At 71.0% G+C, this 56010-nt stretch carries 60 protein-coding genes (2 of these 60 only partly in view); 35 read left to right on the forward strand and 25 right to left on the reverse strand.

Translation table 11 applies throughout. The features are described 5' to 3' along the window. The 7 genes from ACWEN0_RS06885 to ACWEN0_RS06915 form a co-directional block, all read left to right on the forward strand. On the forward strand, positions 1–98 hold the end of the coding sequence (locus ACWEN0_RS06885; RefSeq protein ID WP_451969586.1) for a cysteine hydrolase family protein. The gene continues 436 nt to the left of window position 1, outside the view; 98 of the gene's 534 nt are visible here — the last part of the coding sequence; its start codon lies off the left edge, out of view; its stop codon occupies positions 96–98. Positions 99–140: 42 nt separating this feature from the next. Then, a complete protein-coding gene (locus ACWEN0_RS06890) occupies positions 141–974 on the forward strand; it encodes an alpha/beta fold hydrolase (RefSeq protein ID WP_451969588.1) in 834 nt (277 codons plus the stop codon). 86 nt (positions 975–1060) lie between these two features. After that, entirely contained in the window at positions 1061–1624 is a 564-nt protein-coding gene (gene idi / locus ACWEN0_RS06895) for an isopentenyl-diphosphate Delta-isomerase (RefSeq protein ID WP_451969589.1), read from the forward strand. A 120-nt stretch (positions 1625–1744) separates the two neighbouring features. Then, the gene (locus ACWEN0_RS06900; protein ID WP_451969590.1) at positions 1745–2434 is read left to right on the forward strand and encodes a GGDEF domain-containing protein; all 690 of its coding nucleotides are present in this window, start codon (positions 1745–1747) and stop codon (positions 2432–2434) included. A 1310-nt stretch (positions 2435–3744) separates the two neighbouring features. Then, complete coding sequence (locus ACWEN0_RS06905) at positions 3745–5187, forward strand: LCP family protein (RefSeq protein ID WP_451969899.1); 1443 nt, start codon at positions 3745–3747, stop codon at positions 5185–5187. Positions 5188–5270: 83 nt separating this feature from the next. Next, positions 5271–5936 carry a phosphate signaling complex protein PhoU gene (gene phoU, locus ACWEN0_RS06910; RefSeq protein WP_451969592.1) on the forward strand — a complete coding sequence of 222 codons (666 nt, stop codon included), beginning with the start codon at positions 5271–5273 and terminating at the stop codon, positions 5934–5936. A 116-nt stretch (positions 5937–6052) separates the two neighbouring features. Beyond that, complete coding sequence (locus ACWEN0_RS06915; protein ID WP_451969594.1) at positions 6053–6613, forward strand: dihydrofolate reductase family protein; 561 nt, start codon at positions 6053–6055, stop codon at positions 6611–6613. A 9-nt stretch (positions 6614–6622) separates the two neighbouring features. Here ACWEN0_RS06915 and ACWEN0_RS06920 read toward each other — a convergent pair whose 3' ends face one another. From ACWEN0_RS06920 to ACWEN0_RS06950, 7 genes are all read right to left on the reverse strand, one after another. Further along, positions 6623–7027: an Imm10 family immunity protein gene (locus tag ACWEN0_RS06920; protein WP_451969595.1), complete on the reverse strand. Its 405-nt coding sequence runs from the start codon at positions 7025–7027 to the stop codon at positions 6623–6625. Between the two features lie 80 nt (positions 7028–7107). Then, positions 7108–7884, reverse strand: coding sequence for a phosphate ABC transporter ATP-binding protein PstB (gene pstB / locus ACWEN0_RS06925; protein WP_125308653.1), 777 nt, complete (start codon positions 7882–7884; stop codon positions 7108–7110). Between the two features lie 10 nt (positions 7885–7894). Next, complete coding sequence (pstA, locus tag ACWEN0_RS06930; protein ID WP_451969597.1) at positions 7895–8815, reverse strand: phosphate ABC transporter permease PstA; 921 nt, start codon at positions 8813–8815, stop codon at positions 7895–7897. 2 nt (positions 8816–8817) lie between these two features. Then, on the reverse strand, positions 8818–9738 hold the full coding sequence (gene pstC, locus ACWEN0_RS06935; protein WP_451969901.1) for a phosphate ABC transporter permease subunit PstC: 921 nt from the start codon (positions 9736–9738) through the stop codon (positions 8818–8820). Positions 9739–9936: 198 nt separating this feature from the next. After that, a complete protein-coding gene (pstS, locus tag ACWEN0_RS06940) occupies positions 9937–11067 on the reverse strand; it encodes a phosphate ABC transporter substrate-binding protein PstS (protein WP_451969599.1) in 1131 nt (376 codons plus the stop codon). A gap of 225 nt (positions 11068–11292) precedes the next feature. Then, positions 11293–12198 carry a mycothiol synthase gene (gene mshD / locus ACWEN0_RS06945; protein WP_451969601.1) on the reverse strand — a complete coding sequence of 302 codons (906 nt, stop codon included), beginning with the start codon at positions 12196–12198 and terminating at the stop codon, positions 11293–11295. Between the two features lie 66 nt (positions 12199–12264). Continuing rightward, positions 12265–13017 (reverse strand): winged helix-turn-helix transcriptional regulator, encoded by a 753-nt coding sequence (locus ACWEN0_RS06950; protein ID WP_451969603.1) that lies wholly within the window; start codon positions 13015–13017, stop codon positions 12265–12267. A 154-nt stretch (positions 13018–13171) separates the two neighbouring features. On the opposite strand from ACWEN0_RS06950, the gene ACWEN0_RS06955 reads away from it, so the two are divergent. The 10 genes from ACWEN0_RS06955 to ACWEN0_RS07000 all read left to right on the forward strand — a co-directional run bounded on the left by ACWEN0_RS06955 (position 13172) and on the right by ACWEN0_RS07000 (position 20561). Beyond that, positions 13172–14068, forward strand: a complete 897-nt coding sequence (locus tag ACWEN0_RS06955; RefSeq protein ID WP_451969605.1) for an LmeA family phospholipid-binding protein — start codon at positions 13172–13174, stop codon at positions 14066–14068. An 11-nt stretch (positions 14069–14079) separates the two neighbouring features. Beyond that, positions 14080–14505: a TlpA family protein disulfide reductase gene (locus ACWEN0_RS06960; RefSeq protein ID WP_451969607.1), complete on the forward strand. Its 426-nt coding sequence runs from the start codon at positions 14080–14082 to the stop codon at positions 14503–14505. A gap of 263 nt (positions 14506–14768) precedes the next feature. Next, positions 14769–15200 (forward strand): DUF4395 domain-containing protein, encoded by a 432-nt coding sequence (locus tag ACWEN0_RS06965; protein WP_451969609.1) that lies wholly within the window; start codon positions 14769–14771, stop codon positions 15198–15200. Positions 15201–15228: 28 nt separating this feature from the next. Further along, entirely contained in the window at positions 15229–16065 is an 837-nt protein-coding gene (locus ACWEN0_RS06970) for a sulfurtransferase (protein ID WP_451969611.1), read from the forward strand. Further along, complete coding sequence (locus ACWEN0_RS06975) at positions 16065–16376, forward strand: DUF1416 domain-containing protein (protein WP_451969613.1); 312 nt, start codon at positions 16065–16067, stop codon at positions 16374–16376. The genes ACWEN0_RS06970 and ACWEN0_RS06975 overlap by 1 nt, the downstream gene beginning before the upstream one ends. Before the next feature lie 117 nt (positions 16377–16493). Further along, positions 16494–17867 carry a DHA2 family efflux MFS transporter permease subunit gene (locus tag ACWEN0_RS06980; protein WP_451969615.1) on the forward strand — a complete coding sequence of 458 codons (1374 nt, stop codon included), beginning with the start codon at positions 16494–16496 and terminating at the stop codon, positions 17865–17867. Positions 17868–17979: 112 nt separating this feature from the next. Continuing rightward, positions 17980–18594 (forward strand): FABP family protein, encoded by a 615-nt coding sequence (locus ACWEN0_RS06985; protein WP_451969617.1) that lies wholly within the window; start codon positions 17980–17982, stop codon positions 18592–18594. A gap of 4 nt (positions 18595–18598) precedes the next feature. After that, positions 18599–19195 (forward strand): 5-oxoprolinase subunit B family protein, encoded by a 597-nt coding sequence (locus ACWEN0_RS06990; RefSeq protein ID WP_451969619.1) that lies wholly within the window; start codon positions 18599–18601, stop codon positions 19193–19195. Then, the gene (locus tag ACWEN0_RS06995) at positions 19192–20037 is read left to right on the forward strand and encodes a 5-oxoprolinase subunit C family protein (RefSeq protein ID WP_451969621.1); all 846 of its coding nucleotides are present in this window, start codon (positions 19192–19194) and stop codon (positions 20035–20037) included. The genes ACWEN0_RS06990 and ACWEN0_RS06995 overlap by 4 nt, the downstream gene beginning before the upstream one ends. Before the next feature lie 98 nt (positions 20038–20135). Continuing rightward, a complete protein-coding gene (locus ACWEN0_RS07000; protein WP_451969622.1) occupies positions 20136–20561 on the forward strand; it encodes a hypothetical protein in 426 nt (141 codons plus the stop codon). Here the strand turns inward: ACWEN0_RS07000 and ACWEN0_RS07005 are convergent. After that, the gene (locus ACWEN0_RS07005; protein ID WP_451969623.1) at positions 20540–21388 is read right to left on the reverse strand and encodes an aminodeoxychorismate lyase; all 849 of its coding nucleotides are present in this window, start codon (positions 21386–21388) and stop codon (positions 20540–20542) included. The genes ACWEN0_RS07000 and ACWEN0_RS07005 overlap by 22 nt on opposite strands. Positions 21389–21419: 31 nt before the next feature. Between ACWEN0_RS07005 and ygfZ the strand changes: the two genes are divergently transcribed. The 3 genes from ygfZ to ACWEN0_RS07020 are packed head-to-tail and all read left to right on the forward strand — an operon-like array spanning position 21420 to position 24095. After that, positions 21420–22550 (forward strand): CAF17-like 4Fe-4S cluster assembly/insertion protein YgfZ, encoded by a 1131-nt coding sequence (gene ygfZ, locus ACWEN0_RS07010; RefSeq protein ID WP_451969625.1) that lies wholly within the window; start codon positions 21420–21422, stop codon positions 22548–22550. A gap of 49 nt (positions 22551–22599) precedes the next feature. Then, on the forward strand, positions 22600–23163 hold the full coding sequence (locus ACWEN0_RS07015; protein WP_451969627.1) for an RsiG family protein: 564 nt from the start codon (positions 22600–22602) through the stop codon (positions 23161–23163). Further along, entirely contained in the window at positions 23160–24095 is a 936-nt protein-coding gene (locus ACWEN0_RS07020; RefSeq protein ID WP_451969629.1) for an asparaginase, read from the forward strand. The genes ACWEN0_RS07015 and ACWEN0_RS07020 overlap by 4 nt, the downstream gene beginning before the upstream one ends. Before the next feature lie 56 nt (positions 24096–24151). Here ACWEN0_RS07020 and ACWEN0_RS07025 read toward each other — a convergent pair whose 3' ends face one another. Further along, positions 24152–25048 (reverse strand): hypothetical protein, encoded by an 897-nt coding sequence (locus ACWEN0_RS07025; RefSeq protein ID WP_451969630.1) that lies wholly within the window; start codon positions 25046–25048, stop codon positions 24152–24154. Between the two features lie 207 nt (positions 25049–25255). On the opposite strand from ACWEN0_RS07025, the gene ACWEN0_RS07030 reads away from it, so the two are divergent. Both ACWEN0_RS07030 and ACWEN0_RS07035 read left to right on the forward strand, forming a co-directional pair. Continuing rightward, on the forward strand, positions 25256–25444 hold the full coding sequence (locus tag ACWEN0_RS07030) for a DUF3073 domain-containing protein (protein ID WP_451969632.1): 189 nt from the start codon (positions 25256–25258) through the stop codon (positions 25442–25444). Positions 25445–25549: 105 nt separating this feature from the next. Beyond that, a complete protein-coding gene (locus tag ACWEN0_RS07035) occupies positions 25550–26404 on the forward strand; it encodes a 3-hydroxybutyryl-CoA dehydrogenase (protein WP_451969634.1) in 855 nt (284 codons plus the stop codon). Here ACWEN0_RS07035 and ACWEN0_RS07040 read toward each other — a convergent pair. The 4 genes from ACWEN0_RS07040 to ACWEN0_RS07055 form a co-directional block, all read right to left on the reverse strand. Beyond that, positions 26395–27222, reverse strand: coding sequence for an ECF transporter S component (locus ACWEN0_RS07040; protein WP_451969636.1), 828 nt, complete (start codon positions 27220–27222; stop codon positions 26395–26397). The genes ACWEN0_RS07035 and ACWEN0_RS07040 overlap by 10 nt on opposite strands. Positions 27223–27427: 205 nt before the next feature. Further along, the gene (locus tag ACWEN0_RS07045) at positions 27428–29038 is read right to left on the reverse strand and encodes an ABC transporter ATP-binding protein (RefSeq protein WP_451969638.1); all 1611 of its coding nucleotides are present in this window, start codon (positions 29036–29038) and stop codon (positions 27428–27430) included. Further along, complete coding sequence (locus ACWEN0_RS07050; protein WP_451969640.1) at positions 29035–30096, reverse strand: CbiQ family ECF transporter T component; 1062 nt, start codon at positions 30094–30096, stop codon at positions 29035–29037. Before ACWEN0_RS07050 ends, ACWEN0_RS07045 begins: the two co-directional genes overlap by 4 nt. After that, a complete protein-coding gene (locus tag ACWEN0_RS07055; protein WP_451969642.1) occupies positions 30086–30715 on the reverse strand; it encodes a hypothetical protein in 630 nt (209 codons plus the stop codon). Before ACWEN0_RS07055 ends, ACWEN0_RS07050 begins: the two co-directional genes overlap by 11 nt. Before the next feature lie 66 nt (positions 30716–30781). Here ACWEN0_RS07055 and ACWEN0_RS07060 point away from each other — a divergent pair, with 66 nt between their 5' ends. The 3 genes from ACWEN0_RS07060 to ACWEN0_RS07070 all read left to right on the forward strand — a co-directional run bounded on the left by ACWEN0_RS07060 (position 30782) and on the right by ACWEN0_RS07070 (position 33462). Continuing rightward, positions 30782–31687, forward strand: coding sequence for a Gfo/Idh/MocA family protein (locus ACWEN0_RS07060; protein ID WP_451969644.1), 906 nt, complete (start codon positions 30782–30784; stop codon positions 31685–31687). 267 nt (positions 31688–31954) lie between these two features. Next, positions 31955–32608: a VanZ family protein gene (locus tag ACWEN0_RS07065; RefSeq protein WP_451969645.1), complete on the forward strand. Its 654-nt coding sequence runs from the start codon at positions 31955–31957 to the stop codon at positions 32606–32608. A 119-nt stretch (positions 32609–32727) separates the two neighbouring features. Further along, positions 32728–33462 (forward strand): GNAT family N-acetyltransferase, encoded by a 735-nt coding sequence (locus tag ACWEN0_RS07070; RefSeq protein ID WP_451969647.1) that lies wholly within the window; start codon positions 32728–32730, stop codon positions 33460–33462. Here ACWEN0_RS07070 and arfB read toward each other — a convergent pair. From arfB to ACWEN0_RS07100, 6 genes are all read right to left on the reverse strand, one after another. After that, complete coding sequence (gene arfB, locus ACWEN0_RS07075) at positions 33459–33875, reverse strand: alternative ribosome rescue aminoacyl-tRNA hydrolase ArfB (protein ID WP_451969903.1); 417 nt, start codon at positions 33873–33875, stop codon at positions 33459–33461. The genes ACWEN0_RS07070 and arfB overlap by 4 nt on opposite strands. Before the next feature lie 49 nt (positions 33876–33924). Next, complete coding sequence (gene purM / locus ACWEN0_RS07080; protein ID WP_451969649.1) at positions 33925–34995, reverse strand: phosphoribosylformylglycinamidine cyclo-ligase; 1071 nt, start codon at positions 34993–34995, stop codon at positions 33925–33927. A 27-nt stretch (positions 34996–35022) separates the two neighbouring features. Further along, positions 35023–36549, reverse strand: coding sequence for an amidophosphoribosyltransferase (purF, locus tag ACWEN0_RS07085; protein ID WP_451969651.1), 1527 nt, complete (start codon positions 36547–36549; stop codon positions 35023–35025). Positions 36550–36666: 117 nt separating this feature from the next. Next, complete coding sequence (locus ACWEN0_RS07090; protein WP_451969653.1) at positions 36667–36972, reverse strand: hypothetical protein; 306 nt, start codon at positions 36970–36972, stop codon at positions 36667–36669. Further along, positions 36959–37198, reverse strand: a complete 240-nt coding sequence (locus tag ACWEN0_RS07095) for a DUF397 domain-containing protein (RefSeq protein WP_451969655.1) — start codon at positions 37196–37198, stop codon at positions 36959–36961. The genes ACWEN0_RS07090 and ACWEN0_RS07095 overlap by 14 nt, the downstream gene beginning before the upstream one ends. A 326-nt stretch (positions 37199–37524) precedes the next feature. Beyond that, the gene (locus tag ACWEN0_RS07100) at positions 37525–38403 is read right to left on the reverse strand and encodes a helix-turn-helix domain-containing protein (protein WP_451969656.1); all 879 of its coding nucleotides are present in this window, start codon (positions 38401–38403) and stop codon (positions 37525–37527) included. 200 nt (positions 38404–38603) lie between these two features. Between ACWEN0_RS07100 and ACWEN0_RS07105 the strand changes: the two genes are divergently transcribed. After that, complete coding sequence (locus tag ACWEN0_RS07105) at positions 38604–39401, forward strand: SAM-dependent methyltransferase (RefSeq protein WP_451969658.1); 798 nt, start codon at positions 38604–38606, stop codon at positions 39399–39401. A 12-nt stretch (positions 39402–39413) separates the two neighbouring features. On the opposite strand, the gene ACWEN0_RS07110 is transcribed toward ACWEN0_RS07105, so the two are convergent. Further along, positions 39414–39794 (reverse strand): sterol carrier family protein, encoded by a 381-nt coding sequence (locus ACWEN0_RS07110; protein ID WP_451969660.1) that lies wholly within the window; start codon positions 39792–39794, stop codon positions 39414–39416. A 56-nt stretch (positions 39795–39850) separates the two neighbouring features. Here ACWEN0_RS07110 and ACWEN0_RS07115 point away from each other — a divergent pair, with 56 nt between their 5' ends. The 5 genes from ACWEN0_RS07115 (at position 39851) to ACWEN0_RS07135 (ending at position 44737) form a co-directional block, all read left to right on the forward strand. After that, on the forward strand, positions 39851–40555 hold the full coding sequence (locus tag ACWEN0_RS07115; protein ID WP_451969662.1) for a type VII secretion system-associated protein: 705 nt from the start codon (positions 39851–39853) through the stop codon (positions 40553–40555). A gap of 104 nt (positions 40556–40659) precedes the next feature. Then, positions 40660–41457 (forward strand): lysozyme, encoded by a 798-nt coding sequence (locus ACWEN0_RS07120; RefSeq protein WP_451969664.1) that lies wholly within the window; start codon positions 40660–40662, stop codon positions 41455–41457. 195 nt (positions 41458–41652) lie between these two features. Then, entirely contained in the window at positions 41653–42522 is an 870-nt protein-coding gene (locus tag ACWEN0_RS07125) for a lysozyme (protein WP_451969665.1), read from the forward strand. Positions 42523–42699: 177 nt separating this feature from the next. Continuing rightward, on the forward strand, positions 42700–43629 hold the full coding sequence (locus ACWEN0_RS07130; protein ID WP_451969666.1) for a hypothetical protein: 930 nt from the start codon (positions 42700–42702) through the stop codon (positions 43627–43629). Between the two features lie 4 nt (positions 43630–43633). Further along, on the forward strand, positions 43634–44737 hold the full coding sequence (locus ACWEN0_RS07135; protein ID WP_451969668.1) for a pentapeptide repeat-containing protein: 1104 nt from the start codon (positions 43634–43636) through the stop codon (positions 44735–44737). Between the two features lie 66 nt (positions 44738–44803). Here ACWEN0_RS07135 and purL read toward each other — a convergent pair whose 3' ends face one another. Continuing rightward, positions 44804–47110, reverse strand: a complete 2307-nt coding sequence (purL, locus tag ACWEN0_RS07140) for a phosphoribosylformylglycinamidine synthase subunit PurL (RefSeq protein ID WP_451969669.1) — start codon at positions 47108–47110, stop codon at positions 44804–44806. Between the two features lie 532 nt (positions 47111–47642). Between purL and ACWEN0_RS07145 the strand changes: the two genes are divergently transcribed. The 3 genes from ACWEN0_RS07145 (at position 47643) to ACWEN0_RS07155 (ending at position 51514) form a co-directional block, all read left to right on the forward strand. Further along, on the forward strand, positions 47643–49277 hold the full coding sequence (locus ACWEN0_RS07145) for an ABC transporter ATP-binding protein (protein WP_451969671.1): 1635 nt from the start codon (positions 47643–47645) through the stop codon (positions 49275–49277). Then, positions 49274–51019, forward strand: a complete 1746-nt coding sequence (locus tag ACWEN0_RS07150; RefSeq protein ID WP_451969673.1) for an ABC transporter ATP-binding protein — start codon at positions 49274–49276, stop codon at positions 51017–51019. The genes ACWEN0_RS07145 and ACWEN0_RS07150 overlap by 4 nt, the downstream gene beginning before the upstream one ends. A gap of 66 nt (positions 51020–51085) precedes the next feature. After that, a complete protein-coding gene (locus tag ACWEN0_RS07155) occupies positions 51086–51514 on the forward strand; it encodes a pyridoxamine 5'-phosphate oxidase (RefSeq protein WP_451969674.1) in 429 nt (142 codons plus the stop codon). Positions 51515–51605: 91 nt separating this feature from the next. Here ACWEN0_RS07155 and purQ read toward each other — a convergent pair whose 3' ends face one another. Both purQ and purS read right to left on the reverse strand, forming a co-directional pair. Continuing rightward, on the reverse strand, positions 51606–52283 hold the full coding sequence (gene purQ / locus ACWEN0_RS07160) for a phosphoribosylformylglycinamidine synthase subunit PurQ (protein ID WP_451969675.1): 678 nt from the start codon (positions 52281–52283) through the stop codon (positions 51606–51608). Continuing rightward, positions 52280–52519 carry a phosphoribosylformylglycinamidine synthase subunit PurS gene (purS, locus tag ACWEN0_RS07165; RefSeq protein WP_125308766.1) on the reverse strand — a complete coding sequence of 80 codons (240 nt, stop codon included), beginning with the start codon at positions 52517–52519 and terminating at the stop codon, positions 52280–52282. The genes purQ and purS overlap by 4 nt, the downstream gene beginning before the upstream one ends. Positions 52520–52668: 149 nt before the next feature. On the opposite strand from purS, the gene ACWEN0_RS07170 reads away from it, so the two are divergent. Continuing rightward, positions 52669–54228, forward strand: a complete 1560-nt coding sequence (locus ACWEN0_RS07170; RefSeq protein ID WP_451969677.1) for a GMC family oxidoreductase — start codon at positions 52669–52671, stop codon at positions 54226–54228. 90 nt (positions 54229–54318) lie between these two features. Here ACWEN0_RS07170 and ACWEN0_RS07175 read toward each other — a convergent pair whose 3' ends face one another. Both ACWEN0_RS07175 and ACWEN0_RS07180 read right to left on the reverse strand, forming a co-directional pair. Further along, on the reverse strand, positions 54319–55815 hold the full coding sequence (locus tag ACWEN0_RS07175) for an aldehyde dehydrogenase family protein (RefSeq protein WP_451969679.1): 1497 nt from the start codon (positions 55813–55815) through the stop codon (positions 54319–54321). 34 nt (positions 55816–55849) lie between these two features. Further along, a protein-coding gene (locus ACWEN0_RS07180) for an MFS transporter (protein WP_451969680.1) crosses the window boundary here: on the reverse strand, positions 55850–56010 show its 3' end. The gene runs 979 nt beyond the window's last position; only the last 161 of its 1140 coding nucleotides appear in the window; the start codon falls outside the window, past its right edge — the gene reads right to left on this strand; its stop codon occupies positions 55850–55852.

Consider the following 56010-nt stretch of genomic DNA (forward strand, 5'->3'; position numbering starts at 1 on the left):
TGGACGACGAGAGCCACGCGAAGGCGCTGGACATCATGCGGCTCTACGGCCCGTTGGTGAAGGTCGCGCAAGTCAGCGAGGTCCTCGCGGACCGTTGACCGGCCACCCGGTGTTCAACCCGGCGAAGTAGATTCGGGCGCGTGATCGACCACATCAGCATCCCCACCGAGGCCGGTTCCTTCGACGCCATCGCCGCCGGGCCCGAAGACGGGCGGCCCGTGCTGCTCCTGCACGGCTTCCCGGAAGCCGCCACCGAGTGGGAGCACCAGGTCGCCACGCTCGGGGTGCTCGGGTACCGGGCCGTCGCGCCCGACCAGCGGGGGTACTCGCCCGATGTGCGCCCCGAACAAGCCGCCGACTACTCCGTCGACCACCTCGTCGAGGACGTCGTCGCGATCACGGAACAGCTGGGGTGGAAGCAGTTCGACCTCGTCGGGCACGACTGGGGTGGCGCGGTCGCCTGGTGGACCGCCGACGCGCACCCCGAGCGCCTTCGCAGCCTCACCGTCGTCTCGACGCCGCACCCCGCCGCGCTCTCCGCCGCCATGAAGAGCGACGAAGACCAGTACCTGCGCACGCGCTACATGACCGAGTGGCGGCGGACGCGCGTCACCGAGCGGCGGATGCTCGAGAACGACGCCCGTGCGCTGCGTGACATGTTCGAGCGGCGCGTGTCACCCGGCAAGGTGGACGACTACGTCCAGCGGCTGTCCGAACCGGGCGCGCTCACCGCCGCCCTCAACTGGTACCGCGCGGGGCGGCCGGGCGGGAAGATCGGCAAGATCGCCGTGCCGACGCTGTACATCTGGAGCACCGAGGACGTGTCGTTCGGCTCGACCGCCGCGCTCGACACCGCGAACTGGGTCACCGGGCCCTACCGGTTCGAAATGATCGAAGACGTCACGCACTGGGTGCCGGAAGAGGCACCGGAAGCCGTGACTTCGCTCATCGTCGAGCACCTCGACGCGCGGTAGCGGCCCGTCACCCGGGCAGGCGGAGGGCCGGTAACCCACCCGGCTCGCGGTACGGGCCACCGCGGGCCGTCGTGTTCACTGGGCCTGTGGATACCGCGACCGAACCCGAGACCGAGCAGATCGTCTTCGTCACCGAGGACGGCGTGCCCACCGGCGAAACCGGCCCGAAGCTGGCCAGCCACCACGAGCACACCCGGTTGCACCTGGCCTTCTCCTGCTACGTCCTGCGTCGCGCCGACAACGCGTTGCTGATCACGCAACGCGCGCTGCACAAGAAGGTCTGGCCGGGGGTCTGGACCAACAGCGTCTGCGGCCACCCCGCGCCCGGCGAGTCCCTCGAGGACGCCGTCCGCCGGCGGGCGGGCTACGAGCTCGGGCTGCCGTCGCTGGCTGAGTTGCACTGCGTGCTGCCGGCGTACCGCTACCGGACGCCGCCGTTCCAGGGGATCGTCGAGAACGAGTTCTGCCCGGTGTTCGCCGCCTGGGCCGACGCCGAACCCGAACCGAACCCGGAAGAGGTCGGCGACTGGCGCTGGGTCTCGTGGGCCGACTACCAAGAGCTACTGAGCGACGAGACGGCTAATGTGAGTTACTGGGCCAAGGATCAGTTTTCCCAGCTCAAGGACAGGAAACCGTTCTCCGCACTCTGAGCCCTCAACTCCGCTGAGTCACCGTCGTAGTCCCGTTTGAGCGAAATTCACCTTCGTCCGTACCCGCGTCTCAAGCACGGCCTCCTCTACGACGACAACCAATGCGTGGTGGAGGTGGGCATGGTCGCCGAGGACGAAGGCGTGCTGCGCCCGCGCCCGCAGCCCCCGGACCTGCTCCACCTCCACGAAGCCATCGCGAGCCTGTTCGCCACCCAGGGCGACTGGCGCCGTGCCTACCAGCACCTCCGCTCCGCGCTGGACATCGCCCGCGACGGCAGCCTGCGCGACGTGCTGACGTCGAGCTACAACCGCCGCTACCTCGACGAGCGCTTGTACGGACCGTTCACCGATCGGCAGCCCGCTCAGCCGCGGCCGCCGCTGGGCATCGCGCTCGTCGATCTCGACCGCTTCAAGCGCGTCAACGACACGTACGGTCACCTCGTCGGCGACCGCGTCCTGCGCCGGGTCGCCGACCTCCTCCAGGAGGAGCTGCCACCGGACGGCTTCTGCGCGCGCTACGGCGGCGAGGAGTTCGTCCTGTGGCTGCCCGGGGTCGACGCCGGGCACGCGATCCGGATCGTCGACGCCGCCCGCCTGCGCGTCGCCCGTCACCCCTGGTCAGAACTCCAGCCGGGGCTGCGCGTCACCATCAGCGCCGGCCTGGCCCACGAGGGGCCGGACGCCCCCACGCCGCCCGAGCGCCAGCTGCGCAGCGCGGACGACCTGCTTTACGCCGCGAAACGGGCGGGCCGGAACAAAGTCGCCTATCACGACGCGCAAAGCACGCAGTTAATAACCCACTCTGAGTAACGTAAACCGCGCATTACCCCGGAAAGCTGCGGGTAGCCTTCACCCGTTTGTCGACGGCCAGCGGCCGTTCGTCGACTCAAGGTGAAGAAAATTCCGGGAGGGTGTCGTCACGAACGGGGGGTATCCGTACGATAACGAAAACCTCCGGGGGAACGATCACCTCTCGCGGGGGAAGACGGCCAAGTCACGAACCCGCCTTCGATCGCGCGAAAGGAGACCGAGTGCCGGACGAGCACGACAGCCCGGGAACCGGTCGCCGTTCGGACGGTCCCGCGCGGCCCCGCACCGGCAGACGCCGGTCGATGGAGGACCAGGGCGGGATCAGCGTCTCGGACGTCGTCGCCAAGTCCACCGGCGTCCGCCCGCTCCCGCCGCGCGACCAGCCCGGCCGCGGCGACCAGCCGGGACGCCGGGCCAGAACGGACGAACCGCCCGCCCCGCAGACCCCGCCGCGCTCACGGGCACCGCAGGGACCCGCCGACAACCCAGTACCCGCGGACGCGACCCGTCAACCGCGCCCGCCGCGTCCGCGTCAGCCGCGCCGCTCGACCGCCGCCGCCCCGCAGCCGGAGGCCCCGCTGCAGCGCCGTCCCCCGGCCGCCAACCCGGGCCCGCAGCAGACGTCGGCCGCACCGCAGCCACCCCGCAGGCCCCGCCGCGCCGCGGCCGCCCCGGACGACCCCCAGCGCCCCGCGGCGCCGGGCCCCACCGCAGCCGGCCCGGACGCGCTCGCACGGAAGCGGCCCGCCCCGGACAGCGCCACACGCGCCGACGCCCGGCAGCGTCCTGACGGCGCCGCCCACCCCGGCGAGGCCCCCGCCCGGCAGCGCCCCACCACGGACAACGTGACCGCCGCACGCCAACGCCCCACCGCCGACGGCGCCTCTCGCGGCGCCGAGGCACCAGGACGGCAACGTCCCGACGCGGCCGAGCCCGCCGGACGGCAACGTCCCGACACGGCCGCTCGCGGCGCCGAAGCACCAGCTCGGCAGCGACCCGACACCGCCGCGGCCGAGGTGCCCGCGCGGCCACGACCCGCCGCGGCCGAAGCCGGGCGGCAACGTCCCGACGCTGCCGAGCCCGCCGGACGGCAACGTCCGGACAGCGCCGCTCGTCCCACCTCGGACGGCGTGGCTGCGCAGCGCGCCTCGGAGGCTCCCGGTCGGGGCCGCTCCACGCCGGACTCGCCCATGCCGCAGCGGCCGGCGACCGCGGCCCGGCCCGACGTCGCCGCCCAGAACCGCGCCACCCCGGATGCCCCGACGCAGAAGCGCTCGCCCGTCGACGCGCCGAACCGGCGGCCGGGGGCGGTGCCGGCGCGGGCCGAGCTCGATCCGCTGACCATGACCGACGAGATGGAGGCGATCGACGAGGCGACGCAGTACCGCCGCAAGATCGACCACACCCTCGCCCGGTTCTCGGCCGCCCACGACGAGATGGAGGCCGAAGAGGCGAAGCGGCGCGAACGCCGTGAGCGTCTCTCGCCGGCTTCGCTGATCGAGAGCACGCGTACGGCGCTTCAGCGCGTCGTCACGCCTACGCCGTCGCCTGAGGAGCAGGCCGATGCCGCCGAGCAGGCGGCGCAGACCCGGCTCCAGGAGAAGAAGGCGCGCAAGGTCGAGCGTTCGGTCCGGTTCGGCCGGATCGCCGCGGCCGTCGTCGCCGGGCTCGTGTTCCTCGGCATCGGCGGCGCGTGGGGCGCCCAGACCTACTTCGACGCCAAGTTCACGCAGGTCTCCGCCCTCGACGAGAACTCGTCTGACATCCAGGACGCCGACGCGCAGGCCAACGACGAGAACTTCCTGATGGTCGGCTCCGACAGCCGCGACGGCGCGTCCGCCGAGGAAGGCGTCGGCACCGCGGACAGCACGCCCGGCGCGCGCTCGGACACCGTGATGGTCGCCCACATCCCGGCGGACCGGCAGCGGGTCGTCGTCACGTCGTTCCCGCGCGACCTCGAGATCGACCGGCCCGAGTGCCAGCGCTGGGACCCCGTGCAGAACAAGAACACCGACGAGAAGGTCCCCGAGCAGAAGATCGCGAAGCTCAACACCGCGTACGCGGTCGGCGGGCCGTCCTGCGTCACCAAGGTGATCCAGCAGCTCACCGGGCTGCGGATCAACCACTTCGTCGGCATCGACTTCAACGGCTTCAAGGAGATGGTCGACGCCGTGCACGGCGTCACCGTGCACAACGAGATCCCGATCGACGACAGCATCCTCGGCAAGGTGCTGCTGCAGACCGGCGACGTCACGATCTCCGGTGACCAGGCCCTGAACTTCGTGCGCGCCCGGCACGTCAAGGGCGACCCGACGTCGGACTACGGCCGGATCAAGCGGCAGCAGGAGTTCATCGGCGCCCTGCTGAAGAAGGTCATGTCCTCGGACGTCGTGCTCGACCCCGGCAAGCTCAGCGACTTCATCACGGCTTTCGCGAAGGCCACCTTCGGAGACAACCTCGGCGTCAAGCAGATGATGACGCTGGCGCAGTCGATGAAGGGCCTCGACCAGTCGAAGATCACGTTCCTCACCGTGCCGACGACCGGCATGGCCAACAGCCGCGGCAACGAGGTCCTCGTCCGCAGCAAGACGAAGGCCCTGTTCGACGCGCTGCGCAACAACACGCCGCTGCCGGACCCGAACGCCCCGGTCCCGGCGGGCGAGCAGGCGCCGCCGACCAGCACGTCGAAGTCGTCGGGCAAGAGCAGCACCAAGACCAGCACCACCAGCAAGAAGACGAGCACCACGGGCTGACCCGCGAGGATCGTTAGTCCGGGTTCACGTGCGGTTCACCCGGCGATGCGGTGTTTGGTCATGGTTGCCCGTAGGGTTGGGCCATGCGTGAGGCTTACCATGTCGAACTCGAACAGCTCGCCGACAACCTGGCCGCCATGTCGGTCCAGGTCGCCGACGCCATGGAGCGCGCCACGCGGGCACTGCTGGAGGTCGACCTCAGTCTCGCCGAACAGGTGATCAGCGACGACTCGAAGGTCGACGACGCCCGCGCCCAGTGCGAGGAGCAGGCGTACGCCCTGCTGGCCCTGCAGGCGCCGGTGGCCACCGACCTGCGCACCGTGCTCGCGGCGATCCACGCGGCCGAAAGCCTGGAGCGGATGGGCGATCTGGCGCTGCACGTGGCGAAGGCCGCCCGGCGCCGCCACCCCGAGCCGGTCCTGCCGGAGGCCGTGAAGCCGTACTTCGCCGAGATGGGCGAGGTCGCGGTCAAGCTGGCCCGCCAGACCGAGCAGGTCATCAAGACGAAGGACATCGAGGCGGCGAAGACGCTGGAGTCCGACGACGACCAGGTCGACGACATCCACCGCCACCTGTTCACCGTGATCATGGACCGCGAGTGGCCGCACGGCGTGGCCGCGGCGGTCGACGTCACCCTGCTCGGCCGCTTCTACGAGCGCTACGCCGACCACGCGGTGTCGGTCGCCAAGCGGATGATCTTCGTCGTCACCGGCCGGATGCCGGGCTACGGCACCGACGACGACATCTGAGCCCCGTCGAAGAAGCCCCTGACCGCCTGGTCAGGGGCTTTTTTCGCGGGGACCGATGAGTTTCGCGGCGCCGGTGTCTCTCAACGGGTGACAGCCCACCCACGAAGGAGCCGGACATGCGCAACGTCATCCTCTACGTCAACGTCACCCTCGACGGCCACCTCGCCGGCCCGGCGGGCGAGCTGGACTGGATGTCCGCCGACCCGGAGCTGAACATCGCCCTGTCCGACCGGATGCGCGCGCGGTGCGACACCATCCTGACCGGCCGGACCTTCCACCACGGCATCGAGCAGAACTTCCGCGCCCAGGCGGCGGACCCGGCGAGCCCGGCCGAACTCGTCGACTTCGCGACGTGGATGATCTCGACGCCGCAGGTGGTCTTCTCCCGCTCGCTCGGTTCGGTCGCCGCCCCGCACCGGGTCGCCGGGCCGGACCTCGCGGCCGCGGTCGCGGACCTGAAGGCCTTGCCGGGCAAGGACATGGTGCTCTTCGGCGGGGTTTCGATCGTCCAGGAGTTCGTCCGGGCCGGACTGGTGGACGAGTACTGGGTCAAGCTCTACCCGACGGCGCTCGGTGCGGGGCAACCGCTTTTCACCGACCGGCGGGCGGACCTGCGGCTCGTGGAAAGCCGGGCGTGGGCGTCCGGGATCCTGACCCTGCGCTACCTTCCGGCGTGAGCGGGCGCTTCACAGGCCGCTGAGCACCGGGTGCGCTTCCGGCCGCCCGTAGGCCAGGATCCGCGCCAGTCCCGCGCGGAACCGTTCGATCGCCACGGAATCCGCGTCGAGCACGATCTCGAGGTCGGTGTCCGCGAGGCCGAGCGGCCGGACCGCGGTCTCGGCGAACGTCACGCGCAGCACCCCGCCGTCGAGCGAGACCGCGGTGACCCCGCCGTAGCAGGTCCCCTCTTCCGCGGTCACCACGCAGTAGGTGTCCATGCCCGTGGCGATTTCCTGCTGGTCGGGTTCACCTATGCCGGAAAGGAAAACGAGGACGAACTCACCGTCCTCTTCGGACAACCCGGCGAACGCGGAACCGAGTTCGGGATCGACTGCGAAGGTCACGACCGGGGCGGTGATTCTTCGAGTCACAGTGGAATTATACCCAAAAAGAAGGCCTTTCTCGCCGGCCCCGAGCACCGGCGAGAAAGGCCTTCTCCGACAACGACAACTCAGCCGAAGCGGCCGGAAATGTAGTCCTCCGTGGCCTTCTCGTCCGGGTTGGAGAAGATCTTCTCCGTGTCGTTGAGCTCGACCAGCCGGCCCGGCTGGCCCACCCCGGCCAGGTTGAAGAAGGCCGTCTGGTCGGAGACTCGCGCCGCCTGCTGCATGTTGTGCGTGACGATGACGATCGTGTAGTCCTTCTTCAGCTCACCGATCAGGTCCTCGATCGCGAGCGTCGAGATCGGGTCGAGGGCCGAGCACGGCTCGTCCATCAGGAGCACGTCGGGCTGCACCGCGATCGCGCGGGCGATGCACAGACGCTGCTGCTGCCCGCCCGAGAGACCGCCGCCCGGCTTGTTGAGCCGGTCCTTGACCTCGTTCCACAGGTTCGCGCCGCGCAGGGCCCGCTCGGCGATGTCGTCGAGCGTCTTCTTCCCCTTGGTGCCGCCCAGCTTCAGGCCCGCGACGACGTTGTCCTTGATGGACATCGTCGGGAAAGGGTTGGGGCGCTGGAACACCATGCCGATCGTGCGGCGCACCTGCACCGGGTCGACCGACGACGCGTAGATGTCCTCGCCGTCGAGCAGCACCTGACCGTCCACCCGGGCGCCGGGGATGACCTCGTGCATCCGGTTCAGCGTCCGCAGCACCGTCGACTTGCCGCAGCCCGACGGGCCGATGAACGCGGTGACGTTGCGAGGCGGCACCGAGAGGGTGACGCCGTCCACGGCGTGGAACTTGCCGTAGTAGATGTCCACGTCCTTGACGTCGATTCGCTTGGCCATGACTGACAGCTCACTTCTTCTTCGGGGCGACAAGGCGCGCGAACACGGTGGCGAGGAGGTTGATGACGGCGATGATGAGCACCAGGGTCAGAGCCGCGCCCCAGATCCGGTCGAAGCCGACCGAGCCCGGGTCCATCGGGTTGCTGACGCGTTCGTTGTTCATCAGCAGCGGCAGCGCCGCCTGCTCGCCGTGGAAGATGTCCCAGTTCGTGTAAGCCGAGTAGCCGACCAGGACCAGCAGCGGAGCCGTCTCGCCCATGACGCGGGCGAGCGCCATCATGATGCCGCCGACGATGCCGGACAGCGCCGTCGGCAGCACGATCTTCATGATCGTCTTCCACTTCGGCACGCCGAGCGCGTACGACGCCTCGCGCAGGTCGTCCGGGACGATCCGCAGCATCTCCTCCGACGACCGGACGACCACGGGGATCATCAGCAGCACCAGGGCCAGCGACACGGCGAAACCGCTGCGCGGCAGGCCGAGCGTGGTGATCCACAGCGCGTAGATGAACAGCGCGGCCACGATGGACGGCACGCCGGAGAGGATGTCGACCATGAACGTGGTCGCCTTGGCGAGCTTGCCGCCCCGGCCGTACTCCACCAGGTAGATCGCCACCAGCATGCCGATCGGCACCGCGATGATCGCGCACACCAGGCCCTGCAGCAGGGTCCCGATGATCGCGTGCAGCACGCCGCCGCCGACCTCGTCCGAGAGGACGTCACCGAAGTCCTGGGACCACCAGTTGCTGTACGGGATGCGCTTGATGCCGTACGCGATCACCGTGTAGAGCACCCACACCAGCGGGACGACGGCGATCAGGAACGACAGCCAGACCAACGTGGTCGCCAGCCCGTTCTTGACCTTGCGGGCCATGCTGACCTGCTGGAACGCCGGCGTCGCGGCGGGGGCTTCGAGCGTCGAAGAGGTCATGCTCAGTCGCCCTTCTGGCCGATGATGGACCGCGCCGCGAAGTTCACGACGAAGGTCAGCACGAACAGGACCAGACCGGCCGCGATGTACGCGCCCGCCGAGGTCTCGTTGTTGAACTCGCTGTAGTTCGCGGCGATCTTCGAGGCGAACGTCGAACCGCCGTCGAAGAGACTCCAGTCGAAGTTGCGCCCCTGCGGGATCAGCAGGATGACGGCCAGCGCGATCGTCTCGCCGAGGGCGCGGCCGAGGCCCAGCATCGACGCGCCGACGTAGCCCGCCTTGCCGAACGGCAGCACGGTGGTGCGGATGACCTCCCACCGCGTGGCGCCGAGCGCCAGCGCGCCTTCGATGTGCGGCGTCGGCGTGCGCTCGAACACCTCGCGCGACAGCGACGTGATGATCGGCAGGATCATCACGGCCAGCACGATGCCGGCGGTGAAGATCGTGCCGCGCACGCTGGGCGCGACGTTGCCGGGCGCCAGCAGCGGGAACCACGAGAACGTGTCGTTCACCCACTGCGAGAACGGCTCGATCGCCGGGGCGAACACGAGGATGCCCCAGAGGCCGAAGATGATCGACGGCACCGCGGCGAGCAGGTCGATGACGTAGGCGAACGGCCGGGCGAGCCGGGACGGCGCGTACTGGGTCAGGAAGAGCGCGATGCCCAGCGAGATCGGCATCGCGATGACCAGCGCCACGAGCGACGTCGCCACCGTGACCTCGAGCAGGTCGAGGATGCCGAACGCCATGTTCGCCGGGTCGTTGGTCGACCAGCCGTGGTTGGTGAGGAAGTTGACCTTGTCGGCCTTCAGCGCCGGGATCGCCTGGATGAGCAGGAAGAGCCCGATCAGGCCGATCAGGGCGACGACGAAGATCCCGGCCCCGGTGGTCAGGTTCTGGAAGATGCGGTCACCGGGCCGCACCTTCTTCGGTTTCTCGCTCGCGGGCGGCTCTTTCGCCGCCGGCGGCGCTGGCTGCTCCGAAATCGGGACCTCCGGGGGCGTGGTGGCCGACGACGAACGCCCACCGGGGTCGCCGGTGGGCGTTCGCGTCGAGGATGACTCGCTCATCGACAGTTCTGTCCAGCCTGTCTCAACTCGATGAAGTGTCGCAAGACCGGGTCAGGAGATCGCCTTGACGGAGTCCAGGACCTTGGTCTGCAGCGACTGCGGGATCGGCACATAACCCTTGGCGGACAGCGGCTGCTGACCGTCGGTGGCGGCCACCGTCAGGAACGCCTTGACGGCCTTCGAGACGTCCGGGTTCGCGTACTTCGAGCAGACGATCTCGTAGGTCGTCAGCAGCAGCGGGTAGGCACCCGGGGTGTTGCTGGCGTAGATGCCGTTGAGGTCGAGCGCGAGGTCCTTCGAGCCCTCCTTCAGGAACTTGGCCGAGTCGAGCGACTTCGCCACGTTCGCCGCGTTGAGCTCGACGCCGCCGGAGCCGCTGTCGATCAGCGCCGGGGTCAGGCCGTCCTTGGCGAACGCGCCCTCGACGTAGGTGATGCCGCCGTCGGAGGCCTTCACTGCGGTCGCGACACCGTTGGAGCCCTGCGCACCGTTGCCGACGCCACCGTTGAACTTCTTGCCGGCACCCTTGGTCCAGTCGGCCTTCGCCGCCGCGCCCAGGTACTTCTGGAAGTTGTCGGTGGTGCCCGACTCGTCGGAGCGGGAGACGACCTGGATGGCCTTGTCCGGCAGGTTCAGGCTCTCGTTGCCCTTGACCGCCTTGATGGCCGGGTCGTTCCACTTGGTGATGCCACCGCTGAAGATCTTGGCGATGACCGACGGGGTCAGCGTCAGCTTGTCGACCCCGGAGAGCTTGTAGGCGACGGCCACCGGGCCGACGACCATCGGGATGTTCCAGGCGTCGCTCGCGCAGCGCTTGTTGGCCGCTTCGAGGTCCGCGCCGGTGATCGGCGAGTCGGACCCGCCGAAGTCGATCTGGTTGGCGTTGAACTGCTTGACGCCCGCACCCGAGCCACTCGGGTTGTAGTTGACCTGCTGGCCCGAGCACTTCTTGCCGTACTGCTGCGTGAAGATGTCGATGGCGTTCTTCTGGGCCGAGGAACCTTCGGCGGACAGCGGGCTCTTGCCACCGCACTGGACGTCCGCGGTACCGGTCGCAGCAGGCGCCGAAGCCGAGTTCGAGCTGCTGCTGTTGGACGCCGCGGGGTCGGAACCACAGGCGGCGAGCACGAGGGCGGCGCTCGCGACGATGCCCACCGCGCTCAGGGGCCGCATGATCTTCACTGCTGTTTCCTCCATCAGGAGCTTGACCGGGTCGCCGCGGCGTGCTGCCGCGCCGGATCCGGACATTAGGCAGCGCCGGTGGACGGGTGGCCCTCTCCAGATGAACGAGAAGTGAACAAGGCCCCGGATGTGAGCAGTGCTACTAAGCCGAAAGTGGGCCGTGTCCCGGCCGTGACCTGCGCATTCGCGCACGGTGACGAACCGTTCGCACGGCGTTGATCGTTGTCACCGACCGTATTGGACGTCGGTTTCGTGACGCGTGAACCCGAGCTTGGTGTAGACCGCCAGCGCCGGGGCGTTGTCGCCCTCGACGTACAGGATGATCTGCCTGAGCCCCTCGCTCGCGAGGTACCGCAGCCCGGCCAGCGTCAGCGCCCGGCCGAGCCCGCCGCCCTGCGCCGCGGGGTCGACGCCGACGACGTAGACCTCGCCGACCCGCTCGCCGTCGAAGCGGCCCAGCGCCGGCTCGTGGACCTTCGTCCAGTGGAAGCCGATGACCGTGCCGTTCTCTTCGGCGAGGAAGAAACCGGCCGGGTCGAACCACGGCCGGGCCTCGTCGGCGCGGATGTCGTCGGCGGTCAGCGCGCCCTGTTCGGGGTGCCAGTCGAAGGCCCGGGCGTTGACCCGGACGACGGCGTCCTCGTCCTGCCCCGGCACGAACGTCCGCAGCGAGACGCCTTCGCGCAGCCGCGGCTCCGGCCAGTCCGCGCCCTTGACGTCGGTGTGCAGGATCAGCAGCTCGCGCTTGCGCTCGAGTCCCGCGCGCAGGGCCAGCTGCCGCGCCGCGGGGTGGTCGCCGTGCGCCCAGATCCGGAACCCGACCGCGGCCCGCTCGTCGACGGCCTGGAGCAGCTTCGCGCCGTAGCCGCGGTTGCGGTGGGTGGGGTGGACGAACAGCTCGGCGACCTGGTGGCCGAACGAGTCGCCGGTGGTGTCGAGGTGCGCGTAGCCGACGACCTCGCCCTCGACGCAGGCGACGAGGTGCTCACCGCCGTCGAACTCGCCGGGCAGCGGGCCCTCGGGTTCGACCTCGGGCCGCCCGTCGGCTTCGCGCACGGCCAGCAGCAGCCCGCGCACGTCCTCGAGCTGCTTGTCGTTCAGTTCCTGGCGCCACTCCCCGTCTCCGCTCACCCTGCGACCGTACCCGCGCGCGAGGCAACTCGAACGGTGTCGGGGCGTCCTGGGAGTGTGACGGCGTCAGCGCGCGAGTTCGGGCGTCTCGGCCGGGGCTTCGACCGGAGCCTGAGCCGGGGCCTGGCGGGGCGCGCCGCCCTTCGCGGGCCGCTCGAACTTGTAGCCGACGTTGCGCACGGTGCCGATCATCTGCTCGTGCTCCGGGCCGAGCTTGGCGCGCAGCCGCCGGACGTGGACGTCGACCGTGCGCGTGCCCCCGAAGAAGTCGTAGCCCCAGACCTCCTGCAGCAGCTGGGCGCGGGTGAACACCCGGCCGGCGTGCTGGGCGAGGTACTTGAGCAGCTCGAACTCCTTGTAGGTGAGCTCGAGGGTGCGCTTGCGCAGCCGCGCGGTGTAGGTCGCCTCGTCGATGACGAGCTCGCCGACCCGCAGCTCGGCGTCGACCTGCGCGGACCCGCCGTCGCGGGTGGTGACCAGCCGCAGCCGGGCGTCGACCTCGGCCGGGCCCGCGGTGGGCAGCAGGATGTCGTCGGTGCGCCACTCGGCGCTGACCGCCACCAGCCCGCCCTCGCCGACGACGGCGATGATCGGGGTGGCCGCCTCGTCCTCGCCGGCGCCCTTGAGCAGGCGGCAGAGGCTCTTCGCCGAGGCCAGGTCGCTGCGCGCGTCGAGGAGGATCACGTCCCGGTGGCCCGCGTCGAGCAGGGCCGTCACCTCGGGAGGCCGGACGCGTACGGTGTGCGGCAGCAGGTCCAGCGCGGGCAGCACCGACGTGGCATCGGCCTCTGCGGTCAGTACCAGAAGGTCCAGGCTCATCAGCCGCACCGCCTTCTCAAAGTCGTCGCCTCACGGTGGCGTTAGTCGGTGCTAAGTGAGAATAGCGGCTGAACGGCCGGGCACCTAACCCTTGCTGGATCGATCACACCTGGAGAAAGCCCCGGTGTCCCCGACGAACAGGAGTACGGACGCGATGGTGAGCAGGCCCGTGACCCGGGACGACCGACCCGCACCGAGGCCGGACGCGCGGCGCCGCGGACGCCGGGCACGGCGCTGGGTGATCGCCCTCGTCGTGCTGGTGCTGCTGCTGGTCGGCGCCGATTTCGGGGCCGCCGCGTACGCCGAGCACACGATCTCCCAGAAGGCCCGCACGCAGCTCCAGCTGACCGACGACCCGTCGGTCACCATCCACGGCTTCCCGTTCCTCACGCAGGCGCTGGGCGGTGACTACAGTCACATCAGCGTGTCGGCTTCCGGCGTGCCGGTCGGCGACAAGCTCCAGGACGTCGCGCTCAACGCCGAGCTCGAGGACGTCAACGCCCCGCTGTCGGACCTCACGAACGGCAACACCAAGGCGATCACCATCGGCAAGCTGACCGGCTCGGTCACCATCAAGGCCGCCGACCTGGCGCGCGTCTCGCCGCTGGACAAGATCAAGGACCTGCGGATCGACCCGGCGAGCACGGACTACGTCCAGAACGGCGACAGCGGGCAGAGCGAGCCGACGCCGACCACGACGACCACCGAGGGCCAGGCCGACCAGGACGAGTCGAGCACGGGTGTCCGCATTTCGGGACACCTCAAGTTCGCGGGCAAGGATCTGGAAATCTTCTGCTTCGCGATGATCGAGGCGGACGCGAAGAACGGGGCGATCAACTTCATCCCGAAGCGGCTGCAGTTCGGGAATGACCAGGAGACCACGGTCGTTCCCCAAGCAGTGCAGAAGGCGCTAATGCCGAACTTCAACGCGTCGATCAACACGAAGGACCTGCCGCTGTCGGTCACCCCGACCGGCGTGCGGGTGCAGAGCGGATCGGTGACGATCAAGGGTGAAGCGACCAACGTGTCCTTCGCGGAGCTGAGCAAGTAGGGAGGCGGCCGGTGACGGGGCTGTGGGTGCTCGTGGCGGTGCTGGTCGTGGCTTCGGCCGTGGGCCTGGTGCTGCGGGCGCGCAACGGTCGCGTGCGGGACGCCAAGCCCGTGCGTGAGCTGCCCGGCCCCGTCACCGACGTCCTCGACCCGGCGTCCGCCGTGACGCTGGTCCAGATCTCCACCACCTTCTGCGCGCCGTGCCGGCACGCGAAGGCCGTGCTCGCGCCGCTGGCCGAGCGCACCGACGGCCTGCACCACGTCGAGCTCGACGTGACGAACCAGCCGGAGGTCGCGCAGTCGCTGGCCGTGCTGCGCACGCCGACCACGATCGCGCTGACCCCGGACGGCCGGGAGCTCCTGCGCGTCGGCGGCGTCCCCAAGGGCCCCGAGCTGCTGGACGCCCTGCGGCCGCATCTCACGACTCGGACGCGCTGACCAGGCTTTGTCCCGGATAGCGGGAATCGTCCCAAGGTATGAACGTGGTTCCCACTCTGAGGGAGCTCTGGGTACCCTCGCACCCGTGACCGGGCTGACCACCTTCTTGACGCAGCGACGCGCAGTCGACCTCTGCCGCGTCCGCAGCAGCCTGTGTCGCGTTCAGCCCGACCGGCGCTGAAGCACGTCCGGTCCCCAGCCAGCCCTGTTGCCGCTGACGCGTGCCGTTCGCACGCACCCCCTCTGCTCCAGCTGGAGGAACCATGCCCGCCGGACCGGCCGTCGACCCGCGAGGCCCGCGGTTCGCCGCCATCCTGACCACGATCGTGCTCGCGGTCGTGCTGGTCACCCAGTGGTGGCCGCTGCTGGCCGCCCAGACCGTCGTGTTCGCCATCGGCGCCTTCGTCGGGCTCAAGCCGGCGCCGTACTCGATCGTCTACCGCGCGCTCGTGGCCCCGCGCCTCGGCCCGACGTCCGAGCGTGAGGACGCGGCCCCGCTGCGGTTCGCCCAGGCCGTCGGGTTCGTGTTCGCGCTCGTCGGCACGATCGGGTTCGCCGCGGGGATCACCCCGCTCGGCATCGTCGCGACGGCGTTCGCGCTGTTCGCGGCCTTCCTCAACGCGGCCTTCGACTTCTGCCTGGGCTGCGAAATGTTCTTGCTCATCAAACGCTTCACCCCCGCCCGCGCGTCCTGAAGTTCAACCAGAAAGAGAGTTCTGTCCCATGAGCCGTGAAGACGTCCTGGTCACCACCCAGTGGGCCGAGGAGAACCTGGACACCCCCGGCGTCGTGTTCGCCGAGGTCGACGAGGACACCACCGCCTACGACGGAGGCCACATCCGGGGCGCGGTGAAGTTCGACTGGCGCAAGGACCTGCAGGACGGGGTGCGCCGCGACTTCGTCTCCAAGGAGGGCTTCGAGAAGCTCCTGTCGGAGAAGGGCATCTCGAACGACGACCGCGTGATCCTCTACGGCGGCAACAACAACTGGTTCGCCGCCTACGCGTACTGGTACTTCAAGCTGTACGGCCACGAGAACGTCCAGCTGCTCGACGGCGGGCGCAAGAAGTGGGAGCTCGACGGCCGCGAGCTGAACTCCGACGAGGTCAAGCGCGACCGCACCGACTACAAGGCCAAGGACCAGGACCTGTCGCTGCGCGCGTTCCGCGACGAGGTCGTCCAGTCCATCGGCTCGAAGAACTTCGTCGACGTGCGGTCCCCCGACGAGTTCTCCGGCAAGCTGCTCGCCCCGGCGCACCTGCCGCAGGAGCAGTCCCAGGTGCCCGGCCACATCCCCGGCGCGCTGAACGTGCCGTGGGCGAAGGTCGCCAACGAGGACGGCACCTTCAAGACCGAGGCCGAGATCGACGAGCTCTACAAGGAGCAGGGCATCGACCCGGCCAAGGGCACCATCGCCTACTGCCGCATCGGTGAGCGCTCCTCGATCGCGTGGTTCGCGCTGCACGAGCTGCTGGGCCACGAGGACGTGAAGAACTACGACGGTTCGTGGACGGAATACGGCTCGCTGGTCGGCGTGCCGGTCGAGTTGGGAGCCAAGTGATGGCGGTTGACGACAGCTGCGGCGCACCGGTCCAGGAGGCCACGCCGGCGGACTACGACACCAAGGGCCAGGTCGTGCTGGCCGGCAAGGTGACCGGCGCGAACGGGCCGGTCGGCGGCGCGTTCGTCCGGCTCCTGGACGGCGGCGGCGACTTCACCGGCGAGGTGGTCTCCTCGGCCGACGGCGACTTCCGCTTCTACGCGGCACCGGGCGACTGGACGGTGCGCGCGCTGCACCGCACGGGCAACGGCGAAGCCTCCGTCACGGCGGAGGGCCCGGGCCTGCACCAGCTGGCGATCTCGGTCGGCTGAGCGACGTGGTCCGTGAAGGCCACATCGAGGGACTCGGAGTCCCTCGATGTGGCCTTCACTGCTTTTCGACACCCGGGGAGTTGACCTCGACCCGCCTCGGGGCCGCACCATGATTAGGTGACCCTAACTTCTCCGGTGACCCGGCGGACCGGACTGCTGGCGGCCGTGTTCCTGGGCAGCTTCATGGCCCTGCTCGACGTCAGCGTCGTGAGCGTGGCGCTGCCGACCATGCAGCGCACGCTCGGCACGAGCTTCAGCGGCCTGCAGTGGATCGTCGACGGCTACACCGTCGCGCTCACCGCCGTGATCCTCTCCGGCGGCACGCTCGGCGACCGGTACGGCCGCAAGCTCGTCTACCTGTCCGGCCTCACGGTGTTCACGGTCGCGTCGGTCGGCTGCGCGCTGGCCCCGACGCTCGAATGGCTGGTCGCGGCCCGGGTGGTGCAGGGTTTCGCGGCCTCCGCCGTGATCCCCGGCTCGGTGGCGCTGCTCGCGCACGCGTTCCCCGAGCCGGCCGCGCGGGCGCGCGTGATGGGGCTCTGGGGCACGGTCGCGGGCTGCGCGCTGGTGCTCGGACCGCTGATCGGCGGCCCGCTGACCGACGCCTTCGGCTGGCCCGCGATCTTTTTGGTCAACGTGCCGATCGGGCTCGTCGCGGTGGTCACGGGCCGCCGCGGGATCGCGGAGTCCCGCGACCCGGCGCACGGTGCGCTCGACCTGACCGGCCAGGTGCTCGGCGCCCTGTGGATCGGCCTGCTGACGTTCGCCGTGATCGAAGCCGGCCGCCTCGGCCCGAGCCCGTCCGTGCTGGTCACCGGCGTACTCGGGCTCGCCGCGCTGGCCGCGTTCATCGTGGTCGAACTGCGCGTCGAGCACCCGATGCTGCCGGTGCGCCTGTTCGCCCGCACGCGGTTCTCGGTCGCCATCTTCGCCGCGTGGAGCCTCGGGTTCGCGGCCTACCCGGCCGTGTTCCTGATCGGCGTCTACCTGCAGCAGGCCCGCGGCGCGACAGCGACCGAGGCGGGCGTCCAGATGCTGCCGTACGTGCTGGCGAACGTCGTCGCGGCGTTCACCGCCGGCCGGCTCTCGGCGCGCTACGGCGCGGAACGGCTGCTGCCGGTCAGCTACTTCGTCGCGGCCGTCGGCTCCTTCGCGTTCCTCGCGCTCGGCGCGGACAGCCCGTACTGGCTGGTGGCGATCGCGTTCGCCCTGGCCGGCGCCGGGGTCGGGCTGTCGGTGACGCCGTCCAACATCGTCGGGCTGGCCGGGCTGCCGGGCCACCGCAGCGGGATCGCGTCGGCGACGGTCAACGCCGCGCGCCAGACCGGGACCGCGCTCGGCGTCGCCGCCCTCGGCGCACTGGTGGCGGGCGGCTCGACGCTGCCGGGCGGGCTGCACCTGGCCATGGGCGTGGCCGGGGTGGTGCTGCTCGCGGTGACCGTGCTCACCGCGGCGACCCTGCGCCGGGCCGGGTGCGGGGCGGCGGACTAAGCTGCCAGCCGTGGAAGCCTTGTTTACGACCCTCCTGGTGCTGGCGGGCGTCGCGATCACCTGGTTCGCCGTGTACGTCGTCTACCGGCTGTACGCCGACCAGCGCTGACGCATGACGGCCAGCGGCGACGACGCCATCGCGGCAGCGGACATGCGCGCCGGAAGCACGCGGACGCGCAACCTCCCGCTGTGGGACGACCTGCCCATCCCCAACGACACCGCGAACCTGCGCGAAGGGCCGAACCTCAACGACGCCTGCCTCGCGCTGCTGCCGCTCGTCGGCGTCTGGCGCGGTGAGGGCGAGGTCGACTACCCGACCATCGACGGCCCGTACAAGTTCGCGCAGCAGCTCACGATCGCCCACGACGGCCGCCCGTTCCTCATCCACGAGTCCCGCTCGTGGCTGCTGGACGAGGACGGCAACGTCATCCGCCCCGCCGCCCGCGAGTCCGGGTTCTGGCGGCCGCAGGAGGACGACACGATCGAGCTGCTGCTCACGCACAACACCGGCATCGTCGAGCTGTACTACGGCAAGCCGCGCAACCAGACGTCCTGGGAGCTCGGCACCGACGCGCTGATCCGGACCTCCACCGCGAAGGACGTAACCGCGGCCCAGCGGCTGTACGGCCTGGTCGAAGGCTCCCTCGGCTACGTCGAGGAGCGCGCGATGGTGGGCCAGGAGATGCAGCCGCACTCTTCGGCCCTGCTGCGCCGCGTCGTCGGCTGACGCCGTGCGCTGGCGGCGCTGTGGCGAAGACGCCGCCGTCCTGGACTGCGACTCCCTCGAGCAGATGCGGGCGGCCCACGCGACCGTGGTCGCCGCGCGTCCGCCCGGGGTCGTCGACCTCGTGCCCGGTGCCCGGAGCCTGCTGGTCGTCGGGGATGTCGCGGCCGTGCGGGCGTTGCTCGACGACGCCGACCTGACGCACCCGCCCGCCGGTGAACCCCGCGAAGTCACCCTCGACGTCCGCTACGACGGCGAAGACCTCTCGCTCATCGCTTCCGACGCCGGGATTTCCCCGGACGCCGTCGCCGACCTGCACACCGAGGCCGTCTACACGGTCGCGTTCACCGGGTTCGCGCCCGGCTTCGGCTACCTGACCGGGCTTCCCGAGCCGTTGCGGCAGCCGCGGCTCGAGTCGCCGCGGACCCGCGTCCCGGCCGGTTCGGTGGGCTTGGCGGGCGAGTTCACCGGCGTCTACCCGCGTGAGTCGCCGGGTGGCTGGCGGCTGCTCGGGCACACGTCGGCGACGCTGTTCGACCCGCACGCCGACCCGCCCGCGCTGTTCGCCCCCGGCGACCGCGTCCGGTTCCGGAGCGTCCGATGAGGTCGCTCGAAGTGCTCGACCCCGGCCGGTACGCGCTGGTCGAGGACCTTGGCAGGCCGGGTTACGCGCACCTCGGCGTCGCCCCTTCGGGCGCGCTGGACACCTCCTCGCTGCGGCTGGCGAACCGCCTGGTCGGCAACGACCCGGGTGCGGCGGGCGTGGAAGCCCTGCTCGGCGGCCTTTCCGTGCGGCTCACGGCGTCGGCGACGGTGGCGGTGACCGGCCCGTCGGTCGACGTCCGCGTCGACGACCGGCCGGCCGGCTCCCACGCGCCGGTGCCCGTCCGCGCCGGGCAGGTCCTGACCATCGGCACCCCGGCGGCCGGGCTGCGCTGCTACCTCGCGGTGTCCGGCGGGATCGCCGTCGAACCGGTGCTGGGCAGCCGTTCGCGCGACGTCCTGTCCGGCATCGGCCCGGCACCCCTGGCAGCCGGAGATGTGCTCCCGCTTGGCGAGCCCGGCATCCCGGCGGGCGCGGACGTCGTCGTCCCCGCCCCGGCACCGGGCGAGCTCGTGGTGCCGGTGACGCTCGGCCCCCGCGACGACTGGCTCGACGACGTGGCCGCCGGGCTGTCGGCGTGGTGGACGGTGACAGCGGAGTCGAACCGCGTCGGCCTGCGCCTCGACGGGACGCCGCTGCGCCGGGCCGTCGAAGGCGAGCTGCCCAGCGAAGGCGTCGTCACGGGCGCGATCCAGGTGCCGCCCAGCGGGCTGCCGGTGGTGTTCCTCGCCGACCACCCGACGACCGGCGGCTACCCCGTCGCGGCCGTCGTGCGCGCGGGCGCCCTGAGCGCGCTCGCCCAAGCCCGGCCGGGCATCCGGGTGAGGTTCCGGCCGTCCTGAACCCGCTGTACCGCCACGAGAGTGAGACCGCGGTCACGCGGTGCACCCTTCCGGGTAGGGGCTGGAACCATGTCGCGCCGTCGCCCGTCCTGATAGGCGTGGAACAGGTGACGATCAGCGGTGGCACGGGTTTCCTCGACGTGAACTCGCGAGTGCGGGCGGAGCTGCCGCAGTCGCTGCGGATCGCGCTCGCCACCGGTCAGCTGCGCCGCCCGCTGGCCACCACGCTCGGCCCGGTGCTCGACCTGCTCGTCGACGGCGACTACCGCGTCAGCGGCCCGGAACGGCTGCCCGACGAGCAGGTGCTCACCCCGACCGGCACCTGGCCGCCGTCCGACGAAGCCCGCGTCGGCTACTACCGGACCGCGATCCGCACCGGCCACCGCCCGGTCGCGGTCCTGCTGGCCGACGGCGACCGCGAGCTGATCATCGACGGCCACCACAAGATCGCGGCCTACCGGGCCGAAGAAGTCGCGCCCGCCGTCGTCCGGATCAGCCTCGGTCAGGCGTACTCGGCCTCGTAGGCCGCCACCAGCTCGGCGTAGACGGCGGACGAGTCCGGGAGCCGCTCGCCGTCCAGCGTGTGCACCCGGGTCAGCTTGCGCACGCTCGAGGCCATGAAGACGCCGTCACCCCCGGTGAGGTCCGGCACGGTCAGCGGCTCGACCTTGACCGCCCAGCCCGCCTTCTCGGCGCCGCGGAAGAGCGCGGCCTGGGTGGTGCCGGGCAGGATGCCGACGTTCGACGGCGGCGTGTAGAGCGTCCGCCCCTTCGCCAGCACCACGGTCGACGTCGGCCCTTCGAACACCGAACCGTCGGCGGCGGTGAAAATCACATCGTCGGCCCCGCGGCGGCCCGCCTCGCGCACCGCGGCCATGTTCATCGCGTACGACAACGGCTTCGCCCCGAGCAGCAGCCAGGGCGCGCGCTCGGCGAGGTCCGGCGGGAACCCACGCTCGAGGGTGATCGCGGCGACGCCCTCTTCGCGGGCCGTCAAGATCGACCGCGGCACCTCGGACCCGAGCGCGAACCCGGTCGGCACTGCGGCCGGGTCGCCGTCGGAACCCCTGGTGTACACCAGTTTCAGCGTCATTTCACGGCCGCCGGTCCACCGTTCGAGCACCTGCTCGACGACGCGTTCCCACGCCGCGAGGTCTGGCTCGGGCAGGTCGAGCATGGCCGCCGAGCGGGCCAGCCGTTCGAGGTGCGGCCGCAGTTCGCGGGGCCTGCCGTCGACGACCAGGATCGTCTCGAAGACGCCGTCGCCGCGCAGCAGACCGAGGTCGTCGACCTTGATCTGGGCGGCGTCGGGGTCGGCCGGGGTTCCGTCGAGGAGGACGAGCACGCGCATGCCGCCACCGTACTCACCTAGGCTGGGCGGTATGCCGTACCGCTCGCCGCTGCTGGACGTGCCCGGATCGATCCCCGCCCCTGACGACCACCCCGAAGCCGGCGTCCCCTGGCACTGGGGAGACCCCTTCGCGGAGCAGCGCACGGCGTCGCGCGGCGTCGTCGTGATCGACCGGTCGCACCGCGAGTTCCTCACCGTCACCGGCGAAGAGCGGCTTTCGTGGCTGCACCTGGTGATCTCCCAGCACGTCACCGAGCTCGCCGAGGGCACCGGCACCGAGGCGCTGGTGCTCGACAGCCAGGGCCGCGTCGAGACGCACATGGTGGTCGCCCACCTCGACGGCACCGTCTACCTGGACACCGACCCGGGCTCGAGCGTCACCAGCGCGCTGCCCAAGGGCGGCCCCCAGACGCTGCTCGAGTACCTCGAAGCCATGAAGTTCTGGTCCAAGGTGGACATCCGCGACGCGACCGGTGAGTTCGCGCTGCTCACCGTGCTCGGCCCGGACGCCGAGCGCGTGCTGAGCGCGGTCGGCGCCGAGGTCGGCCCGGAGCCGTACGCGGTCGCGGCACTGCCCGGTGGCGGTTTCGCGCGCCGGATGCCGTGGCCCGGCCGGACCAGCGTCGACCTGGCGGTGCCGCGACCGGCGCTGGTCGAGTGGTGGAAGCGGCTCACCGACGCGGGCGCCCGGGCGGCCGGCAGCTGGGTGTTCGACGCCCTGCGCGTCGAGTCCCTCCGGCCGCGGCTGGGCGTCGACACCGACGAGCGCACGATCCCGCACGAGGTCGGCTGGGTCGGCTCGGCCGCGCACGTCGCGAAGGGCTGTTACCGAGGCCAGGAGACGGTGTCGAAGGTGCACAACGTCGGCCGTCCGCCGCGCAACCTGCTGCTGCTCCACCTGGACGGCTCACCCGAGGTCACGCCGGAAACCGGCGACCCGCTGCTGCTCGACGGCCGCACCGTGGGCCGGATCGGCACCGTGATCCAGCACCACGAGCTCGGGCCGATCGCGTTGGCGCTGGTCAAGCGCTCGACGCCGGTGGGCGCGGAGCTGCTGGCCGGTTCGGAGGACAACCTCGTGCAGGCGGCGATCGACCCCGATTCCGTCCCTTCGGAGCAGCCCGCACCCGGCCGTGCGGCAGCGGCGCAACTTCGTGGCTGAACGAAAGCCCCTGACAGCGGGATCACGCTCAACCGGGATAAACTGCGCTGTGATCGAAGTGCGGCCCGGCGGCAGGCGGCGAATCGACCGCGTGCTCGGCCCGGGGTACCTCAGCGGCCTGGGTGAACTGCCGCTGAAGGTGCTGCGCGAGCGGCGCGACGAAGCCGCACAGGAGGAGACCGACCTCTCCTACCTGCGGCGGCTGCTCCACGCCCGGATCGACATCGTCCGCGCCGAACAGGCGCGCCGCAGCTCCGGCGGCGAGTCGAGCATCGTCGACCAGCTGGCCACCATCCTCGCCGACAACGCGCTGGGCCCGGCCGCGGGCTCGGGACGGCACCAGCAGCTGGAGCCGTCCCGAGCCGGCGAGCACCGCCGGCACGCGGAAGCCCTGATCGGCGACACCGACCTCACCGACGTCGAGACCCTGACGGACGAGAAGCTCGCCTCCGCTTTGGACACCTACGCCAGCGAGGAGCTGTCGGTGTCGTCCTTCCGGCGCGAGGTCCAGGGCGTGATGGACACGCTCAACGCGGAGATCGCGAAGCGCTACCAGCAGGGTTCGGCCACTGTGGACGAGCTGCTGGAGAACGAGGGCAGGACCGGCGAGTGACCAACCCCGTCCTCGCCGAAGTCGTCCGCTCCGGGTTCGTGGAAAGCGTCCACCGCGGCGCGCTCGTAGTCACCGGCCCCGAAGGAGAAGCCCGGCTGGCCCTCGGCGACGTGACATCGCCGGTCTTCCCGCGCTCGTCGAACAAGCCGCTGCAGGCCATCGGGATGCTGCGCGCGGGCCTGGACTTCACGGGTGAGGACCTGGCGCTGGCGTGCGCGTCGCACTCCGGCGAGCCCGGGCACGTCAAGCGGGTCCTCGAGCTGCTGGCCGCGGCCGGACTGGGCGAAGACGACCTCGCGTGCCCGCCGGACTTCCCGCTGCACGTGCCGAGCATGCGCGACGCCGCCGAGCCCCGGCGCGTGATGATGAACTGCTCGGGCAAGCACACGGCCATGCTCACGACGTGCGTCCGAGCCGGCTGGCCGACGGCCGGTTACGAGGCCCCGGACCACCCGTTGCAGCAGGCGATCGCGGCCGCGGTCGAGGAGCTGACGGGCGAGCCGATCGCCCACACGGGTGTCGACGGCTGCGGCGCACCGCTGTTCGCGTTCTCCCTGACGGCGCTGGCCCGCGCGTTCGGCCGGGTGGCCCTGGCCCCGGCCGGCCCGGCATCGGCGGTCGCCTCGGCGATGCGCGCCCACCCGTGGCTGGTCGCGGGGACGGGCCGCGAGGACACGGAGCTGATGTCCACCGTGGACGGTCTGGTCGCCAAGGGCGGCGCGGAGGGCGTCCACGCGTTCGCCCTGCCGGACGGTTTCGCCGTGGCGATGAAGATCGACGACGGCAACAAGCGGGCGTGCGCACCGCTGGCCGTCGAGGCGCTGCGGTACCTCGGCGCGGACGTGTCGGGCCTGGACTCGCTGGCACACGGTTCGGTGCTGGGCGGCGGCCGGGCCGTCGGAGAGGTGCGGGTTCCTCAGCTGCGCGGCTGAGCAGCCCCCGATGTCCACGCTACTGGTGGGCACCGACGGTTTCGGGGCCGCGACCGTCAGTTCGAGCGTTCGCGGGCGGCGAGGTCTCCCCAGAACTCGCGCAGGTCGCTGAACAGCTCGGCCAGCTCCTCGACGTTGCCCGAGCGCAACGCGTCCAGGATGTCGTGGACCTCGTCGGCCGTGTTGTCGGACTCCAGGATCGGGTCCGCGAACAACTGCACCAGACCGCCGTAGTCGAGTTCGACCACCGAGTCCGCGTGGAAGTTGTCCAGCCAGCGCCGCGTCTCGTACAGCACGCGGCCCGGGCCGGAGTCGCCGAACGTCTGCTCCAGCAGTTCGCCCGCCTCGCGCGCGCGGTGCTGCGCGTCGGCGAGGGTCGTCCGCCAGGAGAGCTCGCGCTTCGGGTCGTCGCGGCCGCTGCCCAGCACCAGCCGCCGCTCGTCCGGCTCGACCAGCACGAACCACGGCAGCGGGACGGTCCAGGTCGTCGAAAGCGTGTGCGCCGCCGACGTGCTCAGGTCCGCCATCGCCGACTTCGTCCGGGCGCGGATCGTCTCCTGCGTGAAGCCGCCCTCGTCGAGGACGACGTTCTTCAACGCCGGGTGCGCGTCCCCGATGAAGGTGACCAACGCGGCGGCCGAACGGGCCCGCAGCTCCAGCGGGCAGACGAACGGCCCGTGCCCGGCCTTGCCGTCCGGCACGTCTTCGGGGTCGAGGACCAGGACGTCGGTCAGCAGGCTCGGCGCGGCCCGGCCGTCGGCGAGCTCGGCGGGCAGCAACCGCCTCGGCGCGGCGACCTGTGACTTGAGCCACATGGCCTGCTCGCGCGCGCCCGCGTCCGTCCGCCGCAGCTTGGCCGCCGCGACGGCCGCACGCAGCCGTTCGTCCGGCGGGTCGCCCAAGGCGAGCAGGGGTTCGTACACCCGCAGGTAGGCCACGAAGGGACGGAGCACCAGTAGATCGTGGCACGCCTACCTGCGCCGATCGCCACCGACCGGCCGGTAACCGGTGTCCGGCCGACACTGTCACCACCGGCACACCGTGCCACGTCGCATCCAACCCCCCGGACACGGTACGGTGTGAGCAGGAAAGAATTGTCGAGACGATGCGGGGCCGCCGATTCCCCCGGCCGCCCCGCCCCTGTGCGAGGGGGTCGAGCCATGGGGCGCGGCCGGGCTAAGGCCAAGCAGACGAAGGTGGCGCGTGAGCTCAAGTACAGCTCGCACGAGACCGACTTCGATGCTTTGCAGCGCGAGCTGTCGAGTAACTCCTCCAGCAGTCATCACGAGGAGTCCGACAGCGAAGATCAAGACCCGTACGACGACGGGTACGACGAGTACCGTCGTTGAGCACGCGTAACCGCGCGAGGGCGAGCCGGGCACAACCTGGCGACCGCCCTCGCGCGCTGCGTGCTGCCCAAGAACGGGCCTGCGAAGCGATGAAGGAGTGAGCCGGTGGTAAGTCGGGTTGGAGTCGTCGGAGCGGGCCTGATGGGGTCCGGCATCGCCGAGGTGCACGCGCGGGCAGGTGTCGACGTCCTGGTCACCGAGGTGAACCAGCCGGCGCTCGACGCGGGCAAGGCGCGCATCGAGAAGTCGCTGCAACGCGGCGTGAAGAGCGGCAAGCTCTCCTCGGAGGACGCCGACGCGGCCCTGAACCGCCTCCGCTTCACCACCGACATCGCCGAGTTCGCCGACCGCGAACTGGTCGTCGAGGCGATCCTCGAGCAGGAGCAGGCGAAGGTCGACGTCTTCCGCCAGCTGGACAAGATCGTCGAGGCGGAGGACGCGCTGTTCGCGTCCAACACGTCGTCGATCCCGATCATGAAGCTCGGCATGGCGACGAGCCGGCCGCAGCAGGTGGTCGGCATCCACTTCTTCAACCCGGTGCCCGTGCTGCCGCTGGTGGAGCTGGTGCCCTCGCTGCTCACCAGCGAGGAGACCGCCCGCCGCGCGGAAGAGCACGCGACGAACGCGCTGGGCAAGACCGTGATCCGCTCGCAGGACCGCGCCGGGTTCATCGTGAACTCGCTGCTGGTGCCGTACCTGCTTTCGGCGATCCGGATGATCGAGTCGGGCTTCGCCTCGGCCGAGGACATCGACCGCGGCATGGAGCTGGGCACCGCCCACCCGATGGGCCCGCTGCGCCTGTCCGACCTGATCGGGCTGGACACCATCAAGGCCATCGCGGACTCGATGTACGCGGAGTTCAAGGAGCCGCTGTACTCGTCGCCGCCGCTGCTGCTGCGCATGGTGGACGCGGGCCTGCTCGGCAAGAAGACCGGCCGGGGCTTCTACTCCTACAGCTGAGCCTGCTCGAACCTGACGGGCGCGTCGAAGGCCGCCCGCCTCGCGGCGCGCCGCAGGACAGCCAGGACGGCCGGCCCGAGCACGACGATGGCGACGGCGTTGGTGATCGCCCGCCCGGTGTCCCAGCCGAGGGTCGACGTCAGCACGGTGTACACCGCGAACCGGTGCAGGTTTTCGGTAAGGGGCGCGCCGGGCACGAAGCTGAGGTCGGTGGTCGTGCCGGCGAGGAACGGCCACGACCACAGGCTCATCAGCAGCCCGAAGAAGTAGGCCGCGAAGACGCCGTAGGCCACGAGCATGGCGACCTCGGCTTTGCCGCGCGGCTTCCGCGGCAGCAGCCCGGCACCGAGCCCGATGAGCGACGACGCAAGCATCTGGAACGGCAGCCACGGCCCCACCCCGGCGGTGAGCAGCGCGCTGGTGAAGAGCGAAGTCGAACCGAGCACGAACCCGAAGCCGGGCCCGAACACCCGCCCGGCGAGCACGAGCAGGAAGAACACCAGCTCGATACCCCCGGTCCCGGCCCCGAGCGGCCGCAGCCCGGCGTTGACGGCCGAGAGCACCCCGAGCAGGGCGAGTGCTTTGGCGTCGATGCCGCCGCGGGACAGCTCGGCCAGGACGACCAAGATCAGGACCGGCAGCGTCGCCATGAAGACGAAGGGCGCGTCGGTGCTGTGCGCGGACGCGCTCGGCTGCGGGCGCGCGAACAGCGGCCAGCAGAACATGGCCAAGCCGAGAACGGTGGCGGCGGCGAGGACGAGCGCGGGCCGCGGCGCCAAGCGGACGGCGCGGGGCGGCGGGCCGAGGAAGTCGGTCATGCGGCCGCTCCCGGTGCGGCAGCGCGCCGAGCCGGGTCGAGCACGAGCCGCCGGGAACCGGCGCCGGGCGAGCACTCGCCACGCAGCTCGCCGCTCCGGCCCTTGCCACGGGGCGTGCCGGGGCGCCGGCCAACCGGCCGTGTGGTCGGTCGGGGCAGGCCTTGGCTTCCCGCCCGCCCCCACCCTCCCGCCGCCTCCGCCGTTCTCATGCCAGGGCCTCCGCGACCTCGTCCACCGTCAGCCATTGCTGCGGGGCCAGGATCTTCGCCACCTGCGGGGCGAACGCCGGTGATGCGACGATCACCTCCTTCGTCGGGCCGTCCGCCACCACCTCGCCCTCGGCCAGCACCACCACGCGGTGGGCCACCGTGGCGACGAACTCGACGTCGTGGGTCGCCAGCACTATCGCGTGGTCCTGCGAGGCCAGCTCTCGCAGGACCGACGCGAAGCGCCGTTTCGCGTGGTAGTCCAGGCCGCGCGTCGGCTCGTCGAGCAGCACCACCGGTGGGGCCGACGCCAGCTGGATCGCCAGCACCACCGCCAGTCGCTGCCCTTCCGAGAGGTCGCCGGGGTGCGCTTCACCGGCGATCCCGGGGGCGAGGCGGTCCAGCAGGGCCCGGGCCGTCCCTGCCGGGACCTCGGATTCGGTGTCGGCCTGGTCGCACTCGGCGTCCACCGAATCGAGGTACAGCAGGTCGGCCGGGGTCTGCGGGACCAGCCCCACGCGCCGACGGGCCACTCGTGGCTTGAGCGACGCGGGATCCTCGCCGCCGACGTCGACCTTCCCCGCCGACCTCGGGCCGCTGCCCTGCACCGCCCAGAGAAGCGACGACTTGCCGGAGCCGTTGCGTCCCATCAGCGCGACTATTTCCCCCGGTCCGACGCGCAGGTCCACCCCGCGCACCGCCAGGACATCTCCGTACCGGACCACCACCCCTCTCACGTCCAGTGCCGAACTGGTCACCGAGAGAGTACGACCCACCACCGACAATTTCGGGGAAAGAGGCTGCAGCCGAGACCGCAGCGGCCCCGCGACCCGGCGCGCGTCCCGCACCGACAACGGCAGCGGCGACCAGCCCGCGAGCCGTCCGAGCTCGGCGATCGGCGGGGCGATCGAAGACGTCGCCAGGATCTCCGCGGGCGGGCCGGAGCGCACCGAACCGTCGCCCGGCAGGTACAGCAGCCGGTCCGCGTACTGCGCCACGCGCTCCATGCGGTGCTCCGCGACGACGACCGTCGTCCCGAGGTCGTGCACCAGCCGGGTGATCGCCGCGAGGACGTCCTCGGCCGCCGTCGGGTCCAGCGCCGACGTCGGTTCGTCGAGCACCACGACGGACGGGTGGGCCGTCAGCACCGAACCGATCGCGACGCGCTGCTGCTGCCCGCCCGAGAGCGTCCGAAGTGGACGGTTGCGCAGCTCGGCGATCCCCAGCAGGTCGAGGGTTTCTTCGACGCGCTTGCGCATGACGTCCGGCGGCACCGCGAGCTGCTCCATCGCGTACGCGAGCTCCTCCTCGACGGTGTCCGTCACGAACCCGGCCAGCGGGTCCTGGCCGACGACGCCGACGACCGAAGCCAGCTCGCGCGGCGGGTGCGATGCGGTGTCGAGCCCGTCGACCAGCACCCGCCCGGCCAGCCGCCCGCCGGTGAAGTGCGGAACGAGCCCGTTGATCGCGCCGAGAAAAGTCGACTTGCCGGCCCCGGTCGGCCCCGCGACCAGGCACAGCTCACCCTCCTCGACCTGCAGCGAAACGTCGGAGAGCACCGGCCGAGCCGCGTCCGGGTAGGTCACCGTGACCCGCGAGAACTCGATCACCGGAACACCCCCGACGAAGAAGGCGCCACGAACGCCGGCGTGGCCGCGACGAGCAGAGACACCACGTGCACCAAGGAAACCTCCGGCCAGCGCAACGGACTCAGCGACGGGTAGAGGTTCCCCGGATCGACCCGTGCGGACACGAACAGCAACGCGCACGCCCCGGCCCCGGAGAGCGCGACCAGCGTTTCGGGCCACCGCCACGGATCGGGCCGGTACGCCGTCCGCCGCACGCGCCGTCCGCCGAGGACGAACCCCGCGACGGCCACCAGCAGCCCGAGCGCCAGCAGCGGCAGGCCACGCCACGACGACGTCCCGTCGAGCACGCCGTAGACGCCGACGCACACCCCCACCAGCCCGAACAGGACACACGAGGCGATCAGCGCCCGCACCCCGGGGCTCAGGTACGCCCGGCGCCCGTAGCCCCGGGAGTCCATCGCGGCCGCCAGCCGCAGTGACCGCTCCATCGCGTCCTCCAGCACCGGCACCACGATGCCCTTGACCGCCCGCACCCCGCGAGTCCGCCCGGCACGCAACCGCCGGGCCCGCCGCACGCGGTGCACGCTTTCGACGAGCTGCGGCGCCACCGTCAGGGCCACCGTGACCGCCGTGCCGACTTCGTACAGCGCTCCCGGGACCGCCTTGAGCAGCCGTTTCGGGTTCGCCAGGGCGTTCGCCGCCCCGACGCAGACGACCATCGTCGCGAGCCGGAGGCCGTCGTAGAAGCCGCCGAGCAGCGCCTCCGCCGACGTCGGCCCGAGCAGCGACAGCCCGGCGGTCAGGGTGATCCGCGGCAGCGTGACCAGCACGTGCCCGCCGTCCTCGCCGCCGACCAGGACCCGGAACAGCACGCGCGTCACGACGATCACCGCGCCGACGTAGGCGTACAGCCGGAACGCCAGCGCCCAGGGCGCGTCACTACGCCGGCTCGCAACGACGAACCCGGCGACGGCGATGATCAGGCCGAGCAGCAGCGGGTTCGTCGTCCGGCTGGCGGCGACGGCCAGCGCGAGCGCCCACACCCACCAGGCGCCGGGGTGCAGGGCCCTACTGCGCACGCCGGCGACGCGCGACGACGATTCCGGCGCCGGCGACCAGCACGACCACGACGATCCCGATCACCAGGCCCCACGGGAACGAACTGCCCTGGTCAGCGGGCGCGGGTGCGGGCGAGGCGGCCTGACGCACCGGGGCCACGCGAGGCGGCGCCGGCAGGTCGTTCGCCGACTTCGGCCGCGCGAACGCCCAGCCCTCGAAGCCGTTCGCGACGGGCTTCGCGGTCTGGGCGCCTTCCTGGCTCGACTGCCACGTGCCGCCCGGCGACGCGTGCCAGTAGCTCCAGTACGCCGTGGCCGACGGCATCCCCGCGCACGACTCGACGTCGGGCCCGGGCTTGCCGTTGATCCGGCAGGCCACGGCCAGGCCGTACTTCTGCGAGCCGGCGACCTCGATCCCGGCGTCCTGCAGAGCCGCGATGCCGTTCGCGGGCGTGCCGGCCGCGCACCGGACCAGCGACTGCGGGCCCAGGTCGCCGAAGTCGACGACCACCGTGACGCCGGCGCCCTCGGCGCACGACCCGTCCGTGCCGGTCGCCGAGGCGGGAGCGGCGCCGGTGAGGCAGGCGCCCAGCAACAGGGCGGAGACGGTGGCGAAACGGGCGAAGCGCGCGGCGATCATGCTGGCACTTTAGCCAGAAGCCGCCGCGGTTCCGGCGCGACGAGGGACACACCTAGACTGCGGGCCGTGGGACAGCTCATCGCGGACGGACAGCTGCGCGTCGGCCTGATCGGCGCCGGCCCGTGGGCGACGACGGTGCACGCGCCCGGCCTGGCGGACCACCCCGGCACGGCGCTGACCGCCGTCTGGGCCCGGCGGCTCGAGGCGGCGCAAACGCTTGCGGAGACGCACTGCGCGGCCACCGCCGGCAGCGTCGAGGAGCTGTTCGAGCAGGTGGACGCGGTCGCGTTCGCCGTTCCGCCGTCAATCCAGGCCGAGCTGGGCGTGCGCGCCGCCGAGGCCGGGAAGCACCTGATCCTGGAGAAGCCGATCGCCGCCGACCTGGCCGGGGCGCGACGGCTGGCCGACGCCGTTTCGGCCGCCGACGTCGCCGCCCTCGTCATGCTGACGCTGCGGTACTCCGCCCAGACGCAGGACTGGCTCGCCGACCTCGCCCAAGCGGGCGGCTGGGCCGGGGGCGGTGCGCGCTGGCTGTCCGGCGCGCTGCTGGGCGGCAAGTACGCGGCGTCCGAGTGGCGCCAGGACGACGGCGGTGCCCTGTTCGACATCGGCCCGCACGCGCTGGACATGCTGGACGCCGCGCTCGGGCCGATCACCGAGGTTGTGGCCGCGCGGCAGAGCCCCGGCGACCTCTGGCACCTGATGCTGGCCCACGAAGGTGGCGTGATCAGCACCGCGACGCTCTCGCTGCGGCTCCCGGTTCAGCCGACCGTGGTCGAGGTGGCCGTCTGGGGCCAGCACGGCTACCGGACGCTCGGCCGCAAACCGGGCTCGGCGCAGGAGTCCTACACCGCGCTGCTCGACGACTTCGCGGCGATGATCGCCAGCGGCACCACGACGCACCCCTGCGACGTCCGGCGCGGCCTGCACCTGCAGAGCCTCCTCGAGCAAGCCCGGCAGCTGGCCGAGTAGTACACAGGGCCCCCGCGCCGTTTTACGTTGTGAAGTAAGGGTTCTTCACGAAGCCCCCGAAGTCATCCACAGGGTTGTCCACAGCATCCACAGTGGACAGTGCGCCTCTCGACCGAACCACGGAAAGCCCCGTCGCGCCACCGGAAAGATCACCGAATAGTGCGCCCCGCTCGGACTGCCGAGTTGATCTTGCGGTGCGAAGGTGATCTTGGGAGGGGCCGTTTCATCGCGCACCGATGATCTTGAGGGGTTCGAGAAGGGAGGCGCATGGAAGCCCTGCTGCGCGCCTTCTGGGGGATGATTCCGATTTCGGCCATCGCTCTGCCGTACGCGCTGCTCGGCTGGCTCCTGCTCGCGGCCCGGCGCCGCCGAAGACTTCCCGCCCGCTACGCGACCGCGACGGCCGGCGTCGACAGCGCCGCCGCCCTGCTCGGCTTTCTGGTGTTCTGCCTGGTCACGATGCCCGTCGGCACCTCTACGGAGAGCACGCTCGACCTCGTCCCCGGCGCCGACATCACGGCGGCCTTCGACGACGACGGTTCGTTCTGGCAGGTGATCGGCAACGTCCTCCTGCTCTGCCCGCTCGGCGCCCTCCTGCCCCTGCGCGTCCGCCGCCTGCGCACGCTGGTGCGCGTCGCGCTCGCCGCGATGGCCGTGTCCGTGCTGGTGGAAGGTACGCAATATCTGATCCACAACGGCCGGGTGACCTCGACCGACGACGTCCTGCTGAACACGGCGGGCGCGACGCTCGGCGCCGCGTTGAGCCGCCGCGGCTGGTGCGCGCTCGACGCCCCGCCCGTCCCGGTGGCGATCCCGGCGCAGCGGCGGACGATCTGCGAAACCCCGACGCGCACCATGCGGGTCCCGCGGTCGGTCTGGGACACGCGCTACGCCGCCATCGCGCACCCGGAACGCCAGTAAACCCGGTTGCGGGCCATGCCAAGATGGCCGGGAAGAGCCCCTTCGAGTCAAGGAACGACCGCCCGACGCCCGGCGAAGCACCCGCAAGCGTTTCCTTGACGTGCTCTCGAAAGGCTCGAATGTCCGTCATCCAGAGATATGTCCGCAAGACGGCGCCCCGCGGCCGGGAGACCGAGCAGGTCGGCCCGTTCCTCGCCACCTACTCGCCGGGCACGGCGCACCCGATGCTCAACTACGCGATCCCCGACGACGGCGCGAAGCCGACGGCGGCCGAGATCGACGCCCTGACCGAGGCGTACCGGCGGCGGGACCTGCTCCCGCGGCTCGAGTACTTCACCGACGTCGCCCCCGACCTGGAAAACCTCCTGGTCGAAGCGGGGTACGGGCTCGAGCGGCGGGTGCCGCTGATGACCTGTGGCCCGGCCGACCTCGTCGGCCGGGCGGCGCCGGCGGGGATCCGGCTGCGCGCCCCGGAATCCGACGAAGACATCCGGCGCATGCGGTCGGCGCAGAACATCGCGTTCGGCGAAGCGCCCGAGATCGGCGACGAAGAGGTCGAACGGCTGAAGACCATCGGCCGGCACCTCCTCGCGGAGGCCGGCGGCGTGGTCGTCGGTGGTGGGGTCGCGCTCGAAGTGGTCGACGGCACCACCGAGATCGCCGGGATCGGCGTGCTCGAGGCGTACCGCGGCCGCGGGATCGCCGCCGCGCTCACGACGCGCCTCACCCGCGAGGCTCACGAGGCCGGCGCGCACACCGCGTTCCTGACCCCGGGTGACCTGGGGATCGGCCGGGTCTACGCCGGCGTCGGCTACCGGCCGGCGGGCGAGTGCGTGCACCTCTCGCTGAGCTAGTCGTCGAAGCGGCCGGAGCGGCCTCGTTTCACGTCGCTCCGGCGCTTCTTCGACGCCAGGCGGCGCTCTTTCGAACCGCGTGACGGCTTCGTCGGGCGCCGTTTGGCGGGCGGCGGGGCCGACGCGTCGAGCAACAGGTTCGCCAGCCGGCCGCGTGCCGCTTCCCGGTTCTGCAGCTGGGAGCGGTGTTCGCTCGCCGCGATCGTCAGGACGCCGTCGACCAGCCGCGAGCCGAGCCCGGCCAGCACCCGGTCACGCAGGTGCTCCGGGATCGACGGCGACGCGGCGACGTCGAAGGACAGCTCGACCCGCGAGTCCGTGGTGTTGACGCCCTGGCCGCCCGGGCCGGAGGACCGCGAAAAGCGCTCGCTCAACTCGGCTCCCGGGATCACGAACCGGGAGCCGACCCTCACGTCTTCGGCGGCCACACCCTCAAGTGTGACAGCCGCGATCAAGTACGTTTCAGAACCGCGGGTGGTCGCCCGAAAGCACCGCGCGCGGGCCGTCGACGTCGTCGGCGGGCTGGACGTCGCCCAGCACCCACGCCGGGACGTGCCGCGCGGTCAGCATGGCCAGCGCCCGGTCGACGTCTTCGGCGCCGACGATCGCGACCATGCCGACGCCCATGTTGAACGTCTTCTCCAGCTCGGCGCGCTCGACCTTGCCGCGCTGGCCGATCAGGGCGAACACCGGCGCGGGCGTCCAGGTGCCGCGGTCGAGGCGGGCGACCAGGCCACGCGGCATGACGCGGGCCAGGTTCGCCTCGAGACCGCCGCCGGTGATGTGCGCGAACGTCCGGACCTCGGTCTCGGCGGCCAGCGCCAGGCAGTCCTTCGCGTAGATGCGCGTCGGCTCCAGCATCTCCTCGCCGAGGGTGCGGCCGAACTCTTCGACGTGCCCGCCGAGCGGCATCCGCGCGATGTCCAGCAGCACGTGCCGGGCCAGGGAGTACCCGTTCGAGTGCAGCCCGGACGAGCCGAGCGCGAGCACGACGTCACCCGGGCGGACCTTCTCCGGCGAGAGCAGCTGCGACGCCTCGACGACGCCGACGCCGGTGGCCGACATGTCGTAGTCGTGCTCGCCCATCAGGCCCGGGTGCTCGGCGGTCTCACCGCCCAACAGCGCGCAGCCGGCCTGGACGCAGCCTTCGGCGATGCCGCCGACCAGGGCGGCGATCTTCTCCGGGTGCACCTTGCCGACGGCGATGTAGTCCTGCAGGAACAGCGGCTCGGCACCGGTCACGACCAGGTCGTCGACGACCATCGCGACCAGGTCGATGCCGACCGTGTCGTGCTTGTCCAGCGCCTGCGCGACCGCGATCTTGGTGCCGACGCCGTCGGTGGACGACGCGAGCACCGGCTCCTTCCACTTGTCGAGCTTCAGGGAGAAGAGCCCGGCGAAGCCGCCGACGCCGCCCATGACCTCGGGGCGGGTGGCCCGCTCGGCGTGCGGCTTGAGCAGCTCGACGGCTTGGTCACCGGCGTCGATGCTGACGCCGGCGGCGGCGTACGTGGCGCTCGTGGACTCGCTCACGGTGGACGGACTCCCTACTGGAACGTCTTAGGGACGCCGGACGGCGTCTTCGGCACCGTACCCGGCGGGGCTGACCGGGGTCGCCGCGCCATTGACCGAGTCGAGGCTTTCGAGCAGGTGCTTCCCGATCAGCGCGTCCTCCGGGAGCGGGATCGGGTACTCGCCGGAGAAGCACGCCGTGCACAGCCGCGACTTCGGCTGCTCCGCCGCCGCGACCAGGCCGTCCAGGGAAATGTAACCCAGGGAGTCGGCCCCGATCGAGCGCCGGATGCCGTCGAGGTCGACGCCGTTCGCGACGAGTTCGGCCCGCGAGGCGAAGTCGATGCCGTAGAAGCACGGCCAGCGCACGGGCGGAGACGCGATCCGGACGTGCACCTCGAGCGCGCCGGCCTCCCGCAGCATGCGGACGAGCGCGCGCTGGGTGTTGCCGCGGACGATCGAGTCGTCGACGACGACCAGGCGCTTGCCGCGGATGACGTCGCGCAGCGGGTTCAGCTTGAGCCGGATGCCCAGCTGGCGGATGGTCTGCGACGGCTGGATGAACGTGCGCCCGACGTAGGCGTTCTTCACCAGGCCGGTGCCGTAGGGGATGCCGGAACCCTGGGCGTAGCCGATCGCCGCGGGGGTCCCCGACTCCGGCACCGGCATCACGAGGTCGGCTTCGACCGGCTGCTCGCTGGCCAGCCGGCGGCCGATCTCGACGCGGGTGGCGTGCACGCCGCGGCCGGCGATCGTGGTGTCGGGGCGGGCGAGGTAGACGTACTCGAAGACGCAGCCCTTGGGGTCGGGGTTCGCGAACCGCGACGAGCGCAGGCCCGCGGCGTCGATCGCGATCAGCTCGCCCGGCTCGACCTCGCGGACGAAGGACGCGCCGACGATGTCGAGGCCCGCCGTCTCGCTGGAGACGACCCAGCCGCGCTCGAGCCGGCCGAGCACCAGCGGGTGCACGCCGTGCGGGTCACGCGCCGCGTACAGCGTGTTCTCGTCGGCGAAGACCAGGCAGAAGGCGCCCTTGAGCGTGGGCAGCAGCTCCATCGCGGCGGCTTCGATGCCCTTGTCGGCGGCGTTCGCGGCGAGCAGGCCGCAGACCAGGTCCGAGTCGCTCGACGAACCGGTGAGGCCCGCGTGCGGCTTCAGCCCGGCGGCGATGGTGCGCTCGCGCAGCTCGGCCGTGTTGACGAGGTTGCCGTTGTGGGCGAAGGAAAGGCCGCTGCCGGTGTCCGTGGTGCGGAAGATCGGCTGGGCGTTCTCCCAGATGGTCGCGCCGGTGGTCGAGTACCGGCAGTGCCCGACGGCGATGTGGCCCTGCAGCGACTGCAGGATCTGCTCGTCGAACACCTGGCTGACCAGGCCGAGGTCCTTGAAGACCACGATCTGCGAGCCGTCGGAGACGGAGATGCCGGCGGCCTCCTGGCCCCGGTGCTGCAGGGCGTAGAGGCCGTAGTAGGTCAGCTTCGCGACTTCTTCCCCGGGAGCCCAGACGCCGAAGACGCCACACTCCTCACGGGGTTCCGGTTCGGGCTGGTCGGACACGAGCTGGGGGTCGGAAACCACCGAGGAGCTCCTGGGAGTACGTGGTCGGGCCGTGTCCAGTGTAAACGCTGCGGACATGAGTCAGGCCCCGCCCGACGTGGTTCTGACCACTTCGGACAGGGCCTGGAGCCTTGACACCTAGCAGGCATCCGGCAGCGAGAGGATCTCCGTGAGCACCTGGGCACCTTCTCCGCGGCGGCGCCACAACCAGCGCTCCGGCTCGAAGATGTTCTCTTCGGTACCGGGCATCCGGGTCGCCACGACGTCGTCTTCGGCGTTGAGCCGGACCACGTCCACCACGTCGTCGTGCACCCGCACGCCGACGACGGCGAGGACTTCACCGCGCTCGTCGGCGGGGTGGACGAACTGGTACCCGCGGGCCACCAGCTCCTGCAGTCCGGACTCGATGTCGAAGTCGGGGGCGACGGCCTCAGCCGAGGACATCGTCGAATTCACCGTCCTTCGCGCCGGCCAGGAACGCCGCCATCTCCGCGCGCGTGTAGACGAGCGCCGGGCCGGTCGGGAAGCGCGAGTTGCGCATCGCGATCTCGCCGTTGGACAGCGGGGCGACCTCCACGCAGTTGCCGACGGCACCGCTGTAGCTCGCCTTGCGCCACGCGGCGCCGGACAGCCGGTCGGCCGGGATGCCGTTCTCGAATCGCTCAGCCATGGTCCCACCTCTCGAAGCGGAATAAGCCTCGGGCGTTGCATCTGCATGTGCATTTGCCCGCGTATCGAAGGCTAGCACGTGTGCCTGCAGCGGTAAATGCACGTGCAGAATTTCTTGCAAAGTTCTCGCACGGTAAAGAATCACCAGGTCACGGTTAACCTATCGGGTGATAGATGGCTGCCCTAACGGGTTAACAGCTACGAGTAGTCACCGCTCATCGGGGCATCAACAAGGAGCTTCGACCGAGTTTGCGGACGTCGTGAATGCCCCGTTCGGGACGTGGGAGGCAGCGAATGCGTTTTTCGCGACGTTCAGTGAAGGCTTGCTCAGATCTCCGCGCGGCGCTTCGCGAGCAGAGCCCGGCTCCGCTCCGGCGTCTCGGCGTCGACCGCCAGCATGTCCAGCGCGCGGCTGTACTTTTCGATCTCTTCGCGCTTCTCGATGTAGTGCGCGCCCGTCAGGTACTCGACGTAGGCGATGTTCGGCAGTTCCGGCTCGCCGAACCGCAGCAGCGAAAACGCGTGCTCGGCCGACAGGCCGCTGCGCGAATACGGCAGGACCTGCACCGACACGTGCGGCAGCGCGCTCATCTCCAGCAGGTACTCGATCTGCTGCTTGAGCACCTTCATCCCGCCGATCGGGCGGAACAGGACGGACTCGTCGAGCACCATCCACACGCGGGGCGCGTCCGGCCTGCTGAACATCTTCTGGCGCCGCATTCGCAGCGCGACCAGCTGGTCGACGCGCTCGTCGGCCATCTCCGGGCGGCCGTGGCTGAAGATCGCTCGCACGTACGACTCGATCTGCAGGAGTCCCGACACGTACAGCGGCTCCCAGATCTGGATCCGGGCCGCGGCCTCTTCCAGGCCGACGAGGTCGGTGAACCAGTTCGGCATGGTGTCGCCGAAGCGCCGCCACCAGCCCGGCTCGTTCGACTGCTTGACCATGTCGAGGAACGTCTGGCGCTCGGTGGTGTCCTCGACGCCGTACATCGTCAGCAGGTCGGTGACGTCGCGTTCCTTGAACCCGACCCGGCCCAGCTCCAGGCGGCTGATCTTCGACTCGGACCCGCGGATGTTGTACCCGGCCTGCTGCCGGGTGATGCCCGCCTCTTCGCGGAGCCTCCGGAGCTGCGAGCCCAGGATCATCCGGCGCGCAGTGGGGCCGATGTTCTGTTCTCCTGCGGACGCGTTCACCGCGTTCATTCCCGGACCTTCCGCGCTCACGTCACCAGGGGGTTCTAGCCCGACTACCGAAAGTACACGTTAACCCGTCCTGCGCAAAGAGGTGACCCGGTTTACCCCATGCGCGCGTCGGCCTACTCTACGTAGAGTACGAGACTTTCGACACAGAACTTGCGAGGTTCATCATGCCCGACGCCGCGACCAGGACCGAACGAGTTCCCGTGGGGGTCGACCCGACCCGGGCGAGCATCGCGCGCGTGTACGACGCCTTCCTGCTCGGGAAGGACAACTACGAGATCGACCGGGAGGTCCTGCACAAGGTGCAGCAGGCCGCCCCGGAGGCCCAGGACCTGGCGTTCGAGAACCGCGGGTTCCTCATCCGGGTCTGCCGCTTCCTCGCGAGCCAGACCGGCATCACGCAGTACCTCGACCTCGGCTCCGGGCTGCCGACGGCGGAGAACACCCACCAGGTCGTCCAGCGGATCCACCCCGAAGCCAAGGTCGTCTACGTCGACAACGACCCCGTGGTCCTCGCCCACGGCCGGGCGCTGCTCGAGGAGAACGAGCACACCCACTTCGTCGCCGAAGACATCTTCGAGCCGCAGCGCATCCTCGAGAACGAGGTCATCCGCGAGCACATCGACTTCAGCCAGCCGCTCGTGCTGCTCCAGATGGGCACGCTGCACCACTTCAAGGGCGACCACGCCCGGCCGGCCGAGATCATGCGCCAGTACGTCGACGCGCTGCCGTCCGGCTCGTTCGTCGGGCTCAGCCACTTCTTCGACCCCGAGAACGAGGACTCCGCGACCGCGCGCCGGATGGAGGACTTCTTCGTGCACAGCCCGATGGGCTCCGGCACCTTCCGCACGCAGAAGGAGATCGAGGAGCTGTTCCCGGGCCTCGAAATGGTCGACCCCGGCGTGACGCTGTGCGCCGACTGGTGGCCGGACGGCCCGCGCCTCAAGGACCTCAACGTCGCGCAGCGGACCATCGCCGGCGGCGTCGGCCGCAAGCCGTAGGCACCCCGTCCGTCAGAGGCGGACGAGGGGGAGCCAGTGGGAAAGGTCGGCCCGGGTGCCCGATGCGGACACCCGGCCGTCCGCCACGGCCGTGGTCCAGTCCAGCCGGCCCGTGGCGAGTTCGAGCCACGTGCGCGGGTCGGTCTCGATCACGTTCGGCGGGGTGCCGCGCGTGTGCCGCGGCCCCTCGACGCACTGCACCGCCGCGAACGGCGGGACGCGCACCTCGACCGTGCGGCCCGGCGCGTCCGCGGCGAGCGCGCGCAGGCTGAGCCGGACGGCCGCGGCCAGGTCCGGCCGCGCCGGGTCGGGCGCATCGCCCTGCAGCCAAGGGGAAATCGCCAGCACCGCCGCACGTAACTGTCCGGGGTCGACCGAACGCGAAGAGGCCATGGGCAAACAGTAGAGTGGCGCACCAAGACTTTTCAGGCACACCCGAGAACGTGGGGATGACGATGGCGCAGCGGGACGAGGCAGATCGGATGGTTTCCCAGCAGCCCACCGGAAGCGGACCCGATCGCCCCGGCAAGCACAGCAAGCACAACCGCGCCGCGCGGCGCGGCGGCCAGCAGGCCCGCCGCTCGGGCAAGCACGGCACACCCGAGATCACCGCGGAGATGCGCACGAACGCCCGCGCCAACCCGAACAGCTGGCTCTACGTCATCGACGAGGCCTTCGACCCGAACGGCCCGGTGCCGTCGTGGGCGGTCGTCGGCGCCTACCCGGTGAACGGCGCGGGCGACGTGGTCGCGGACTTCCACCCCAACGACCGCTACCGGCCCTCGCCCAAGGCGCTCGGCTTCCCGGAGCCGACGAACGACCTCGAGCAGCTGCTGCAGCTCGTGCGGACCGAGCACCGCCCGCCGTCGGACCTGCCGAAGATCGTCCTCGACTCGACGTTGTTCGTGTACGCGATGTCGCCGGTGCAGCGCACGGTGATCGGGTTCCACAACACCGACGGCCGCGTCATGGTGCCGGCCTACACCCGCAAGGCGCTGGTGCCGCGCGAGTGGCCGCACGCGCGGGCCGTGGTCGGCCGCGACATCGTCGGCCTGCTCGGCGGGCACCCCGTCGCGATCAACCCGCACGACCTGATCACGGCGGTCGTCCCGGCCGAGCACCTGCTGAAGGCGCTCGCGGACGAGCAGCGCTGACCTGCGGCTTTAACCCCATCGAGTGAGCACCGATTCGCCGGATCGGCGACGCCGGTGCATCGTGAGGCTGAAGGAAACTCACGTGACCGGTGGGGAGCAAGAGGGTGAGACGTCGTTCGCTGCTGCCCGCTGTCCTGGCCGTCGTCCTGCTCGGAGCCGGGCAGGCGCCCGCGACGGCTGACGACGTCTACGCGGGCGCCGAAGAGCACTACGCGGGTTCACAGATCGCCAAGATCGAAGGCGTCGACGCGGTGCCCAACGTGCTGTACGGGCCCGACGACCAGCAGCTCGGCCACGACGTCAGCGGCCACCAGGGCCCGGTCGACTGGCCGGGCGCGGCGCGGACGGGCGCGAAGTTCGTCTACGTGAAGGCGACCGAGGGCACCGGGTTCGTCAACCCGCAGTTCGCCCAGCAGTACAACGGGTCCTACGACGCCGGCCTGATCCGCGGCGCCTACCACTTCGCCCGGCCGGACGTCTCCGACGGCGCGTCGCAGGCCCGCTACTTCCTCGCCCACGGCGGCGGCTGGTCGGCCGACGGCCGGACCCTGCCGGGCGCGCTCGACGCGGAGTACAACCCGTACGGCGAAACCTGCTACGGCAAGGACGCCGCCGGCATGGTCGCCTGGATCCACGACTTCTCCGACACCTACCGCGGCGCGACCGGCCGCTACCCGACGATCTACACGTCGACGAGCTGGTGGAAGCGGTGCACCGCGAACAACGGCGGTTTCGGCGACAATCCGCTGTGGATCGCCCGCTACAACACCACCATCGGGGAGCTCCCGGCCGGCTGGGGCGTGCACACGATCTGGCAGTTCGCCGACAGCGGATCGCTGCCCGGCGACCAGAACTGGTTCAACGGCTCGGCGGACCGGCTGCGCGCGCTCGCGCTGGGCTGAACGGCCCAGCACCCGACGAGTAATAGGTGTTAACCGGTCACCAATTGACGATCAACTCCCCGGGAAAATCACCCACGCGTATACCCAATTTCACGGAATTGAGTGACAAACGCCACCTTGTCCTCAACAATCGTGCACGGGCGGCTACCTGCAGTAAGCCGCCCTCAGCGAGGGTATCTGTGAAGGGATTCAACGATGTCCACTTCCCGAAGAGGGCGGCTGTTCGCCGCCCTGGTCGTCCCGGCCACGCTGCTCCTGCTCGGCAGCACGGCCCAGGCGGCGACCTTCTCCCCCGAGGCCGACCCCGTGTCCGCGATCAACGCGGACATCGCCGTGCACAACCACGAACTGGGGTCGCAGATCCGGCGCGTCGAAGGCGACAAGTCGACACCGGACACGCAGAAAGCGGCGCAGCAGCCGCAGCCCGGCCAGGCCGTTCCCGGCCAGGTGCTGGCCACTGTGGCCGGCATGGACGTCGCCAGCTACCAGGGCAACGTCGATTGGGCGAACTGGTGGAACCAGGGCAAGCGGTTCGTCTGGACCAAGGCCACGGAGAGCACCAGCTACACGAACCCGTACTTCGCGCAGCAGTACAACGGCTCCTACAACCAGGGCTTCATCCGCGGTGCCTACCACTTCGCGACCCCGAACACCGCGAGCGGCGCGGCGCAGGCCCAGTACTTCGTCGCCCACGGCGGTGGCTGGTCGAAGGACGGCAAGACGCTGCCCGGGGCACTGGACATGGAGTACAACCCGTACGGCGCGACCTGCTACGGGCTGAGCAAGGCCGGGATGACGTCGTGGATCCTCGACTTCCACGACACCTACCACGCCCTCACGGGCCGGTACCCGGTGATCTACACGTCGACGAGCTGGTGGAGCAGCTGCGTGAGCGGTGACTTCTCCAGCACGGCCCCGTTGTGGGTCGCGCGGTACGCCTCGTCGGTGGGCACCCTGCCCTACAACTGGGGCTACTACACCGTCTGGCAGTACACCTCGAGCCCGCTCGACCAGGACACCTTCAACGGTGCCTACGACCGGCTCCAGGCCCTCGCCGTCGGCTGACCCGCACCCCTTCCGGCTCCCGGATCGTGACGACTTCGCGTCGCCCGGCCCGGGAGCCGGTTTCATGCCGTACCGTCCGAGCTTGCAGAATGCTGCTCACCACGTCCTGGGGGAACCAGTGGGGCCTTGCGGACGTCGGAAGCGCACGAACACCCAGCGCCCGGAAGGCATGGAAAGATGACGTACCCGCCTCAGCCGGGCCAGCCCGGCCAACCCGACCCGTACGGCCAGCAGCAGCCGGGGTCCGGCGGCTTCCCGCAGCAGCCGTACCCGCAGCAGGGTGGGTGGGACCCCAACCAGCAGCAACAGCCGTACCCGACGCAGCAGTACCCGCAGGGCTGGGACCCGAGCCAGCAGGGGTACCCGCCGGCGTCGGGCGGCTTCCCGGCGAGCCCGCAGCCGCAGTGGGGTGACCCGAACGCCCAGCAGCAGCAGGCGTGGGACCCGAACGCCCAGCAGCAGTCGGCCTGGGCCGACCCGAACGCGCAGCAGTACGGCCAGCAGGCCTGGGACCCGAACCAGGGCGGCCAGATGTCGGGCTGGGAGCCGGCGCAGGGCTACGGCCAGGGCTTCGGCGGGCCGCCGGCGCCGCCGAAGAAGAGCAAGACCGGGATGTGGATCGCGATCGGCGCGACCGTCGTGGTCGTGCTTGCGGTCCTGGGCGTCACCGGCTTCGTCGCGCCGGGCTTCTTCCTGTCGAAGGAGGAAAACACCGCCGCCGCCCCACCGAGCACGTCGGCCAATCCGACGGCGCCGAAGACGACTCCGAAGAAGACCACGCCGACGACGAAGCCGTCTTCGCCGAGCGGCTCGGGCAACGCGGACGCCAAGGGCGTGCTGCAGGGCTTCATCGACAAGCTGAACGCGGGCGACAACGCGGGCGCCCTGGCGCTGGGCTGCTCGGACTCGAAGCAGCTGCTCGACTCGTGGCTCAAGACGTTCCTCAAGCCGCCGCTGCAGCTGACGCTCGGCGAGGTGCCGGACGACCAGTTCCTGGTCGAGGGCCAGGTCACCGGCACGTCCGCGGGCAAGAACGTCAAGGGCACGCTGAGCGCGACGAACTTCGACGACAAGGGCTTCTGCATCAGCACCATGCTCGTTTCCTGAGCCGGTGAAGCCGTGGCGATCACCGCTGGCGTGGACGTTCCTCGCCGCGGTGGTGCTGCTGGTGGGGGTCGGCGGCTGGCTGCTGACCGACCCCGCCACCAGCCGCAGTGACGCGCTGAAGACCGGCGGCCTGGCCGGCGGCGCGATCGTGGCGCTGTACGCGCTGTGGCTGAACGACCGGCGCCGCCGCGTCGAGGAACAGCGTCAGGACATCGAACGCCGTCGGCACGAGCTCGAAGCGCAGCGTGCGGAGCAGGACCGCGAGCGGGTGGCCGACGAGCGGTTCGCGAAGGCCGTGGAGCTGCTCGGCCACGACGCCGACCAGGTGCGCGTCGGGGCGCTGCACGCGCTGGCCGGGCTGGCCCGGAGCCGGCCGGAGTACACGCAGACGGTCCTGGACGTGCTGTGCTCCTACCTGCGGCGGCCGTTCGACCACCCCCGTTACCAGGAGGGCGTCGAGCGGACGCAGAAGGAGAACGACGTCGGCGAGCCGGACCAGGAGCGGGAGCTCACCGTCCGGCTCACCGCGCAGCGGCTGGTCAAGGTCCTCCTCCCGGCCGCGAGCGACGACGCAGCGCCCGTCTACGACCTGGACCTGACCGGTGCGGTGCTGGAGTACCTCGACCTGAACGACCGCAAGATCGGCAACATCCTGCTGCGCTACGCGTCGCTGCACAGCAGCACGCACTTCAACCGGTGCCGCGTGGTCGGCAAGGCGTTCTTCACCGGCGCGGGCGCCGGTCCCGGCCGGCTGCTGGGCTACTTCCGTTGCCGGGAAACGGTTTTCGCGGATCGAGCCTGGTTCAGCGGTACCCGCTTCGCCGAAAACGCCGACTTCAAGAACACCGAGTTCGGCGGCCCGACGACGTTCAAGGACGCCGTGTTCGCCGGCGACGCCGAGTTCACCGGGGCGCACGCGACGGACTCCCTGGACCTGCGGCGCACCCGGTTCGAAGGACAGACCGACCTGCGGTTCACGTCGCTCCCGGCGTCGGTCTCGCTGTACGACACCCGCGTCCGGTCCGAAAAGGACGTTCAGCTGCCGGGTGGCTGGCGCCTCGAAGAACTCCGCGACGGCGAGTCCCGGATCGTCGCCGAGGTCGGCTAGCGCACGACGCCGCCACCGGCGATCTGTCCACAACCCGGCCGGGCTGTGGACAGATCGGCCTCCGCGTCAGCCGAACAGGGCCGGAAGCGTTCTCTCCCAAGCGGTGCGCAGCTCGTCCAGCGTGAACTCCGTGATGCCCTGCAGCTCCAGCGTGCCCGACTCCGGGTCCACCACGCCGGTCTTGCGCCACGGCAGCCCGCGCGCCGTGCACATCTCGGTGAAGCGCAGCTCCTCCGTGCGCGGGACCGCCACCAGCACGCGGCCCGCCGACTCGGAGAACAGCTGGACGAACGGGTCCTGGTCCGCGTCGAGGAACACGCGGGCGCCGCACTGTCCGATGAGGACGGTCTCGACCAGGGTCTGGATCAGGCCGCCGTCCGACAGGTCGTGCGCCGCCGAGATCATGCCGTCGCGGGAACCCGCCACCAGGATCTCGCCCAGCAGCTTCTCCCGCGCCAGGTCCACGCGCGGGGGCACGCCGCCGAGGTGGCCGTGGACCTCCCGGGCCCACGCCGAGCCGTCCAGCTCGTCGTGCGTTTCACCGAGCAGCAGCAGGGTTTCGCCCGCCTCGGCGCCGATGCCCGTCGGGATGCGGCGGGTGACGTCGTCGATCACGCCGAGGACGCCGATCACCGGCGTCGGCAGGATCGCCGTCGAGCCCGTCTGGTTGAAGAAGCTCACGTTGCCGCCCGTCACCGGGATGCCCAGCTCGACGCAGCCGTCCGCGAGGCCGTGCACCGCCTGCTCGAACTGCCACATCACGCCCGGGTCGGTCGGCGCGCCGAAGTTCAGGCAGTCCGACACCGCGACCGGCGTCGCGCCGCCCGTCGCCACGTTGCGGTACGCCTCCGCCAGCGCCAGCTGCGCGCCGCGGTACGGGTCCAGGTAGACGAACTTGCTGTTGCAGTCCGTCGCGACCGAGACGCCGCGGCCGGTCGACTCGTCGATCCGGATCATGCCCGAGTCGGACGGCTGCGAAAGCACGGAATTGCCGCGCACGTACCGGTCGTACTGCGACGTCACCCATTCCTTCGACGCCTGGTTGGGCGACGCGATCAGCTTGAGCACGTCCGCGCGCAGTTCGTCCGGAGTGGACGGACGCGGCAGCTTGGCGGAGGTGTCGGCGATCAGGGCGTCCTGAGTGGACGGACGCTCGATCGGCCGGTCGTACACCGGGCCCTGGTGGGCGACCGTGTGCGCCGGGACGTCGACGACGACCTCGTCGTGCCAGGTGATCACGAGGTGCTCGCCGTCGGTGACCTCGCCGATGTCGGTCGCGATGACGTCCCACTTGCGGCAGACCGCCATGAACGCCTCGACGTTCTCCGGCGAGACGACCGCGCACATGCGCTCCTGCGACTCGCTGGAAAGCACCTCAGCGGGCGTCATTCCCGTGGCGCGCAACGGAACGCGGTCGAGGTAGACGTGCATGCCGCCGTCGCCGGCCGCCGCGAGCTCGGACGTCGCGCAGGACAGCCCGGCGCCGCCGAGGTCCTGGATGCCGACGACCAGCTTCTGCGCGAACAGCTCGAGGCAGCACTCGATGAGCACCTTCTCGGTGAACGGGTCGCCGACCTGGACGCTCGGCAGCTTCTTGCGGCCGGACGCCGACTCGTCACCCGAAAAGGTGTCACTCGCGAGGACGGAAACGCCGCCGATGCCGTCGAGGCCGGTGCGGGCGCCGAACAGGATGATCTTGTTGCCGGTGCCGGACGCGAACGCCAGGTGCAGGTCCTCGACGCGCATCGCGCCGACGCACAGCGCGTTCACCAGCGGGTTGCCGGAGTAGGACGGGTCGAAGACGAGTTCGCCGCCGACGTTCGGCAGGCCGAGGCAGTTGCCGTAGCCACCGACCCCGGCGACGACCCCGGGCAGCACGCGCTTGGTGTCGGGGGCGTCGGCCGGGCCGAAGCGCAGCGCGTCGGACACCGCCAGCGGGCGCGCGCCCATGGCCATGATGTCGCGGACGATGCCACCGACGCCGGTCGCGGCGCCCTGGTACGGCTCCACATAGGACGGGTGGTTGTGGCTCTCCACCTTGAAGGTGACCGCCCAGCCCTCGCCGATGTCGACGACGCCCGCGTTCTCCCCGATGCCGGCCAGCATCTTGGCCTTCATCTCGTCGGTGGCGGTCTCCCCGAAGTACCGCAAGTGCTTCTTCGACGACTTGTAGGAGCAGTGCTCGCTCCACATCACCGAGTACATGGCCAGCTCGGCGTCGGTGGGCCGGCGGCCGAGGATCTCGCGGATGCGGGCGTACTCGTCGTCGGCGAGCCCGAGCTCGCGGTACGGCTGGGTCTGGTCCGGGGTCGCCCCGGCGCGCTCGGTGGTGTCAACGGTGCTGGTCACGGTGTCCGTGTCAGGGTTCGCCACGGCCGCCAGGATACGTGCCGGGCCCGGGCGCCCCGGACGGTGGGCCGCCGAAATCGGACGGCCGCCGAGCGGGTGTGAGCGGGGCGACACCGGCCGCGTGCCCTGTGGACAAGCCGAGCCCGCGCGCCCGGAAATGTCGGTGCCCGCGAGTAACGTCGAAACCGGGGGTCCCCCCACGGGCCGGGGGGCCGAGCGGGCGAGCATTGCCAAGCCGCCACCCAGGCCGGGGCGCCAAGCGGGCGAAGCCGCGTCGGGTCGCCACGCACGAGCCGGGAGTGCCGAGCGGAGCAAGCGGCGCCGGGCCACCACCCACGAGCCGGGGCGCCAAGCGGGCGAGCAGTGCCAGGCCGACACCCAGGCCGGGGCGCCCAGCGGGCGAAGCCGCGTCGGGTCGCCACGCATGAGCCGGGAGTGCCGAGCGGGGCAAGCAGTGCCGGGCCGCCACCCACGAGCCGCGGGCGCCGAGCGAACAGCGCCGGGGCGCCGGAAAATCAGTCGCCTTCCGCTGGTCGTCGGCTTACCGTCGGGAATCGTGCTTTCCGCCACATATCCCTTTCCCACGCTGCGGCTGCCTGCGCGGCCGAGCGCGAGCCGCTTCCTGCTCGCCGTGTTCCGGGCCCGGCTCGGCATGGTGCTGGGCGCCGCCGCGCTCGGTGTCGTGTGGGCGCTGCCGGGCGCGCTGCTGCCGCTGGTCGTCGGCCAGGGCGTCGGCGCCGTCAGCGCGCACGACGGCGCCGCGATCTGGCGCTGGGCGCTGGCCGCCGCCCTGCTCGGGGTGGTGCAGACGCTCACCGGGACCTGGCTGCACTTCCTCAACTACGGCCTTTGGCTGCACGGCGCGGGCGCGACGCAGCGCGCCGTGTCGGCGCACACCACCCGCGTCGGCGCCGGCCTGCGCGAGAAGACGACCACCGGCAACCTGGTCGCGATCAGCACGACCGACATCAACCACATCGGCAACACCGTCGAGATGACCGGCCGGGCGTTCGGCTCGCTGCTGGCGTTCGTCGTGGTGGCGGTCTGGCTGGTCTCGACGTCGCCGCTGCTCGGCGTGGTCGCGCTGGTCGGCGTGCCGGTCGCGGTGCTGGGCATCGGGCCGCTGCTGGCGCCACTGCAGAACCGCAAAGCGAAGCAGCGCGAGAAGCGCGGAGACGTCAACGCGCTCGGCGCGGACATCGTGTCGGGCCTGCGGATCCTGCGCGGCATCGGCGGCGAGCGGCGGTTCTTCGCCCGCTTCCGCGAGACGAGCCAGCGGGTGCGGCTGGCCGGCATCGAGGTGGGCCGGGCCGAGGCGTGGCTGGCCGCGGCGGAGATCGCGCTGCCCGGCCTGGTCACCGTCGCGATCACCTGGCTCGGCGCGCGGCTGGCCGTCGCGGGCGAGATCGGCATCGGGCAGTTGGTGGCGTTCTACGGCGTTTCGGCGTTCCTGATCTGGCCGGTCACGGCCGCGACGGAGGCCGTCGGCTCGATCACGTCGGGCCTGGTCGCGTCGCGGAAGGTGGTGGCGCTGCTGGCGATCCGCCCGAAGCTGGCGGACCCGGAGACGCCCGTCCGGCTGCCCGAGGGGCCGCTGGAGCTGGTCGACACCGAGTCCGGCGTGCGTGTCGCGGCCGGACGGCTGACGGTCGTCGACTTCGGCGCCGACGGCGAAGCGGTGGCAGACCGGCTGGCGCGCTTCGCCGACCCGGCCGAGGGCGAGGAGGTGCTGGTCGGCGGCGTACGGGCGGACCACGCGGCGCTCGCGGAGCTGCGGCGGCGGGTCGTCTACGCGCACAACCAGGACATCTGGTTCTCCGGCGTGCTGCGCGAGCAGCTGGCGCCGGCGCGGCCGGGCGAGGTCAGCGTCACCGAAGCGCTGTACGCGGCCGACGCCGACGACATCGTCGAGGCGTTGCCCAACGGCGTCGACGAGCTGATCGGCGAGCGCGGCCGCGAGGTGTCCGGCGGCCAGCGGCAGCGGCTGAACCTGGCCCGCGCCCTGGCTACCGACGCCGACGTCCTGGTCCTGGACGAGCCGACGTCGGCGGTCGACGCGCACACGGAGGCACGCATCACCGAGCGCGTCGCGGCCCTGCGCCGCGGCAAGACGACGGTGGTGTTCAGCCAGAGTCCTTTGTGGACACATGTGGCAGACGAGGTTTTCACGGCGAAGGCAGTGACGGTATGAAACGGCTCCCCACGGCGTCCCGGCGGGACGTCCGGCGCTGGGCGCTGAAGACGGCGGCGACCCACAAACGCGAGTTCGGCCTGCTCATCGGCTCGCTCGCGGTGGCGACGCTGATCGGGCTGGCCGGGCCGCAGCTGCTCGGCACGCTGGTCGACGACGTCGCGGCCGGCGCGACGACGGGCCGCGTCGACGTGCTGGCGGCGGTGTTCGTCGGGATCCTGGCGCTGCAGGCGCTGGCGCGGAAGGTCGCGCGGCTGCGCGGCGCGATGTTCGGCGAGCTCGTGCTGGCCGAGACGCGCGAGGAGTTCGTCGGGACGGCGTTGCAGCTGCCGCTCGGCACGGTCGAGGCGGCCGGCACGGGCGACCTGCTCAGCCGCGCCACCACCGACCTCGGCCGGATCGACCACGCGGCGCGGTTCGCGGCGCCGGAGATCCTGGTCGCGGCGGTGACCGTCGTCTTCACGGTCGTCGCGATGGTGGTGACGTCGCCGCTGCTCTCGCTGGGCCTGCTGGTCGCGCTGCCGCTGCTGGTCAGCGTGAACGTCTGGTACCAGCGGCGCATCCCGTCGGTGATGCAGTGGATGCTCGACCGCTGGGCGGACCTGACGACGAGCGTCCACGAGACGGCGGAGGGCGCGCGCACGATCGAGGCGCTCGGGCTGACGGACCGCCGGATCGGCGCGGCGCACGACGCGCTGGACCAGAGCGTGCTCGGCGAGCGGCGGATGCGGGCGCTGCAGCTGCGGTGGCTGCCGTCGCTGGAGATCAGCTACGTGCTGCCGCTGGCGGTCATGCTGCCGCTCGGGCTGCTCGCGTACACGCGCGGCTGGGCCGGGCTCGGCGAGATCACCACGATGCTGCTGTACGTCCAGGCGATGTCGGCGCCGCTGAACGAGGCGTTGTTCTGGCTGGAGGACCTGCAGGTCGCGGCAGCCGCGGCGCGCCGGATCCTGGGCGTCCACTCGGCGTCGGCCGAGGAGTCGCCGAAGGTGACGGAGGTGCCTCGCGGGCGCGACATCGACGTCCACGGCGTCCGGTTCGCGTACACGGCCGACCGCGAGGTGCTGCACGGCATCGACCTGCGCGTACCCCGCGGCGAGCGGCTGGCGATCGTCGGCCCGTCCGGCGCGGGCAAGTCGACGCTCGGCCGGCTGCTGGCGGGCATCGCGGCCCCGACGTCGGGTTCGGTGCGCATCGGCGGCCAGGACGTCTCGGCGCTGGCCGACGACATCCTGCGCGGCGAGGTCCTGCTGCTGACCCAGGAGCACCATGTGTTCTCCGGGACGCTGCGGCAGAACCTCGCGCTTCCGGCGCGTCGCGCGGGCGGCGACTGGACGGACGACGAGCTGCTGGCGGCGCTGACCTCGGCGGGCGCGTCGGACTGGGTCGCGGCGCTGCCTTCCGGCCTGGACACGAAGCTGGGTTCGGGCGAGCACCCGGTGCCGGCGGCGATCGCGCAGCAGCTGGCGCTGGCGCGCGTCGTCCTGGCCGACCCGCACACGCTGGTCCTGGACGAGGCGACGTCACTGCTCGACACGGGCTCGGCACGTGACCTGGAGAAGTCGCTGAACAGCGTGCTTTCCGGGCGCACGGTGATCGCGATCGCCCACCGCCTGCACACGGCGGCGGCAGCCGACCGGGTCGCGGTGGTCGAGGGCGGCCGCATCACGGAGCTGGGCCCGCACGCGACGCTGTTGGAAGCGGGCGGCTCGTACGCACGTCTGGTGGCGGCGGCTTCGTAGTCCGGAATGTCCGGACTGCTTCGGCGGTTGCTCCCCAGGTAGGCGAGCTACTACCTGGGGAGTGACATGTCGTCGTTCGTGATGACCGCTGCGGAGCGCGAAGAGTTCCTGAGCGGGGTGCACGTCGGGGTGCTGGCGGTGGAGCGCGCGGGACGGGCACCGCTGGCGGTGCCGATCTGGTACGACTACGAGCCGGGCGGCGAGCTGCTGATCTGGATGGAACGCGACACGGTGAAGGACCGCGCGATCACCGCGGCCGGGCGCCTGAGCCTGGCGGTCCAGGACGAGAACCCGCCGTACAAGTACGTGACGGTCGAGGGCCCGGTGGTGGCGAACGACGAGCCGCCGACGCGGGAGCAGGCCTTGCGGATCGCGGGCCGCTACTGGCCCGCGGACCAGGCGAAGGCGTACGTCGACTCGGCACTGGGGTCACGCTCGGTTCTGGTGCGCGTCCACCCGGAGAAGTGGCTGTCGAACGACCAGAGCAAGAGCTGACGGCGCCCGGGGCTGTGGACAACTCGAGTCCGCAGCCCCGGAACTGTCGGCCCCCCTCGATAAACTGGAAACCGGGGGGCGCGGCCCGTCCTCAGGCCTTGATCAGCGCGTCCACCGCGCTGTAGAACATGCCGAGCCCGTCGTCGGACGGCCCGGTCAGCGCGTCGATCGCGTGCTCCGGGTGCGGCATCAGCCCGACGACCCGCCCGTTCTCGCTCCGGATCCCGGCGATGTCGTTGCGCGACCCGTTCGGGTTCCCGCCGACGTACCGGAACACGACGCGCCCCTCGGCCTCGAGCTCGTCCAAAGTGGACTGCTCGGCCACGTAGCAGCCGTCGATGTTCTTCATCGGGATGAGGATCTCGGCGCCCGCCTCGTACCGCGTGGTCCACGCCGTCGCGTTGTTCTCGACCCGCAGCCACTGGTCGCGGCAGATGAAGTGCAGGCCCTGGTTGCGGATCATCGCGCCGGGCAGCAGGCCCGCTTCGCACAGGATCTGGAACCCGTTGCAGATGCCGAGCACCGGCATGCCCCCGCGCGCCGCCTCGATCACCGAGTTCATCACCGGCGCGAAGCGGGCGATCACGCCCGCCCGCAGGTAGTCGCCGTAGGAGAAGCCACCCGGGACGACCACCGCGTCGACGTCGTGGAGGTTCTCGTCCGCGTGCCACAGCGGGACCGCCTCGGCGTCGGCGTAGCGCACCGCGCGGGCCGCGTCGCCGTCGTCCAGCGTGCCTGGGAAGGTGATGACGCCGATGCGCGCGCTCACGCGTCCACCCGCTTGATCGTCCACTGCTCGATGACCGGGTTCGCGAGGAAGCCCTCGGCGATCTTTTCGAGCGTCGCGTCGTCGACCGTGTCGTCGACCTCGATCTCGAAGTGCTTGCCCTGGCGGATCTCCTTGATCCCGGTGAAGCCGAGACGGCCGGCGGCGCCGAGCGCGGCCTGTCCCTGCGGGTCGAGGATTTCGGGCTTCGGCATGACGTCGACAACGACTCGGGCCACGGCAGGCTGCTCCTTATTCACGCAGGTCGTGGGTACCCCGCGAGCATAGTTCACCCAGTTCGGGAGGCCGCGGGGACCTAGACTGGCCGCACGCGCCGACCTGCGCCATGATGAGTCGTTGACATCGCGCCAACAGCTGTGGAGGCACCGTGGACTCCTACGACTACGTGATCGTCGGCGCCGGGAGCGCCGGGTGCGTGCTGGCGAACCGGCTCACCGAAGATCCGTCCGCCCAGGTCCTGCTGCTCGAAGCGGGCGGCGAGGACACCGCCGACGAAATCCACATCCCGGCCGCGTTCGCCTCGCTGTTCAAGAGCAAGTGGGACTGGAACTACGAGACCGTCGAGCAGAAGCACACGGGCAAATCCGCGTACTGGCCGCGCGGCAAGATGCTCGGCGGCTGCTCGTCGATGAACGCGATGATCTACATCCGCGGCAACCGCGCCGACTACGACGGCTGGCGCGATCAGCACGGCGCCGAGGGCTGGGGCTGGGACGACGTCCTCCCGTACTTCAAGCGCGCCGAGGGCAACCAGCGGCTCGACGGTCCCCTGCACGGCACCGACGGCCCGCTGCACGTCGAGGACCGCCGCTTCACCCACGAGCTGTCGCACGCCTGGGTGGACTCGGCCGTCTCGTGGGGCCTCAAGCGCACCGACGACTTCAACGGCGAGAGCCAGGAAGGCGCCGGCGTCTACCAGGTCACCTGCAAGAAGGGCCGTCGCTGGTCGACCGCCGACGCGTACCTGCGCCCGGCGCTCGAGCGGCCGAACCTCACGGTGAAGACGGGTTCGCCCGCCACCCGGATCGTGTTCGAGGGCACACGCGCGGTTGGAGTGTCCTATTTGGACAACGGAGTGGAGCGCACCGCCCGCGCGTCGGCCGAGGTGGTGCTGTCCGGCGGAGCGGTCAACTCGCCGCAGCTGCTGATGGTCTCCGGCGTCGGTCCGGCCGAGCACCTGCGTGAGCACGGCATCGACGTCGTCGCGGCACTGCCGGGCGTCGGCGAAAACCTCCACGACCACCCGGCGTGCGGGATCATCTGGTCGACGCGCGGCACGACCGACCTCGTCGACGCCGCGACCCCGCGCGGCCTCGTCCGTTACCAGCTGACGAAGCGCGGGCCGCTGACGTCGAACCTCGGCGAGGCGGGCGCGTTCTTCCCGACCACGGACGGCCTGCCGGCTCCCGACATGCAGATCCACGTGGTGCCGTCGTTGTTCTACGACAACGGGTTGCGCGAGCCGACCGTCTCCGGCTTCACGTCGGCGGCGACGGTGGTGGACGTCGCGAGCCGCGGCCGGCTGCGCCTGAAGTCCGCAAACCCGTTGTGGAAGCCGGAAATCGACCCGGCGTACTACGCGGATCCGCGGGACATGGACTCGATGATCGCCGGGCTGAAGGCACTCATCGAGATCGGCAGGTCGGGACCGCTCAAGCGGTTCCTCGACAAGCCGTTCCTGCCCGAGCGCCACGACCTGGGCGACACCGAGCTGGCCGACCACGTCCGCGAGAACACGCAGACGCTCTACCACCCGGTCGGGACGTGCGCGATCGGTTCGGTGGTCGACCCCCAGCTGCGCGTCCAGGGCGTGGAGGGCCTGCGCGTGGTCGACGCGTCGGTGATGCCGGTGGTACCGCGAGGCAACACGAACGCCCCGACGATCATGGTGGCGGAGAAGGCCGCCGACCTGATCCGGGGCCGGTAGGCCAGGCCCGGGGCTGTGGACAACTCGCCTCCACAGCCCCGGAACTGTCGGTGCCCCGCACTAAACTGGATACCGGGGGCCGCGGCCCGCTCAGCGCTTGCCGTGCAGGATCGTCACCAGCTTGGCGACCAGCGCGTCCGTCGACTCCTTGCGGCTGAACGACGTCAGCGTCAGCGGCGCCGTGAAGCGCTGCCGCGCGATCGCCTTCGTCCGGGCGAATTCGCGGAGCCCCTCCGGGCCGTGGATGCGGCCGAAGCCCGAGTCGCCGACGCCGCCGAACGGCAGGGACGCGATGCCCGCGAACGAAAGCGGCGCGTTGATCGCCGTCATGCCCGTGCGCAGCTTTTCCGCCAGCTCCACGCCGCGGGACTTCGAGAAGACCGTCGACCCCAGGCCGTACTTCGTGTTGTTCGCGAGCTCGACCGCCTCGTCCATGGTGCTGACCTTCGCGATCGTCACCGTCGGGCCGAACGTCTCTTCGGTGACCGCTTCGGAGTCCTCCGGGACGTCGACCAGCACCGTCGGCTGGGCGTAGCGGTCACCGACCGACTCCTCACCGCCCAGGACAGCCTTGCCGCCGCGGGCCAGCGCGTCCTGGATGTGGCGCTTGATCACGCCCAGCTGCGACGGCATCGTCACCGGGCCGTACTGCGCGGCCTCGTCCGAACCCGCGCGCACGTCCTTCGACTTCTCGACGACCTTCGCGACGAACTCGTCATGCACCTTCTCGTGGACGTACACGCGCTCGACGCCGATGCACGTCTGGCCGGAGTTGGAGAACGCGCCCCAGACCGTCGCGTCCGCGGCGGCGTCGAGGTCGGCGTCCGCGTCGACCAGCACCGGGTCCTTGCCGCCCGCTTCGATGACGACCGGGGTGAGCGTCTCGGCCGCCGCGGCCATGATCCGCTTGCCGGTGGCCGTCGAGCCGGTGAAGGCGATCTTGTCGACGCCGGCGCCGACGAGCGCCGCGCCCGTCTCGCCGAAGCCCGTGATCAGCTGCAGCACCGGCTGCTCCGGCACGACCTCGGCGAACGCGTCGACCAGCCACTTCCCGACGCCCGGCGTGTACTCGCTGGGCTTGAAGACCACGGCGTTGCCCGCCGCCAGCGCGTACGCGATCGAGCCGAGCGGCGTGAACACAGGGTAGTTCCACGGCCCGATCACGCCGACCACGCCCAGCGGCTGGTACTCGACGGTCGCCGCCTGGTTCGACATCAGCAGGCCCGCGGACCGCTTCTGCTTCCCGAGGATCTTCTTCGCGTGCTTGCCCGCCCACGCGATGTGCTCGATGGCGAGGACGCTCTCGAGCTGCGCGTCCGCGATGGGCTTGCCCGTCTCGTCGCGGACGACCTGGCACAGCTGCGGCAGCCGGCGCGTCAGCACGCCCTTCCAGCTTCGGAGCCGCTCCGCGCGCCCGGCGAAGCCGAGGTCCGCCCACCACTGCGCCGCGACGCGGGCGCGCTCGACTGCCGACTTGACGTCTTCGGTCGTGTGGATCGGGTAGGTTCCGACCACCTCGTCGGTCGCCGGGCTCAGCGAGTCGAAGGTCTCGCCGACCGACGTCGGCTTCGGCTGGACGGCAGTCATCGGCGTCTCCCTGGAGGTCGCGGGTCAGCCCAGGTTACGACGTTACTGACAGTGTGCCAATAGCTCGTGCGGGCTTCCGCACCAGCATTCCACCGGCGATCGCCGCGGCAAAGACACCGAACAACGGCGCGAGCCACAACGGCAGCACGCCGACCGCCAGCGAACCGAGCCCGAACCCGCACGCCTGGACCGTGA

This window comes from Amycolatopsis sp. NPDC004378 (genome assembly GCF_053602455.1).

Excerpts from the sequence above, each read along its gene's own strand:
- ACWEN0_RS06900 (WP_451969590.1), top strand. The coding sequence starts at position 1,745 with ATGGTCGCCGAGGACGAAGGCGTGCTGCGCCCGCGCCCGCAGCCCCCG.
- phoU (WP_451969592.1), top strand. The coding sequence starts at position 5,271 with ATGCGTGAGGCTTACCATGTCGAACTCGAACAGCTCGCCGACAACCTG.
- ACWEN0_RS06915 (WP_451969594.1), top strand. The coding sequence starts at position 6,053 with ATGCGCAACGTCATCCTCTACGTCAACGTCACCCTCGACGGCCACCTC.
- pstB (WP_125308653.1), bottom strand. The coding sequence starts at position 7,884 with ATGGCCAAGCGAATCGACGTCAAGGACGTGGACATCTACTACGGCAAG.
- pstA (WP_451969597.1), bottom strand. The coding sequence starts at position 8,815 with ATGACCTCTTCGACGCTCGAAGCCCCCGCCGCGACGCCGGCGTTCCAG.
- ACWEN0_RS06950 (WP_451969603.1), bottom strand. The coding sequence starts at position 13,017 with ATGAGCCTGGACCTTCTGGTACTGACCGCAGAGGCCGATGCCACGTCG.
- ACWEN0_RS06955 (WP_451969605.1), top strand. The coding sequence starts at position 13,172 with ATGGTGAGCAGGCCCGTGACCCGGGACGACCGACCCGCACCGAGGCCG.
- ACWEN0_RS06965 (WP_451969609.1), top strand. The coding sequence starts at position 14,769 with ATGCCCGCCGGACCGGCCGTCGACCCGCGAGGCCCGCGGTTCGCCGCC.
- ACWEN0_RS06970 (WP_451969611.1), top strand. The coding sequence starts at position 15,229 with ATGAGCCGTGAAGACGTCCTGGTCACCACCCAGTGGGCCGAGGAGAAC.
- ACWEN0_RS06975 (WP_451969613.1), top strand. The coding sequence starts at position 16,065 with ATGGCGGTTGACGACAGCTGCGGCGCACCGGTCCAGGAGGCCACGCCG.
- ACWEN0_RS06985 (WP_451969617.1), top strand. The coding sequence starts at position 17,980 with ATGACGGCCAGCGGCGACGACGCCATCGCGGCAGCGGACATGCGCGCC.
- ACWEN0_RS06995 (WP_451969621.1), top strand. The coding sequence starts at position 19,192 with ATGAGGTCGCTCGAAGTGCTCGACCCCGGCCGGTACGCGCTGGTCGAG.
- ACWEN0_RS07005 (WP_451969623.1), bottom strand. The coding sequence starts at position 21,388 with ATGCGCGTGCTCGTCCTCCTCGACGGAACCCCGGCCGACCCCGACGCC.
- ygfZ (WP_451969625.1), top strand. The coding sequence starts at position 21,420 with ATGCCGTACCGCTCGCCGCTGCTGGACGTGCCCGGATCGATCCCCGCC.
- ACWEN0_RS07030 (WP_451969632.1), top strand. The coding sequence starts at position 25,256 with ATGGGGCGCGGCCGGGCTAAGGCCAAGCAGACGAAGGTGGCGCGTGAG.
- ACWEN0_RS07040 (WP_451969636.1), bottom strand. The coding sequence starts at position 27,222 with ATGACCGACTTCCTCGGCCCGCCGCCCCGCGCCGTCCGCTTGGCGCCG.
- ACWEN0_RS07055 (WP_451969642.1), bottom strand. The coding sequence starts at position 30,715 with ATGATCGCCGCGCGCTTCGCCCGTTTCGCCACCGTCTCCGCCCTGTTG.
- ACWEN0_RS07065 (WP_451969645.1), top strand. The coding sequence starts at position 31,955 with ATGGAAGCCCTGCTGCGCGCCTTCTGGGGGATGATTCCGATTTCGGCC.
- ACWEN0_RS07070 (WP_451969647.1), top strand. The coding sequence starts at position 32,728 with ATGTCCGTCATCCAGAGATATGTCCGCAAGACGGCGCCCCGCGGCCGG.
- ACWEN0_RS07090 (WP_451969653.1), bottom strand. The coding sequence starts at position 36,972 with ATGTCCTCGGCTGAGGCCGTCGCCCCCGACTTCGACATCGAGTCCGGA.
- ACWEN0_RS07095 (WP_451969655.1), bottom strand. The coding sequence starts at position 37,198 with ATGGCTGAGCGATTCGAGAACGGCATCCCGGCCGACCGGCTGTCCGGC.
- ACWEN0_RS07100 (WP_451969656.1), bottom strand. The coding sequence starts at position 38,403 with ATGAACGCGGTGAACGCGTCCGCAGGAGAACAGAACATCGGCCCCACT.
- ACWEN0_RS07110 (WP_451969660.1), bottom strand. The coding sequence starts at position 39,794 with ATGGCCTCTTCGCGTTCGGTCGACCCCGGACAGTTACGTGCGGCGGTG.
- ACWEN0_RS07115 (WP_451969662.1), top strand. The coding sequence starts at position 39,851 with ATGACGATGGCGCAGCGGGACGAGGCAGATCGGATGGTTTCCCAGCAG.
- ACWEN0_RS07125 (WP_451969665.1), top strand. The coding sequence starts at position 41,653 with ATGTCCACTTCCCGAAGAGGGCGGCTGTTCGCCGCCCTGGTCGTCCCG.
- ACWEN0_RS07130 (WP_451969666.1), top strand. The coding sequence starts at position 42,700 with ATGACGTACCCGCCTCAGCCGGGCCAGCCCGGCCAACCCGACCCGTAC.
- ACWEN0_RS07150 (WP_451969673.1), top strand. The coding sequence starts at position 49,274 with ATGAAACGGCTCCCCACGGCGTCCCGGCGGGACGTCCGGCGCTGGGCG.
- ACWEN0_RS07155 (WP_451969674.1), top strand. The coding sequence starts at position 51,086 with ATGTCGTCGTTCGTGATGACCGCTGCGGAGCGCGAAGAGTTCCTGAGC.
- ACWEN0_RS07175 (WP_451969679.1), bottom strand. The coding sequence starts at position 55,815 with ATGACTGCCGTCCAGCCGAAGCCGACGTCGGTCGGCGAGACCTTCGAC.